The following is a 53,281-nucleotide window of genomic DNA, read 5'->3' as shown; positions in this document are numbered from 1 at the left end:
AAGCAACGATTCGCAATCACTTTCTGCGCTATTCCAGAGAGGTAAGAAGTCGCGTCAAGATCATTACAATGGACATGTTTAGCCCCTACTACGAAATCGCTAAGAAACTCTTTCCAAAGGCTAAAATTGTCCTCGATCGTTTTCACATTGTACAACATCTCAGCCGGGCTATGAGTCGTCTTCGCATCCAAATTATGAATCAGTTGGATCGAAAATCGTACGAATACAAAGCGCTGAAACGCTACTGGAAACTGATCCAACAAGATAGCCGGAAACTCAGCGATAAACGCTTTTATCGTCCGACTTTTCGCATGCACTTGACAAATCAAGAGATTCTTGAAAAGCTACTCTCTTACTCTCAAGAACTCAGAGAACACTATGAGCTTTACCAACTCTTGCTTTTTCATTTTCAAGAGAAACAAGCTGACCATTTCTTTGGACTCATTGAAGAAAGGATTGCTTGTATAAATCCTATCTTTCAGACTGTTTTTAAAACCTTTCTCAAGGACAAAGATAAAATTATCAACGCTCTTGAACTCCCTTACTCAAATGCAAAGCTAGAGGCTACAAACAACCTCATCAAGGTTATCAAGCGCAACGCTTTTGGCTTTCGGAACTTTGACAACTTTAGAACTAGAATTCTCATCACTTTGAATATCAAAAAGGAGAGAACCAATTCGGTCCTCTCCAGATGTTAGCTGACATCAACCCACTACAGTTGACAAAGAGCCTTTTTTTGTAGCAAAGGGACTATTGTCCCAGACTCTCAACTGTTATTATTTCTCTAAGTTCCAGATTTCCTTGGCATATTGCTCAATGGTGTCGTCCGAAGTGAACTTATCAGATGTAGCGATGTTAATCAGGCTCATGCGGGCCCATTTTTCTTTGTCACGATAGAGAGCATCAATCTTCTCTTGTGCTTCTACATAGGCATGGAAGTCTTCCAAGAGGAAGTATTCATCATTGTGGGTGATGAGGGCTTCGTAGATTTCAGATCCTTCTTCACGAACATTTGGAATGGTGCCATTGACAAAGGTATCGACCACCCGGCGAATGTCTGGATTACTCTCATAGACACCGCGTGAGTAGTAATCGTGGCGGGCATAGTGCTCGTAAACTTGGTCCTTGTCCATCCCGAAGATGACAATGTTGTCATCACCGACTTCATCCTTGATTTCGATATTGGCCCCGTCCAGTGTAGCCAGAGTAATAGCCCCCGTCATCATGAACTTCATGTTAGAAGTACCAGAAGCTTCCTTGGAAGCAAGTGAAATCTGCTCAGATACATCTGCTGCTGGAATGATGAGCTCAGCCAGGCTGACCCGGTAGTTTTCTAGAAAAACAACCTTGAGCTTGCCTTGTAGGCTTGCATCCTTGTTGACCAGATTGGCCACTTCATTGATCAGCTTGATAACCGACTTGGCAAAGTGGTAGCCCGGAGCAGCCTTGGCACCAAAGATAAAGACGCGCGGCACCATATCCTTGTCTGGATCGTCCTTGAGATCCCAATAGAGCTTGATGATATGAAGCAAGTTGAGCAGCTGACGCTTATAAGCATGGAGACGTTTAACCTGTACATCAAAGATAGCTTCTGTAGAGACTTCCACTCCTGTTGATTCCTCGATGAAGTCAGCCAAACGAGCCTTGGCTTCTTGCTTGACACGGTAGAAATCGTCTAGCACTTGTTTATCGTCCTTGAATTTCAAAAGCTTGCGCAGCTCGTGAATATCTCTTCTCCACTCCTTACCAATCAACTTATCAATCTCAGCTGACAGGGGCTCATCCGCAATCTGCAGCCAGCGGCGCTGAATAATCCCGTTGGTCTTGTTGTTGAACTTTTCTGGGTAAATGCTGTAGAAATCACGCAAAGTATCTTCTTTGAGCAATTCGGTATGGAGTTTGGCAACCCCATTAATTGAGTGTCCACCGATGATAGCCAAGTGGGCCATGTGGATTTGATTGTCTTTGACGATACGAGTATTTTCGATGACTTGCGGATCAAGTCCACGTCCAGCCATTTCAGCTACATAGCGGTTGTCGATTTCTAGGATAATCTGATAAACCCGTGGCAAGACATTCTTGAAGAGCTCTGCATCCCATTTTTCCAAGGCTTCAGACAGAATGGTATGGTTGGTGTAACTCATGGTCTTCACCGTAGCATTCCAAGCATCTGCCCACTCGAGACCATAGTCATCCAGCAAAAGACGCATAAACTCAGCCGGCGCGACTGCTGGGTGAGTATCGTTGATATGGACGGAAACCTTCTCATGAATATCCTTGAGCGGTCGACCTTGCTTGAGATAGGATTTGATAATGGTCTGCAGACCCGCACTGGTCATAAAGTATTCCTGAATCAGCCGCAGTTCTTTTCCTTTGTAACTAGAATCGTCTGGATAGAGAATGGCTGTAATATCCTGCACTTTGCGGCGGGCTTCAATAGTCCGATAATCCAATTCATATTCTTCCGGAATTTCGACATCCCAGAGACGGAGATTATTGACATTATCATTGCCAAAGCCAATCTGTGGCACATCATAAGGGACTGCACGCAGAGTTTGAGCATGTTCATAAACTGGCACAATTCGGCCTTCTTCATTAGCACGGAGGTAGACATTGCCAAAGATTTTAACATCAACAATACCGTGATCTTTACGTGTCTCCCAGACATTGCCCAGACTGCCAAACCAATCATCTGGAATCTCGACCTGATAGCCATCTACGATGCGTTGCTTAAAGAGTCCATAACGGTAGCGAATCCCATTTCCAAAACCTGGATAGCCGGTCGTCGCCAATGAGTCCATGAAGGCAGCGGCTAAGCGGCCCAAACCACCATTACCCAAAGCCATGTCATGCTCAGCATTCTTAACATCTTCAAATTCAACTCCAAGATCTGCAAAACCTTCCTTAACCGTATCAAGGATGCCTAGGTTGAGCAGGTTAGTTTCCAGCATACGACCTGGCAGAAACTCAATTGAAAAGTAATAAGCTGTTTTTTGCTGGTGTTCCACGAGTTTATTGCGACGTTCCAGCCAAAGTGGCGTAATGTATTTACGAATGGTACTAGCAAGGGCTTGAAAAAGCTCTGCTGGAGTAGCATCCGCTACTTTAATTAACTGCCTTTCATGGAGGGTATCCTTAAAGTTGCGGATAAACTGTTCTTTAGTAAGTTCCATTTTTGAGGGATATCTTCCTTTCTTTAACGAGGGAATCAGTTTTAAGAATCATCTCATATTCTATAATAACATACAAAAGGATGTCTTTACGGAAAACCTCCCTTATTACATCAATAAGAGAGGTTTTCCCTATTCTGATTCTAAAGTGAATGTTAGTAAAGTGATTGATACAAATCGCTATAGGCCTTACTTGCAGTGTCCCATGAGAAATCTCTTTCCATCGCCTGCATTTGAAGCGAATGCCATGTTTCTTTGTCATGGGCATATATATTCAAGGCTTCCTTGAAAGTCCATGTCAACCAATAGCCAGAAAAATTATTAAAGCTGAAACCTGTACCTTGTCCAGTATACACATTGTATGGCTCAACAGTGTCACGCAAACCTCCTACTTCATGCACAAGAGGGAGGGTTCCATAGCGCATAGCCATCATTTGGGACAAACCACACGGTTCAAAGCGGCTTGGCATCAGGAAAATATCGCTCGCTGCGTAAATTTCTTGAGCCAAAGTAACATCAAAAAGAATATTAGCAGATATCTTTTCAGGATAAGCGTGTCCAAACCAAGCAAAGGATTGTTCAAATGCAGGATCTCCTGTTCCAAGAAGGACAATTTGCACATCTTCCTGTAACAGATTGTGCAATTCTTCCACTACCAAATCAAAACCTTTTTGACGTGTCAAACGAGAGACTATTCCAACTAACGGAACGTCATCCCGAACTGGCAGCCCTACTCTTTCTTGAAGAGCCCGCTTATTCTCTAATTTTCCAGACAAATCATCTTTACTAAAATGATGAGCTAGTAATTTATCTGTTTCTGGATTGTAGATATCTGTATCAATTCCATTAACAATACCAACCAGCTTGCCAGATTCCATTCGAAGAACCTGATCTAAGCCGCAGCCAAACTCAGCCGTCCGAATTTCATTGGCATAGCTTGGCGAAACGGTTGTCACACGATCAGCATACAAAATACCCGCTTTCATCCAGTTAAGGCAATCATTCCAGCGAAGGGTTCCGTCTGCATAACGTTCATAACCGACACCAAAGAGTTCCCAAAGCATACCATCAGAAAACTGGCCTTGGAATTCTAAGTTGTGAATTGTTAAAACGGTCTTGATGTTATTATATGCCTGAATCCAACGGTATTTTTCTTTAACCAAGAAAGGAATCATAGCTGTATGGTAATCGTGAGCATGCAGGACATCTGGAATGAAATCAATTCTTTCCATCAGCTCCACTGCCGCCAATTGGAAATAGGCAAAGCGCTCACCATCATCAAAATCACCATAAACATGCCCACGGAAGAAATAATGCTGATTATCAATAAAGTAGAAATTTACATCGTTTAAAACGATGCGTTTCACTCCTACAAACTGACGACGCCAGCCAACACTTACTTCGAATGAGAATAGATCTTCTACCTGATCACGGAATTTCGCATCTGTCAAATCATAATAAGGCAAGATAACACTTACTTGATGACCATCTTTCACAAGTGATTTAGGGAGAGCGCCAATGACGTCTCCCAAACCACCTGTTTTAGAAAAAGGTGCACCTTCTGCTGCTACAAATAAAATTTTCATTGAATAATATCCTCTGTAACTTTTTGGCCCTTCTTAATCACAACTGGGTGTTCTGCTGTTCCGCGAACAACTACTCCCTCAGCAATGTCCACATTCTTGTCAACAACAGCGTATTCAACAACCGCATTTTTGCCAACTGTAACACGTGGGAAGAGAACGCTGCTTTTTACTCGGCTTCCTTCACTAATCTTTATATTACGTGAAATAACTGAATCGACCACTTCGCCCTCAATAATGCTACCTGATGCAAACTGTGAGCGAGAAACCTTGGAAGCTGGAGAATAGTATGTTGGCTCTTCATTCTTCACTTTGGTGTAAATCTTTTGATTTGGTGAGAAGAGTGAATAGAATTTTTGTGAGTCTAGCATGTCAATATTAGCCCTGTAGTAAGCTTCTACAGAGTGAATATTTATTAGATAGCCAGTATATTCATAGGCAAAGGCTCCTTCTTGCACTGCCAAGTCACGAAGAACATAACGTAATTTTTGAGGATATTCTTTCTTAGCTTCTTCTTCTAATTTTTCAATCAGCCATGGGGTGTCTGCTACAAAGATGTCTGTTGACATATTGAACATTTCACCCTCTGCTCGAGCATCAAATAACTGTTGACTTCTCACATGATCGGTGTCATCAATTTCAAACACTGAGTTTACCTCGGACACTTCTTCTTTTGGCAATTTTTTATAAACAACTGTAATTGGCTGGTCAGTTGTATTATGAAGATGGAACACTTGGTTTAAATCAATATTCGTCAAAACATCACAGTTGAGCGCTACAGTCTGATTAGAGCCTGAGCGTTTTAAGTAAGTCAATAATTGCTCATAATATTCTTTCCCAACTGTGCTACTTTCTACACGAGTATTGTAAATCCCAAGGTAGTAGTGACTCAAAAGAGTAGAAAGGCCCCACTCACGACCAGAACGAATGTGGTCAAAGACTGAACTGATGTTTTCTTGCTGGAAGATACCAAAAACACTGCGAATACCGGCATTTGCAAGACTTGACAACGGGAAGTCAATCAAACGATATTTTCCGCCGAATGGCAAAGTTGCAACTGGACGCTGTTCTGTCAAAGTTGACATATCATGGAAACCTACTGTATTTCCTAAAATCGCTGAATATTTATCAATCTTCATCTGTTGGTACCCCCACTTTTTCATTGTATCCGACAACTTGGACTTCATCCGTTCCATCAATTTCTACGCCATCAGAAATAACTGCTCCTTCACCAATGATAGCACGTTTAATCTTAGCACCTTGTCCAATGATTGCTCCACTCATGATAACGGAATCTTCAACTACGGCATCCTTACGAACTTGAGCTTCCGTAGAAAGGATTGAATGTTTCACTGTTCCATCAACAAGACATCCATCAACAACCAAGGAATCTTCAACATGAGCATTTTCTCCAAAGAAGTTTGGCGGTGAAATCAAGTTGCGTGAGTAAATTTTCCATTGACGATCACGGCTGTCTAAAGCATTGTGCGGATCAATGTATTCCATATTAGCTTCCCAAAGTGATTCAATCGTACCCACGTCTTTCCAGTAGCCTTTGAATTCATAAGCGTAGACGCTTTCGCCTGACTCAAGATAGTTAGGAATAACATTTTTACCAAAGTCAGACATATCCACATTGCTCTTTTCAGCAGCAACTAGCATATTGCGCAGACGTTTCCAATCGAAAATATAAATCCCCATAGAAGCTTTGGTAGACTTAGGTTCAGCCGGTTTTTCTTCAAATTCAACAATTCGATTATTAGCATCGGTATTCATGATACCAAAACGACTCGCTTCTTTGAGAGGAACATCCAAGACAGCAACCGTCAAGCTAGCACTGTTATCCTTGTGAGATTGAAGCATGTCATCATAGTCCATCTTGTAAATATGATCTCCAGAAAGGATTAATACATATTCTGGATTGATACTGTCGATATAGTCGATATTTTGGAAAATAGCGTGACTGGTACCTTCGAACCAACGATTTCCTTCACTTGCTGAATAAGGTTGAAGAATGGACACGCCTGTGTTGATACCATCAAGTCCCCAGCTTGAACCATTCCCAATATGACTGTTCAGGGCGAGTGGTTGGTACTGCGTAATCACGCCTACATTATGAATACCAGAGTTGGCACAGTTAGAGAGCGCGAAATCAATAATACGATAACGACCACCAAACTGTACTGCTGGTTTCGCAATACTTTGTGTGAGCTTTCCAAGACGAGTTCCTTGCCCACCGGCAAGAATCAAAGCTAGCATTTCATTCTTCATATCCTACTCCTTTGTGGAATCTTTTTTAGCATTTTTACGAACATTCACACGACGCTTGATTTTCCAAATACTTGCTCCCAAAGCTGGCAACGTAAAGGTCAAGGTCTGCGGATAATCTTTCCATAGTCCCTCTTGAGACTGAACTGTTTCGTTATGTTCTTTCCAAACACCTCCCCATTCTTCTAATTCGGTATTCCATACTTCTTCATAAATGGCTGCAACTGGAACACCAATCGTAAAGTCTTTTCGCTCTACAGGCGCCATATTGAATACACAGATTAACATTTCTCCTTTAGCCGTCTTACGGATAAAGGAAAGGACACTTTGATCAGTATTGTCCGCATCAATGATTTCGATACCATCGTAGCTTACATCATTTTCCCAAAGCGGACGATTTTCTTTATAGAACAGATTCAGTGCAGATGTGAAATCTTGCATTTGCTTATTGAGCCTATCATCAAGATTTGACCATTCTAGCTGTTCCTCTGATTTCCATTCTAGGAATTGACCAAATTCTCCACCCATAAAGAGCAGTTTCTTACCTGGGTGACAGATTTGATAAGTCAGCAGATTACGAAGTCCCGCAAATTGATTATAACGGTCACCCCACATCTTATGCATCAGACTCTTCTTACCATGCACCACTTCGTCATGGGAGAATGGCAGCAAGAAGTTTTCTGAGAAGACATACATAAAGCTGAAAGTGACTAAGTTAAAGTCGTATTTGCGATAAATTGGATCTTCTTCGTAGAAACGCAGGATGTCATTCATCCATCCCATATTCCACTTGTAGTCGAATCCTAGACCGCCTAACTCACGCATCCCAGTAATCTTGGTATTGCTGGAGCTTTCCTCTGCGATCATCATAACATCCGGATGGGCCAACTTGATGACGGTATTGAGCCGCTGCAAGAAATAGTAGCCTTCATAATTGCGGTTGCCGCCGTCCTTATTTGGCTGCCATGGACCGCTATCGTAGTCAAGGTAAAGCATATTACTTACCGCATCAACTCGAACCCCATCTAAGTGGTAGAAGTCAATCCAGAACTTGATACTTGAAATCAGGAAGGACTGTACTTGATTCTTACCCAAGTCAAAATTCAGTGCTCCCCAACCATAGTTATGCGCTCTATCATGATCCTGATACTCAAATGTCGGAGTCCCATCATAGTAGGCCAAGGCATCATCGTTGATGGTAAAGTGACCAGGAACCCAGTCTACAATAACCCCAATATTATTGATGTGGCACTCTTCAACAAAGTCTTGGAATTCCTCTGGTGTCCCATAGGTATGCTCAAAAGCAAAGTAGCCCATCAGCTGATAACCCCAACTGAGACCGAGCGGGTGAGCCATTAGTGGCATGAACTCCACATGCGTATAGTTCATCATAACAAGGTAAGGAATGAGTTCTTCTTTTAGTTGAGTAAAACTATATGGTTTTCCATCATCATTTCTCTTCCAAGAACCTGCATGAACTTCATAAATATTGACTGGACGCGAGAAGAATCCCCAACGTTTTCTTCTGGCTAGCCACAAGCCATCTTTCCAGTTCTTTTCAGGAATCGTATGAATAACTGCCCCTGTACCAGGACGCTCTTCAAAATAAATCGCCAGTGGATCCACTTTTAAAATCTCTTGTCCACTGCTGCGCTTGACATTATACTTGTAAATATCTCCTTCTTTAGGCAATTCAGTGAAGACTTCCCAAACCCCTGCTTCATTGCGAATCATTGGAATCTGGCCTTCATACCAATTGGTGAAATCACCTATCAAATGAACACTCTGAGCATTTGGTGCCCAAACACGAAAAGTATATCCCAGCTTTCCATCAATTTCTTCCTGATGAACCCCTAAATAATGCTGTAGATGAAAGTTTTCACCTGTCGTAAAGGTTCTCAAAGCTTCGTTTTTATCCATGTAATCACCTTCCTATTTGTAAGCGTTTTCTACACTACCATTCTACCTTATTTCTACTTCTTTTTCAAGTAAATTTCAAAAATCATTACGGAAAATTACAAAAATCGAACATTAAGGAAAAATAGGGGGAAAGTGCAAGGAAATTGCCTCCCTTTCGACACAAAATCACCTTCTCATTCTTTTTCCGCTAAAAATATGTTCTACAAATTGTTGAAAACTTTCATAATGATATAGACCAATATGTAAATTTACATATTTCTTTCGAAACCATTTTTGTTAAACATTAGCTTTCACATACATAAAAAGGCCGCACAAAGCCGCCTTTCTTCTTTATTTCACATCAAACACGATGGATTTCACTTGTGTCATTGCTTCGATACTGTATCGGATCCCTTGTACCCCCGCGCCAGAACCTTTCACACCAAGGAATGGGAAATTATCTGGACCCCGCTGAGTCTTATTATTAATGTGTACCGTACCCACTTCTAATTTTTCAGCAATTTCAAATGCTTTAGGGAAATCATTTGTAAACACTGAAGATTGAAGACCGAATTCAGACTGATTACAGATTTCGATAGCTTCTTCTACGGAAGCCACGCGAATAATCGGAAGAACTGGACCAAAAGGCTCTTCCCAAGCTAGTCTCATATCAATTGTAACGTTGTCAAACAAGACAGGCCAAATAAAATTTGCTTCACGTTTCATTTCAGTTAAAGGCAGAGCCCCTTTTTCTCGAGCATCTTCAATCAATCCCCAAATGAAATCTGCTGAGGCATTATCAATAACTGGAGTGATATCTGCATTATCAAAGGGATCACCAACCGTCAATTTCTCCACCTCTGCCTGAAGCAGCGCTGCCAATTTATCCGCTACGCTCTCCATGACAATGACACGTTTAATGGCTGTACAGCGTTGACCAGAGTAACTATAAGCTCCACCAACGATTTGTTTGGCTGCACGTTCAAGATCTGCATCTTCCAGAACTACCGCTGCATCCTTACCACCTAATTCTAGCATAACCGGCCGCATGCCCGCCAGTTGACCAATCCGTTCTCCAATAGGAGTTGACCCCGTAAAGTTGATATAGTTAACTTCTTTATGTTCAATAATGTAATCGCCGATTTCTGATCCACGCCCAGTGATGGTATTGAAAACACCAGCAGGAAGACCAGCTTCCGCAAAAGCTTGTGCTAAAAGAAGACCAGAAATTGAACCTTGTGTCGGTGGTTTAAACATGACAACATTTCCACCAATCAGAGCTGGAGCAATTTTTGAACCTGAAAGGTTAACCGGATAGTTAAAGGGCGCAATCGCTAAAACAACACCAACAGGTTCACGACGGACAACAGCTAGCTTCTTCTTACTGATTGCCTCAAAGCCACCACCTTCCAGCACCTGACCATGAACACGGATTCCTTCTTCCGCTGCATAGCGAATAAGATCCGCTGTACGAACTACCTCGCCAATAGCGGCCTTAATGCCCTTTGCAACTTCTTTTGCAAGAATTTCGCCAATTTTTTCTTGATCGCGCTCTAAAATATCGGCAACTTTATGCAAATATGCTGCACGTTCTACCGCTGAAAGAGCACGCCAAGCAGGAAGAGCAGCACGCGCTTGCGCCATAGCATAATCAACTTCTGCCTGAGTCATGGCAGGAATTGTTCCGAGGACTTCATTGTTGATTGGAGAACTAATAGTAATTTCCTTTTCGGAACTTTTCCATTCTCCATTAATATAATTTTTATATTGCATCAAAATTCCCCTCCATCAAAGTTATTGTTTTATATTTTAGCAAATTTTCAGAAAATTTCAAGCAAAAACTGTGAATTTATAGAAAATTTTTGCAATTTGAATCATTGCTCCTTGTTTATGCAACTTTAAAGAAAAAAGAGAGTGGGACAGAAATTGGTAATTCGTTAGAATTCGATTTCGTCGTCCCACCTCCGCACAGTTGAGTAGGGCTGTAAAAGCTGATGAAATCAGCGTAGTAGAGCCCACTCAACCACTGCGTCTTGCTCGACAATCCCAAAACAATTGAGAGGCTAGGACTTTTGTCCCAGCCTCTTTATTAATCAAAATCAAGATATTCTTTTTCAAGTTCAAGAACTTCTTCCATTGTTGCACACTCAGTCAAAGCGCGCTGTGCAAGTTCTTGCATCTTCACAGTATCCAATTTCTTCATAAGGCTACGTGTCCGAAGGACAGAAGTCGCACTCATAGAGAACTCATCCAAGCCCATGCCAACAAGAAGTGGCACAGCTGTTTGGTCGCCAGCCATTTCTCCACACATACCTGCCCACTTACCTTCAGCATGAGCAGCTTTGATAACGTTGTTAATCAAGCGAAGGATGGATGGGTTATATGGTTGATAGAGGTATGAAACTTGTTCGTTCATCCGGTCAGCTGCCATTGTGTATTGGATTAGGTCATTGGTACCGATAGAGAAGAAGTCTACTTCTTTAGCAAATTGATCAGCCAACATTGCTGCTGCTGGAATTTCAATCATGATACCCACTTGAATATTATCAGCTACAGCAATGCCTTCAGCAATCAATTTAGCTTTTTCTTCTTCATAAACTGCTTTAGCCTTGCGGAATTCTGTCAAGAGAGCAACCATCGGGAACATGATACGCAATTGTCCATGTACAGAAGCGCGCAAGAGGGCGCGGATTTGTGTACGGAACATAGCGTCACCAGTTTCAGAGATAGAGATACGCAAAGCACGGAAACCAAGGAATGGGTTCATTTCGTGTGGCATATCGAAGTAAGGAAGTTCCTTATCTCCACCGATGTCCATAGTACGGACAACAACTGGCTTTCCGTTCATGCCTTCCAATACAGCCTTATAAGCTTCGTATTGCTCGTCTTCTGTTGGGAAGTCTTGTGAATCCATATAAAGGAATTCTGTACGGTAAAGACCTACGGCTTCAGCGCCATTCGCATTGACACCTTCTACATCTTTCGGTGTACCGATGTTAGCTGCGAGTTCAAAGTGTTTGCCATCGGCAGTCACTGTTTTAGCATCTTTCAAGAGAGCCCATTCCGCTTTTTGTTTAGCATAAGCTTCACCAGCTGCATTGAATTCTGCTGCTTGCTCGTCAGTTGGGTTGATGATAACTTCACCGGTGATACCATTAGCTGCAATGATATCCCCATCTTTTACAAGTTCAGTAATATTATTGGTTCCCAATACTGCTGCGATTTCAAGCGTACGCGCCATAATAGCAGAGTGACTTGTCCGTCCGCCAATATTGGTTACAAAAGCTTTAACAAATTTCTTGTCCAATTGTGCTGTATCAGAAGGAGTCAGGTCATGAGCAATCACGACTGATTCTTCATTGATAGAAGCCGGATTTGGCAACTTCTTACCTAAAAGATTTGCCAGAACACGTTTGGTTACATCGCGGATATCCGCAGCACGCTCTTGCATGTATGGGTTATCTTCCATATTTTCAAAGAGAGTGATAAACATGTCTGTGACTTCTTTCAGACCAGCTTCTGCATTGGTCTTCTTAGCACGAATTGTCTCTTTGATTTGACCAACCATTTCAGGGTCAGAGAGTACCATTAAGTGAGCATCAAATACTTGAGCTGCTTCCTCACCAAGGCTATCTACTGCTTTCTCACGGATAACAGAAAGCTCGTTTTGAGACGCTTCTAAAGCTGCATCCAAACGAGCCTCTTCTGCATTCGTATCTTCGACTGAAACAGTCTCAAATGACAAATCCGGTTGAACTAATAGATATGCCTTAGCAACGGCAACACCGTCAGATGCTGCAATTCCTTTAAGCATTTCTGTCATATTAAGCCAATCCTTCTTTTTCCATTGTTTCTGTGATAGCTGCAATTGCATCATCTGCATCTGCACCTTCAGCTGAGATAACTACGTCTGCACCTTGACCAACACCAAGGCTCATAACACCCATAATTGATTTAAGGTTTACTGATTTGCCTTTGTATTCAAGCGTAATATCTGAAGCAAATTTGCTAGCAGTTTGCACCAACAAGGTTGCTGGACGTGCATGAATACCTGTTTCTGCCACAATGTGGAAATCTTTAGAAGCCATAGTTAGACTCTCCTTTAAATAATTCTTTTTGAGTTATTGTGATAACCCTTACAACTTGGTATTATAACATCTTTTGAAATCTTTTTCAAGAATTTTATGGCGCGCTTACAAATTATTTCTATTTTTTTGAAAACACCTCTTATTATATTGTTTCTTAGACTTATCTTCTCTGTATTTCTAGTCTGCCCGCTCTCTACAATATCTGTTTATCTCCTCTCCGAACAGCCTTTCTAAACACCGTTTTTGAAGAATAAGTTCAATCAGACGCTTTCTCTGTAGCTCTGCTTTTGCTTTCGAGACACACCTTTATCCTATTTTGCATAATTTCCAATCTAATTCCAAAAACACTATATCTTGTATTCGGATTTGATGAATAATAAAAGCATGCACAAGATTTAGTTCAAAACTGTTGACATCCCATTCGCTTTTAGATATACTAGGTTCAGATTTAAATTTAAGAAAATGAAAGCACAGAGGAATCATTATAATGGTGACTATTTACTCCAAAAACGATTGTGTCCAATGCAAGATGACCAAGCGTTTTCTTGATACCAACCATGTGGAATATCGCGAAATCAACCTTGATGAGCAACCAGAATACATCGACCATGTCAAAAGTCTTGGTTTCAATGCAGCGCCTGTTATCCAAACACCAACTGAAGCATTTTCTGGTTTCCAGCCTGGTAAATTAAAAAAATTATCATAATCTCATCAACACTTAGAGCTAGATTGCCGCTCCTATCATTCGTAGGAGCCCTTTATTTTGTAAAAGCAAAAACCATCTTAGAAAAAGGAAAATTATGGGACTCAAACACTTAGAAGATGTGACTTACTTCCGCCTAAATAATGAAATCAACCGTCCAGTCAATGGGCAAATCCTGCTTCACAAAGACAAAGAAGCCTTGGATGCCTTTTTTAAAGAAAATGTTGAACCAAACACGATGAAGTTTGCTTCTATTACTGAAAAAATTCAGTATTTAATTGAAGAAAACTACTTGGAAAAGGAATTCATCCAGCTATATTCTCCTGAATACATTGAGGAGCTGACTGCTTTTATCCATGCTCAAGATTTCAAATTTAAATCTTTCATGGCAGCCTATAAGTTCTACAACCAATATGCTCTGAAAACCAACGACGGTGAGTACTATCTAGAAAGTATGGAAGACCGCGTACTTTTCAACGCCCTCTACTTTGCCAACGGAGACGAGGCCATTGCCAAGGATATTGCCAATGAAATCATCCACCAACGCTATCAACCAGCGACACCAAGCTTCCTCAACGCAGGTCGGGCTCGTCGTGGTGAGTTGGTTTCCTGCTTCCTCATCCAAGCGACAGACGATATGAACTCTATCGGCCGCTCCATCAACTCTGCCCTGCAATTGTCTCGTATCGGAGGCGGGGTTGGTATTTCCCTCAGCAATCTGCGGGAAGCTGGCGCCCCTATCAAGGGCTATGAGGGAGCTGCGTCTGGCGTTGTGCCTGTTATGAAGCTCTTCGAAGACAGCTTCTCTTACTCAAACCAGCTTGGGCAACGTCAAGGAGCTGGGGTCGTCTACCTCAACGTCTTCCACCCAGATATCATCGCTTTCCTTTCTACTAAAAAAGAAAATGCCGACGAAAAAGTTCGGGTTAAAACCCTTTCGCTCGGAGTCGTGATTCCAGATAAATTCTACGAATTGGCGCGTAAGAATGAAGAAATGTACCTCTTCAGCCCATATTCTGTTGAACGCGAGTACGGAATGCCATTTGCCTATATCGACATCACAGAGAAATACGACGAATTGGTCGCTAATCCAAATATCACTAAGACCAAGATCAAGGCCCGTGATTTGGAAACAGAAATTTCTAAACTCCAGCAAGAGTCTGGCTATCCTTATGTCGTGAATATCGACACTGCCAACCGTTCAAATCCAATCGATGGCAAAATCATCATGAGTAACCTTTGCTCAGAAATCCTGCAAGTTCAAGAGCCTAGCCTCTTGAATGATGCGCAAGAGTACCTCCACTTGGGAACAGATGTATCATGTAACTTAGGTTCTACCAACGTTGTCAACATGATGACTTCGCCTGACTTTGGAAAATCCATCCGGACTATGACACGCGCCTTGACCTTTGTCACTGACAGCTCACACATTACAGCTGTTCCTTCGATTGACCACGGTAACAGTCTGGCGCATACCTTTGGACTGGGAGCTATGGGACTGCACAGCTACTTGGCGCAGCAGTTGATTGATTATGGTTCAGCGGAAGCTGTCGAGTTTACCAGCATCTACTTTATGCTCATGAACTACTGGACCTTGGTTGAGTCTAACAATATCGCTCGCGAGCGTGGCGTGACCTTCCATAACTTTGAAAAATCTGACTATGCCAATGGCACTTACTTTGACAAATACCTGACGGGTGAATTTGTACCTAAGTCTGACCGTGTGAAGGAACTTTTCAAAGATATCTTTATCCCAACCGCTGCTGACTGGGCAGAACTGCGTGACAAGGTCAAAGCGGACGGTCTCTACCACCAAAACCGCCTAGCTGTTGCACCAAATGGCTCTATCAGCTACATCAATGACGTTTCTGCCTCAATTCATCCCATTACCCAGCGGATCGAAGAACGTCAGGAAAAGAAAATCGGTAAGATTTACTATCCTGCTGCCGGTCTGTCAACTGAAACCATTCCTTACTATACTTCTGCCTATGACATGGATATGCGCAAGGTTATCGATGTCTACGCAGCTGCAACTGAGCACGTGGACCAAGGTCTCTCCCTGACTCTCTTCATGCGCAGCGATATTCCTAAAGGCCTCTACGAGTGGAAAAAAGAAAGCAAGCAAACAACCCGTGACCTTTCTATCCTGCGTAACTACGCCTTCAACAAGGGAATCAAGTCCATCTACTACGTCCGCACCTTTACTGATGATGGCGGCGAAGTAGGCGCTAACCAATGTGAAAGCTGTGTGATCTAGCAAGTACCGAATTGCCAAACTAGGTCACTTAGTTCAACCAAATAAGCAATTTTTGAAAACGCCTATCGCAATGTTACTGAAGGAAATCGTTTCCTTCAACGACATAAGCAAGTATTAAAAATTTAAAGCGAGATTATCATGGAAACTTACTATAAAGCTATAAACTGGAATGCCATCGAAGATGTCATCGACAAATCAACTTGGGAAAAGCTGACGGAGCAATTCTGGCTCGATACTCGTATCCCTCTGTCAAATGACCTAGACGACTGGAGAAAGCTTTCAAACAAAGAAAAAGACTTGGTAGGAAAAGTCTTTGGTGGGTTGACCCTTCTTGATACCATGCAATCTGAAACTGGTGTACAGGCTCTTCGCTCAGACATCCGTACACCACATGAGGAAGCTGTCTTCAACAACATCCAATTTATGGAGTCCGTTCACGCCAAGTCTTACTCTTCTATCTTTTCTACGCTTAACACCAAGTCAGAAATTGATGAAATCTTTGCTTGGACCAACACTAACCCCTACCTTCAAAAAAAAGCTGAAATTATCAATGAAATCTACCTCAATGGTAGCCCCCTTGAAAAGAAAGTAGCCAGCGTTTTCCTTGAAACCTTCCTCTTCTACTCTGGTTTCTTTACGCCACTCTACTATCTCGGTAACAACAAACTGGCTAACGTTGCGGAAATCATCAAACTGATCATCCGTGATGAATCTGTTCACGGAACTTATATTGGTTACAAATTCCAACTTGGTTTCAATGAGCTGCCTGAAGAAGAGCAAGAAAAACTCAAAGAATGGATGTACGACCTGCTCTACACCCTCTACGAGAACGAAGAAGGCTATACAGAAAGCCTCTATGACGGTGTTGGTTGGACCGAAGAGGTCAAGACCTTCCTGCGCTACAATGCCAATAAGGCTCTCATGAACCTAGGACAAGATCCACTCTTCCCAGATTCAGCGGACGATGTCAATCCTATCGTCATGAACGGAATCTCAACAGGAACATCTAACCACGACTTCTTCTCTCAAGTCGGAAATGGTTACCTTCTTGGTGAAGTTGAAGCCATGCAAGACGATGACTATAATTACGGTTTATAACATTTTCTAAATTAAAACTATTTAATCATAGAGAAAGCGAACAAGAAATAAATTTGTTCGCTTTTTTATTATGAGTATGCCAAAAATTTCCAAGAATAACAAAATATAGACCGTTTTAAATAAATAGATCTCGCTTGGTAAGACCTTATAGAGCCTATTTTCAGTATGATCAGTTCTAAATCAGGCCTTCCAAAAGCCCTTTCATGAAGTTCTCAGAATTAAACTCACCGATATCATCAATTTTTTCACCGAAACCAATCAACTTGACTGGGATATCCAATTCCTGGCGGATAGCCAAGACGACTCCACCACGGGCCGTTCCGTCTATCTTCGTCAAGACAATGCCGGTGACCGGAGTAATTTTTGAAAATTCCTTGGCCTGAACTAGCGCATTCTGACCAGTTGAAGCATCTAGCGCTAGGAAAGTTTCATGCGGAGCTGCTGGATCGACTCGTTTGATAATCCGACCGATTTTCTCCAGCTCTGCCATGAGATTATCTTTATTTTGCAGACGACCAGCCGTATCAATCATGAGCACATCAATATTTTCAGACTTAGCTCTTTCTAAACCATCAAAAACGACACTGGCAGGATCGCTCTTCTCTGGACCTGTTACAACAGGAACATCCACTCGACGACCCCATTCAGCCAGCTGAGCAACGGCTCCTGCCCGGAAGGTATCTGCTGCCACCAGCATCACTTTTTTACCTTCTTGCGTGTATTTATAGGCCAATTTACCGATTGAGGTCGTCTTCCCTACTCCATTTACACCGACGAAGAGCATGACTGTTAGACCATTTTGAAAATTGATTTTCTCATTGAAACGGCCATCTTTCTCATAAATATCGACCAGTTTTTCAATAATCACTCGACGAAGGGCTTCCGGTTTCTTAGCATTTTCCAGACGAGCTTCATAGCGCAGATCTTCAGTCAGATTGGAGGCAACCTGTACTCCAACATCACTGGTAATCAACAATTCTTCCAACTCTTCAAAGAATTCTTCGTCAACCGAGCGGAAATTTGCAAAAAAAGCATTAAGTCGTGCTCCAAAACCAGTCCGAGTTTTCTTGAGACTACGGTCGTATTTATCCTGGACACTTTCTTCTTGAACGGGGGCAGATGTTGCAGTTTCTGTTTTTTGCGGTTGTGAAGCTTCCTGAGTGACCGTTTCAGACTTTTCTTCAATTTCCTGATTATGAGCCGCTGCTTCGGCAATCCTTTGTTGCACTTCTGCATAGTAGCTTTCCATAACAGAAGGAGTAGGTTTAGGCTTTTCTTCAGTCTCTACTGGTTTTGTATACTCTGCGTCAGTTTGCTCTTGAAGCTGAGCTACACTTTCTTCAGGCTGAGGTGCTGCTTCAGTCAATTCTTTATCCTCTGTAACAGCTTCTGCCTCATCCGTTAGGACTTTAGCCTTGTCTGCAAGCACTTCATTGAGAACCCGATCTTCAGCCAAACGCTCTTCAAGCTCTGAATAAAATTCCTCAGATGACGGAACAGCTTCCTCAGAAAGACCTTCTGGATCTTCGGAAGTTTCCAAAATCGGAATTACTTTCTCTTTCTGAGAGTCAGCACTTTTCTCCTCTGCTTCTGCCAAACTCATAGCTGATGATTCACTCAAAAGGGGTTCTTCAGCGCTCGTTTTACTCTCTTCAAGACTTTCCAGAGCTTCTTTGACAATTTCTTCAATTGCCGGCTCTTCTTTTTTTCGACCAAAAAGGCGATCAAATAATCCCATTGATTAGTCCTCCTTTATTACATATGTTTCAATAGCCCAAGCAACTGCATCTTCATCATTGGTCACAGGAGTCACTACATTAGCCACTTCTTTGACAGTAGGAACTGCATTTTGCATCGCTACTCCCAAGCCAGCCCATTCAATCATAGAACGGTCATTTGCTTCGTCGCCGCAAGTCATGACTTGACTTCTATCAATCCCTAGATGGGCAATCAACTTCTCCAAACCAGTCGCCTTGTGCACATTTTTAGGTGACCATTCCAATAACATTTCCCGTGATTTGAAAATCTCATACTGGTCAAAAAGTTCTGGCGAAATATGAGGAATTGCTGCATCCAGCGGTTCCTGAGCAAAAGCTGTGACGCATTTATTGTAGGTAATCTGGCTAGAAAGGTCTTCAAAAGCAATCGATTCAAAATTCAGAGCTGGATTAAACTTCGCATAGAGCGATACTTGGTCTGATTGAATCTGATAAACCAAGCCACCATCGATCGCATCCAGAGGTAGACCTAATTTCTCAGTCTCTTCAAAAATCCTAGCTACATCATCGTAGGCAAAAACTGTTTTATCCAAAATTTCGCCAGTATTGCGCTGAACCAGACCTCCATTAAAGGTAATGGTGTATTCATCTGCCTGACCATCAGTGCCCAATTCATGCAGGAAAAATTCCATGGCTTTAAGCGGACGGCCTGTGGTCAACACAACTTTGACTCCCTGCTTCTGAGCTGCTTTGAGAGCTGCCAGATTCCCTTCAGAGATCTTTTTGTCAGAAGTCAGAAGAGTCCCGTCTAAGTCCAATGCAATCAATTTAATATCAGCCATTATAAGCCCTCCATGTAAGTCATAACAGATTGGGCCGCATGGTGGCCAATCACTTCCTTAGCGACTGCTAGAATTTCCGGCCGCGCATTTTCTGGTGCAATCGGGTGCCCTACCACCTGCATCATATGTAGGTCATTGAGATTATCACCAAAAGCCATGACCTGATCCATCTCTAGGCCTAGCTTCTTAGCCAACTCGACAAGAGCAACTCCCTTATCCACATAGTCCAGCACGATATCAATCGACTTATAGCCTGTTGTCATAGCCTTAACGCCAGCGACATTTTCATTGACCCAAGCTTCGCCATCGGCTACCGTTTCTTCACTGAAATTAGTCGTAAGTTTGAAAATCTCATCAGTAATCTCACTAAAATCCGCAACTTTTTGGATATTTTCATTGTAATGCATACTGAAAGACAGATAAGCCGGCTCCACTGTGTCTAAGACATAACAGCCCTTTTTCCCCGTCAGGAGCAACTCATTGATATTGACAAAAGGCGACTCCTTAAGCTTGTCAAATACCTTTAGATAAAATTCCCGTGGCATGGTTGCCTCGTATAGGTCTTCTCCCTGAAATTCTACCAGACTGCCATTTTCTGCGATAAAAATCATGTCACCTCGGACTTCATCAAAAAGCTTTTCAAGTGAGAGGAGGCCGCGACCACTGGCAACAGCAAAGTAAATATCCTTTTCTCTAAACCGGAGTAGCAAGTTCTTGAGCCGCTCCATGTCAAATTGGCCCTTGTCATCTAAAAAAGTCCCATCCATATCTGTTGCTACTAATTTTATGCTCATATTACAAACTTTCTAAATCTTTTAACTTGACCGATACAATCTTGGAAACTCCTGATTCCTGCATAGTCACTCCATAGATAGAGTCCGCTGCAGACATGGTTCCCTTGCGGTGGGTCACAACGATAAACTGGCTCTCTTTGTCAAAACGATTGAGATAATCTCCAAAACGCTTAACATTGGCCTCATCCAGAGCTGCCTCAACTTCATCCAAGATAACGAAAGGAATAGTCTTGACTCGGATGATGGAGAAAAGAAGGGCCAAGGCTGATAGGGCTTTTTCCCCACCACTCATGAGATTGAGAGATTGGATTTTCTTGCCTGGAGGCTGAACTGAAATCTCTACCCCAGCTGTCAGCAGGTCTCCTTCTGTCAAGATGAGGTCCGCTGAACCGCCGCCAAACATCTGGCTAAAGGTCAGCTTGAAGCTTTCACGAATGGCTTCAAAGGTTGTTTGGAAACGCTCCTTGACTTCGTCATTCATCTCTTCAATGGTTTCCAAGAGGAGATTTTTAGCCGAGAGGACATCGTCCCGCTGACTATTAAGGAAATTCAGTCGGTTGCTGACTTCTTCAAATTGTTCTACTGCTTCCAGATTGACCGGTCCCAAAGCACGAATAGCCTTTTCTAAGTCTTTGACTTGGGCTTCTGCAGCTGCAAGATTTTCCAAAGAGCGTGCTCTTTGATCAGCCTCTTCAAAGCTGATTTGGTAATTATCCGTCAGATTGGTCAGCAGACGACGCAAGGCATCTGAAAATTTCTCTTTTTCTGCCTCTGCCTTGGCCTGACGACGAATCAGACTTTCGTTTTGCTGACGGGCTTGGTCTAAATGTCCCAGAATATCCTCGGACTGGCCCTCTAAGTCGTCCAGCTCAAATTTGAGTCGGATGAGACTCTGATCCAAGTCTGTCTTTTTCTCTTGAGCAGTTTTGAGCTGTTCTTCCAAGACAGAAATATCCACCTTCTGGCTGACTGCTTCTTCCTTTTGCTCTATCAAAAGCTGCAAAGTAGCAACTTCCTTGTCCAAGGCAGCCTTCTCCTCTAGCAAACGTGACAAATCATTCTTCTCAAAGCGCTGGCTAGAAGTCTGCTCCGTGCTCTTCAATTTCAGTTCAGACAAGTTAGCCGATAGCTGATCGAAACGATCCTGAACAGCGTTTTTATTTGACTTGACTTGCTCGATTTCAGCAGTAATGGCTGTTTTTGCTGCCTCGATAGCCGACAGCCGCTCTTCCATTTTTTTCTTTTCAGCTAGGTCTGCTGCTTCAGTCTGGCTAGCCAAATCTTGTTCCTGCAGTTGCTCCAGCTGACTGAGTTCTGCAACCCGCTCTGCAATCTGTTCGTAGGCCAACTTGACCCTTTGCTCCGTCAAGCGAGCTTGCTCACCCTCAGACTTGATGGCTTCCAAGGCTTGCTTGGCCTCTGATAGCTGAGACTGCAAACTTTCGACTTGCTGCTCCTGAACTTTCAGCTTCTGGGACTGCTGCTCCATTTCTCCAAGCAGGCTGTCCAGTTCAGGCTTGATAAAGATTGTGTTATTATTGCGATTAGCTCCTCCAGCATAAGAACCGCCTGTGCGCAGTTCCGTACCGTCCAGCGTTACGATTCTTACTTGGTAACGTACCTGACGGGCAGCTGCACGCGCATGCTCAATTGTATCAAAGATTGCGGTTGTTCCCAGCAGATTTTGGAAAATATTGTCCAAACCTGGCTCATAGGTCACCAGCTCCGAAGCTATACCTAGGAAGCCCGGACTGGCCTCAATTCGAGATTGATTTTGTTCAGGGAGTTGACGAGTCTTGATGGTCGTTAGAGGTAGGAAGGTAGCCCGACCAGCTCGATTTTTCTTAAGAAAATCAATGGCTCTGGTCGCTGCTCCCTCGTCCTCAACGATGATATGCTGGCTGCTTGCCCCCAGCGCAATTTCCAAAGCGGTCTGGTAATGAGGATCGAAGCTCAATTTCTCGCTGACTGCCCCGACAATACCACCCAGACGATCAGCCTCCTGCAGAACGCTTTTTACACCTGCATAAAAATTACTATGATTTTTAAGGATAGCTTCTAAACTGGCTGTACGGGCTTTTTTATTTTTCAAATCATCCAGCAGGGCAAACATGCTGGTCTGCTCAGTTTGGTAAGCAATCGTCAAATTCTCAACCTGCCCCTGCTGCTCCTGATACTGATCTAGCAAGGCTCTGAGAGCAGCCTGTGCCTCTTCCAATTCCGCCTGTCGAGCCGCTTCTTCTTCCCTACCAGCTTTTAAATCAGCCTGTAGTTTGCTAAACTCAGCCTGTTTGCTGGCAGCTTGGCTACGCTCATTCTCCAAACGATTTTCTAGCGAGGTCAAGTCGTTGGACAAATCCGCTTCTTCTTGCATAAGCTTGACGTAACGATCCCGCAAATTTTCAATCAGCTGGTCTGGGTCATCTGAAAAGTCCGCTAATTCTGCTTCCAACTGGCTCATGGCCTCTTGATTTTCAGTCAACTGGACCGCTAAAGCAGCTAGATGAGCTTCCTTGGAAGAAATATCAGCTGTCAGCTGCTGGCTCTTTTCTCTCAACCCAGCCAAACGTTCTTCATTTTCCAAACGGCTGCTGGCTGCCTGACTAGACTCCAACTTAGCTAGGTCTATCTGGCGTTCCAAATCACTGATTAAACGAGTCAGCTCCAAAAGACTGGCCTGATCGTCAGACAGTTTTTGATTCACTTCCTGCCGTTTGACCTTAATCTCTTGGTTTTCACGCTCCAATTCATCCCGTTTCGTATAATAGGCTGCCAGCTCCTGCTTGATGCTCTCCAAATCAGCCTCTGCTGCCGTCAAATCAGCTTTATTAGACTTAATTTGAGCCACCAAGACATCCAGATAGAGCTCTTGACGCTCTTGATCCAGTTCTAAAAAGCGCTTGGCCGTCTCAGCCTGCTTTTCCAGTGGTTTGACTTGACTATCCAACTCGTAGATAATATCTTCCAAGCGATCTAGATTGTCTTGAGTCTGTGCTAGCTTGCTTTCTGTTTCCTTGCGACGGGTCTTATATTTGAGCACTCCAGCCGCTTCTTCAAAAATTGCCCGGCGTTCCTCCGGTTTGCTGTTAAAGATTTCCTCTACCTTCCCTTGGGAAATGATGGAGAAGGAATCTCGTCCTAACCCTGTATCCATGAAAAGGTCATGGACATCGCGCAGACGGACCTTTTTACCGTCAATCTTGTACTCGCTATCGCCACTGCGATAGATATGGCGCTCGACGCGGATTTCCTTGCCAGCCTGCTTGATAAACTGGTCCTGATTATCCAAAACCACAACGACCGAAGCATAGTTGAGGGGCTTGCGATTCTCCGTCCCTGCAAAGATGACATCGGGCATCTTACCGCCCCGCAGACTCTTGACGCTCGACTCACCCAGAGCCCAGCGCAGGCTCTCCGTAATGTTGGACTTGCCTGAGCCATTGGGACCAACAACTGCAGTCACCCCTTGGTCAAAAACCACCTTAGTCTTATCTGCAAATGACTTGAAGCCCTGAATTTCAATTTCCTTTAAAAACATTAGTGACTTTCCTTTTCAAATGCATCCTTGGCAGCTTCCTGCTCAGCCAGTTTCTTAGAACGGCCTTGTCCCTGACCTGCTTTCTGACCATTGATCAACACAGCCACAGCAAAGTTCTTAGCATGGGCTGGCCCTGTCTCATCTGTAACCTGATAGACAATCTCCACATCGCCATTAACCTGCAGGAGTTCCTGCAGCTTGGTCTTATAGTCTGTCACCTGCTCAAAGTCACCCGCTTCCACCTTGGGAATCATGACTTGATAAATAAAGTCCTTGACAGTCTCCACATCCTTATCCAAAAGGAGGGCACCCAAAAAGGCCTCAAATAAGTCACCCAGAATGGTATCCCGATTACGACCTCCTGACTTTTCTTCACCGCGACCCAGCTTGATGAAATGATCAAACTGACAGTCCCGTGCAAAGCCAGCCAAACTCTCCTCCCGAACAATCATGGAGCGTAGTTTTGACAAATCTCCTTCTGGTTTTTTGGGATATTTTTTATATAAATACTCAGAAATAATCAGCTGCAGAACAGCGTCTCCTAAAAATTCCAGGCGTTCATTGTGTGAAATTTTTAAGAGGCGGTGCTCATTGGCATAGCTGGTGTGAGTAAAAGCGGTCTCTAGCAGACTGCTGTCTTCAAACACCAGTCCAAACTGCTCCAGCAGTGCATCTTTTAAATGTTCCATAGTTTCTTTTTCATGCTAAGCCAAGGCAGAGCATGAGTCCAATCCGTCCTTTCTAAAATGATGTCCTTTGTGAACTATCTACCATTATACCAAAAAACAAGTGCCAACGCACTTGTTTACTTGTCTTCTTAGCGTAATTCCCAGCCTATTCCTTATCTGGGATGACCTTGAAAAGGTAATAAGTAATAAAGATTGTCAGGGCGAATAAGAAAATTTTTACCCAAATAATAGGCGCGAAAGTAATGGAAATTCCCATCAAGATATAGATGGACACGATAATCTTTTTCTTGCGCTCTTTGGCAATCGAACCCGTCTCCCGAAAATCTGCGACATAGATTTGATACATCTTGGTGTGATAAAGCCAATTTTCAATCCGCTTGGAGCTACGCGAAAAGCAAGCAATAGACAAAAGCAAAAATGGGGTCGTCGGTAGGACAGGCAAAAACATTCCCAAGACTCCTAAGGCCAAAGATAGACAGGCAATCACAAAATAAATCAGGCGCATTTGGTTTCCTCACATACATTTTCATAGTCGTTCTTCATTTCTATTCTTTAGCTTCCTTTCTAGGATAAAAAAACAGGCTAAAAAACATAGAACTAGTTTCCCATAAAAAGCAATCCTTGTCAATCCTAAAAAAGTTGGAACACACGGTTCCAACTTTCTGAGCGACTGATGATTAGATATTTACCAAAGGCGTTGCAGTATCAGGAGAAGTATCGAAGACCTGGAAATCATGACCTACTGGCAAATCAGCTTGAGCCAGTTGATTGACCATGGTCATATGAGCCAGCTCCTTAATATTATTTTCCTTACTCAAATGCCCCAGATAAATACGCTTGGTGCGATTACCAAGTGTACGAATCATGGTCTCTGCACCGTCTTCGTTGGATAAGTGCCCCAGATCAGACAGGATCCGCTGTTTCAGACTCCACGGATAAGCACCGCTTCGGAGAATCTCGATATCATGGTTGCTCTCAATCAAATAAGCATCCGCATTCTCAATCACTCCAGCCATGCGGTCGCTAACATAGCCTGTATCTGTCAGCATGACAAAGCTCTTGTCATCCTTCATAAAGCGGTAAAATTGCGGACAGGCCGCATCATGGCTGACTCCAAAGCTCTCCACATCCAAGTCGCCAAAAGTCTTGGTTTTACCTAGCTCAAAGATATGCTTTTGGCTAACATCCAGCTTGCCCAAATCCTTTTCCATAGCCTGCCAGGTTGCTTCGTTTGCATAGATATCCAAGTTATATTTACGCGCTAAAACTCCCACGCCATGGATGTGATCCTTATGCTCATGGGTGACTAAAATGGCATCTAAATCTTCCGGCTTGCGGTCAATTTCACTCAAAAGGCTCGTAATTTTTTTTCCTGATAAACCAGCATCAACAAGCAGGCGTTTTTGGTCTGTTTCCAGATAAAAGCAATTACCGCTTGAACCCGATGCCAGAATACTATATTGAAATCCCTTAGTCATGTTCACTTTCTACATTTTCTTCATTTTCCCAGTCATCCAAACGGACAGCATCATTATCATAAGGAAGGACGATGGTAAAGGTAGATCCCTTGCCGTACTCGCTCTTGGCCCAGATAAAGCCATGATGCTGCTTGATAATTTCTTTGGCAATGGACAAGCCTAAACCAGTCCCTCCCTGAGCTCGGCTGCGAGCCTTATCCACTCGATAGAAACGGTCAAAAATCTTCGGCAGATCCTGCTTGGGAATCCCCAGACCTTCATCTGAAATCGAGAGAATCAGCTGTACATCTGTTGTTTTCACAGATACGGTAATGGTGCCGCCATCAGGTGAGTATTTGATAGCATTGTTCATGATATTATCAATGACCTGAGTCATCTTGTCCGTATCAATCTCCACCCAAATTGGTGTAATCGGATAATCCCTGATAATCTCATATTTTTTGGTCTCGTCCTGATTTTTAATCTTATCAAATCGATTCAGGATAAAGGTGATAAAGGCTGTAAAATTGGTCAACTCCACTTCCAGATGACTGGTATCATTATCAATCCGCGACAGGCTGAGCAAATCCGTCACCATCCGCATCATCCGGTTAGTCTCAGTCAGTGAGACCTTGACAAAGTCCGGCGCAATTGGCTCTGACAGAGCCCCATCGTCCAAGGCTTCCAGATAAGATTTCACACTGGTCAAGGGCGTCCGCAACTCATGGCTAACATTGGAAACAAAAAGCCGGCGCTCCCGCTCTTCCTTATCCTGCTCGGTCGTATCATGCAGGACCGCCACCAAACCTGATATAAAGCCAGATTCCCGTCTAATCAAGGCAAAACGAACCCGTAGGCGCAAATATTCCCCATTCTCATCTTGAGAATCAATAATCAATTCAGGAACATTGGTAATCAAGTCCCGAAGACTATATTCATCTGAAATTGAAAGCAGATCCAAAATATTCATATTTTGGACTTCACTTCTTTTGACCCCCAACTGCTTAGTCGCCATATCATTAATGGTAATAATCTGCCCCCGGCGGTTGGTGGCAAGCACCCCGTCTGTCATGTAGGACAAAATACTAGACAGACGCTTGGTTTCCTGCTCAAGATTTTCATGTGTCAAGCGGATAACTTCTGACAAATCATTGATACTATTGGTCATATCTGTAATTTCCGGACTTCCTTGCATGTCTAGCACTTCTGAATAGTCACCAGAAATCAAATCTTTAATTTTCTGATTAAGCTGCAGAAGCTTTTGGTTGTCACGGCGATTTTCCAACAAAAGCAGGGCCACGACCACAATGAAGCCGATAATAATGATAGCAAAGACGAAATCCGCAGAGATTACAAATTGTTTAATTTCTTCAATCATTATTTCTCATATAGTAGCCAACACCGCGGCGAGTCAAGATATACTCAGGCCGGCTTGGCGTATCTTCAATCTTTTCACGCAGGCGACGAATGGTCACATCCACTGTACGGACATCACCAAAATAATCATAGCCCCAGACAGTTTCAAGTAAATGCTCACGCGTCATCACTTGACCAATATGCGTTGCTAAGTGATGCAGCAGTTCGAACTCCCGATGTGTCAGCTCCAGCTCTTTTCCATGCTTCTTAGCCACAAATGCATTAGGTAAAATTTGCAAGTCCCCAATATTTAATTCATTTGGTCCACTATCTTCTGCTTGACTCTCAATGATTAAATCTGCACGGCGAAGAAGGGCCTTAACCCGCGCCTGTAATTCACGATTTGAAAATGGCTTGGTTACATAATCATCTGCACCGATTTCAAGACCAATAACCTTGTCAAACTCACTGTCCTTGGCAGACAGCACAATAATCGGGACATTGCTAGTCTTACGAATGGTCCGAGCAACCTCAAGCCCATCAACTTCTGGCAACATCAGATCCAGAATCAAAATGTCTGGCTGCTCCGCTTCAAACATTTCTAACGCTTCCTTACCATCAAAAGCTGTCAGAACTTCATAACCTTCTTTGGTCATATTAAATTTTATAATATCTGAGATTGGCTTCTCATCATCAACAACTAATATTTTTTTCATTTATTCACCACAAAATTTTGAGAGGAAACGAGCCATCCTAACAAAAAACTAGAAGCTCATTTCATTAATTTATCTTCTATTGCAAATAGCATCCTATGGATCATTTTAATCGATTCGACATAAAATCACTACAATCATACCACATATTATACCAAACTTTCTTAAAAATGGCTAATTCAAGGGTCAAACCGTATGTGGTAGAATTTTTTAGAATAGGCAATTCTGTATGAAAAAGGAGAACTTGTCACCGAGTTGTAATCAAAAAGACTGAACAATTTCTTGCTCAGCCCTTGACATAGATACGTTTATCCTGTATCATAAATTAGAGACTGAGTAAGAAGTGCGAGTTCTTACTCGGTAAGGCGGAAGGTGTTAGCGCACCTTTCGTCTTTTTTTATTCGATTAAGTTAGTTAAATTATAACACACACCAACACACAACGCAAGTATTTTATATAAAAAACAGCACAAAAAGACCTTTATCACAAAGGTTATTGTTATATAACTTTATATCTATCTTTTTATCTATATATTACGATATTTGCCATATCTGAGGCGACCAACTGATTGAACATCATAGCTCTTATTATTCTTATTCTGTTCTTGTTTGATTTTTCCAGCACTAAAAGACTCTAGATCGATATACTGCTGATAATCCTCACGCCAGGAACCAAAAAAGAGTTCTCTTAACTCGCCTTCATAAGCCATGACAATCATTTGACTCATCGTCTCAGCCCCCTGTATCGTCCAATACATGCCTCGCTTCTTCATACGGTAAGTAATCTTACGATGCTGTGACTCCATCACACCAATCCCTGCATGACTGAATCCTCTCAATTCTGCTGGTTTAGTGTATTGAAAGTTGTTAAGCAGCTTTCTTTTGAAGCTTTCAAAGACTGCCAGTTCTTCTTCATTCAAAACCAATGCTTCTGTTGTATCTAAAACTATTCGTAGTTTTCCTTTATCGTGCTGCTTAATTGCTTGAAAAGCACTATCCAGGAGCTCCTCTGAGTAAAGTTTGAAAAAGGACTTTAGCTTCTGGTCAACATGATATTTATCCCAAAAGTGCTCATGTCGTTTCACTTTAAGAGCTTTCGCAATCTCTTTGAAAACATAAGGGGTGTAGCCATGGCCACCATCTGAATTGGTAATCAATAATGTATCTTCGTCTATTTCAAAATGATTATAAAGATAGTCCAATACTTTGTCACGAGTCAGACGATTGTCTAAGGAAATAAATTCTTTTTTGTCCTGTAACTCAAAACGATTACCCCCTACTTTTTGACTACCTGTATGTACCACAAAATGAGACAAATCAACGTTTCGATTATCTAATTCTTCTCCTCGAGCTTTGACCATCACTCCATCTCCTTCAATATAAATCACATTGACATGCTTTTTATCAACAGGAAACCCTTCCTCAAAAAAACGATAGGCTTCCCGCTCTTTGAGTAAATGATGACAAAGTTTAACCGCTTTAACAACGGTAGGCTTTGTAATCACAATGTGATAGACCATCTGAACAGCTTTAATGACCTTATCATAAGGCATCATCGTAGAAAGATAAGCAATTTGGTACATGAATTCCCAGGAGAACCGGACATTCTTTTTTAACCCTAGTTCCTCGTCTACGGGGACTACCCACTGATTTCCTTTTTTCCATCGACGACGGCGAAAAGTAAACTCTCCAAATGTAAAAGCTACCGTACGCTCCATAGAATGGATGCAGGTATAGCCTCTGGCCTTCATAATCGGAACCATCTGATCATCATACTTAGAGACAAACTCATAGAAATTTGTCGCATTTTGTGCAATTAGTTGTTCTTTTAACTCTCGTTCTTCAAAGATTGTCATTGCCTCTCTCCTCTAAATTAGAATAACGAGAACTATTTTAAAGATTCATTAATCGCTTTTCAAATTTCTTTTGATTTTGGCACCAAAAAAATGGCCAATAATCTCCTTAAATACAATAAGAGAACGGTTCAAAATTAAAAAGCTAGAGTTCCGCCATTGGGAATCTCTAGCTTTTTTGTGACTGAGAACTATTTTGTCTCAGGTTCTTTCATATTATTTATTTTCCTGCTTTTTTCGTTCAATGGAGGTACGGATACTCTCCGCAAAAGCAAAACAAATGGGCCATGAAACAAGTCCCCAAAAGCCCCAGACAATCAGGTCTGCGATAAAGGAAAAGCCACCTGAAAAATGAGCCCCTAGTGCAATGATTAAAATCGGTAATACTAAAACAGGAACAAATTTCAAAGCCAATAGTCCAATGACTAACAAGAAAAACATGCTTAGCCCAATAGATTGATAAAAAATATACAGCGCTATTGCCACAATCAACCACCAGAACGTCTGAACCAGTTTTTTAATGGAAACAAAAATAATCATAGCTTTACTCCTTGATATATGGAACCAATTTATCGGTTAAATAGATACGATTAGGCTGGTTATTACCTGATTTCACTTCTTCTATCAATCCATATTGAGCTAACTTTTTCTTCAGGGAAATAACGGTTGTCTTACCCTGGTTGAGCAGTTCACATAAGTCTTCAACCCTAAAGTGAACATAGGTAGCCCCATTGTCATCATAGCCTTTTTGAATAAAATCTAACGGTTCTCTTAAACGATCTAACAAAAAAGAATAGACCAAAATCTCTTTATAATTCAATCCCTTAAAGTCATCATGCTCAAATAGGACTTTAGGAATATAAATTTGTTCAGAATCTGCATCTATCAATGATGGGTCTAAATCGGATAACGTTGATAAATAAGCCATGGTCGCACTCCTTATTTTTCTTTACTCTTCAGTTTTCGCTGCATCTTTTCCCATTCCTGAAGGATCAATCTCTCCAAATAATCTGAGGCAGATTTAGCTCTATGATAAGCCACCAAATCTTCTAACTTATCATAACGGACATCATAATGCAGCGAGAAGGGGAAGCGACCCTTTTTATTGTAGCTATCAGGTGACTTTTGAGCTGCTTCTTTACGTCGTATTGGGGTTCGTCTTTTAGGCGACTCCTTGTCAAAGGTTTCTTTTAGTTGGGCAAAGCGATTCTCTGTCATTAGGCTGTCTCTCCTTCCAGTACTGTTAAGATATTTTGATAGACAGTTTCTATATTATCATAAAACTTCTGATGATTTTCCTTTTGTTTGGTTGTCATAGATTCACGTTGCTCAAAGACACTTTGGTTAATCACCAAACTCTTAGCCACCAGTTCTTTCTTCTGAATGGAACCTAGGTAGGCTTCATCTTCCTGAACAACATCCAAAAACTGCTTACAGGTTTCTGTCACGTTGTTACCGTAATACTCAATTTTATTGCCAATAAGATAAGCTTCAGCTTTCACATAGCTTTTCTTTGTGATAACCTCAACTGCTTCACTCTTAATATAGTCCACAAACTTTTTAAGAGCTAACCAGGCACGAAAACCATTTGTAGAAGCATCCGTTACACCCAGGACAATATCTGAAACGGCTATAAAGTTAGCTGTCACTAAACTTTCATCATTGTGCGTATCAATCAAGATAATGTCGAACTGTTCGGCTAATTCATCATAATGCTCACTGAACCACATAAAGAGCTGAAGATATTTATTATTTCGACTGTTGAGGTCTAATTCTTCATCAGTTAGCCGTTCGTCCCCACGAATTAAACTAAGATTATCGTTGATACGACAAATTTCATACTCACCTGTTGTAAAAATATCATAGATAGTTTTGTCACTCGTCACATCAAAGGAATGCGTTAAATTACATTCTCTAGCCCCATCAATTAACAAGACACGTTTCCCCATAACTCTAGACAGCCAATCTGCTTCATTATAGGTTTGGCTACTTTTTCCGCCACCACCCTTATCCAAGTTTGTTGTTTGAATCTTCATAAGGCTCCCTCAATCATTATTTATTAGATAAATAGTTATATAACTTTTTATATCTTTATTCTATCTCAAATAATGATATTTGTCAATAAAAAATACACAAATTGTTATATAACTTTTTGTGCATTTCTTCTTGTTAACTATCCAAAAGTGCCACCGATATTACCGCCAACATAATTTTTCAGCTGGATTTGATGGACTGTTGTATTGAAGTTTCCGACAAAATAACAATTATCCTCTCCGTCTTTCGTCAAGACAATCAAAAACTGAACAACGTCATCATTGTCTGATCTTGTCACCTCTAGTTTAGAAGATTGATAACTGTACTGATTCACTAGAATGGCCATCGCCAATGTTTGAATCATCCCGTCTTGACTCATGGATAAATGATTCTCGAACGTCCCTTTGACCTCTGTCAGATGGTTAGCTTGATGAATGGCTTTGATGGCCTCCTCAAATGCTTTTGCTACTTGTTGCTTCTGCTCCTCACTGCTTTCTGTATAGGGATGTTCTAACTTTAATTTAGCTGTTCGATAGTTCTTCTCGTCAGCCGTCTCTGGCTCAGCTACTGAAGAAGGTTTAGACTCTGAAGGTCTTGTGTGTTCCGTCTGAGAATTTTCAGGTTTGTTGCTGGTGAAATTTCTGTAAACAGCTATTCCTGAAAAAAGAAGTAATAAGCTAATCACCATTACAAAAATCATATTTTCTTTTATCCATTCTTTCATTGATCTATCCTTTTTATTTTCCGAGTTTAGGGGCTTTACCGTCTGGATAAGCAAAGGTCGTGATTTCTGCCCTTTGCTGTTCTGGGCTCCAGATACGATAGTTCCAGGTATATGGTTTTTTAAAGGAATCCCAGCCACTTAGGGGTGTGTTCTGCTCTACTATCAAAATTGAGCCATTTTCAAAGACATGACAGACAATCCCTGTATGGCCATAGCCACCGCCGCCATTCTGAGTCGAGAAGATAGCGCCTTTCTTAGGTGTCGTTTTAACGACATTTCCAAAGATATTAGCCCAAGCAGCTGCTTGATCTTTCCCGTTTCCACTAACGGATCCTGAATGCCCCCAGAGGTGATTTCCAAGACTAATGGTTAGGTTTACACATTGCCCATCAAGCCCTGGTCCATTACCTGTGACATACCAACCTGTAGAACCAGCATACTCCATACCAAGCGTTTTTGGATCGATAATATATTGCTTCAAGCTGTCTGGAAGATTATCAGGACTATAGCCCCATGCAGTCGCATCAGATGGAACTTGACCTGTTCCATCAGTAGCACCATTTGAAGATGAATTGCTACAATCCTTACTCTTACTACTGGTAAAAGTATCAGATGGACCACTATCTCCAGGTGAAGATGTGGCGCCCTGATAGGGCTTTTCTCCATGAGCACTAATAGCTTCTTTATCCAACCACTCATACTTTTTCCCAAGCGTATTGTACATATCAACCAACTTGGTTTTATAGCTGCTGTCAGTTGCCCAGCCACCGTCCGCAATGGCAGAAAGAGTTGCGATACCATCAGTGTTATTGATGGCTTTTGTATAGAGGGTTTGGTGAGCCATGAACTCAGCTTTCCCCACAATCCCTGCATCATAACTAGCAAACCAGGTATAAGCACCACCGGTCCCATCTCCGACATTAGCTCCTGGTTTGGTTCCAGATAAGTCGATACTATTTTCTCCATAGGTCGCAATTGTGACTGGAAAGTTACTCTTACTGGAGGTTTTAACGCCTCCCATGTTGTGTGCTTGCCAAAACGATGTGCCATTAGGATTGGAGAAGTTAAACCCATTTTCAATCATGGTCTGCGTGATGGACGCAGATGGCAAGAAGCCACCTGCTTTCCAGGAAAGAATATAGGCTTCTTTGTGTTCCTTTACAAAGGAATCAATAGAACCATCACCTGAAGAAATAGAGGAATTGGTAGAAGCTGAAGTTGAGATCTCTGTCGTACAATTTGTCTGTGTGCCACTAACGGCTCCTAAAATACCTGCTAGGATGGTAACTCCCACACTAATCAGAAAGACAACAGAGACTAGTGGAAGCAGTATTTTCAAGAAAACGACTTTTTTCACATCATCCCTCTTTCTACCATAAGCCTAAAATCGTCTTTATAATGGCATAGAAGATTAAGAAAACAATAAAGCCAATTCCTACCTTCTTCAGACTTTTTAGGAACTCTTGATCGCGTGCTTTTTGAGCAGCCAACCGTTTTGGATCCGATTCTCCTTCAGAAGCAAAATAATCCCGTTCTGCTTTCATTTTAGCCTTCGTAACCAACACATATTCATCAAACGCTTGTTTTTTCCGACCGAAATAGCCGAGTTGATTGTTCTTTTGCGACATAAAACTTTCCTTTCCTTCTACTGGATACCACCATAGCGTTGTACTTCTGGAGTTAATAATTGCTGGTTAAAGACTAAATTCCCAACTCCTGCAATATTCATAAATAACTGACCCTTAATTAAGCGTGGTAAGGTCTCAAGTTCAGATTGATTCATCGAACCTGCTAGGGCATTGGCAAGCAAAGGAATGCTTGTTTCGTCTGTCTGCGCAAACACACGGTATTGCATGAGTCCAAAGATACGCTGCACAGATGTGACGTAAGGGTCTTTATGATTTCCTGCGCCAGCTTCAAATAGGATTCCTCTAAGGGAGTTAACAGATAACACAACCCCTGCAAAATTTTCTCCCATGGAATCAATCATATCTGCTAGTAATTCCACACTGCTTTCATACTTGGGATTGATAAGAGTTTGCGCTTCACTAATGTTCACAATGTAATGTTCCATATCCATCTCTGTTAGATTGGGGGTTGATTTTAGTAGTTGTTTACAGCGTTTGCCGTTGTTTACAATATCAGCTGAGACCAAGGAGAGGACTGAAAAGATTTGAGCATTAAGCAAATGTGGTGTCCCTTTTAGACCTGAAAAGTCAAAGGTTACCACTTGTTCAGAAGAAATATCCTGGAACTCTGTAGTCCCTTCAAACATTTCTTCGTTTGTTGTTAACAGTTCATTGAATGTTTTGTAAATACGGTTAACGGATTTGATCTCAATCTCATCAGGATTACTTTGCATCATGAGACTACGTTTATAGTCATCCGCAAACAAAATAAAGTCTGATAAAATGGGATACTCTTCATTGACTAAATCAGTAGCTTTCAACTTCTCTGGATTGAGTTTAGGGTTGCGTGCCCATAAGCCTTCCTCAATGTAGAATTCATTTAGCATATCACCAAAGGTCGTTAAGTCATCGCCAGTCGCTTCACTATTCAGTAGTTTGAAGATACTCTTGAGTTTCTGAATATGCAGGTTGTAAGATTTTTTCTTATCTATAGCCGTTCCTTCTTCATTCGTTACAGTTGGAAAAACTTGAAACATATTAATGCGATTGGCTTCTCCCGATAAGTCTAAAATGAGACCGTGCTGTTGTCTGGTTTGATCAAGAAATGTCCCGTTAGCGTCGAAGTTACGAATGTAGTTCCCTTTTGCATAGAGTCCGTCTGTATGTTTTAAAAGAAAGGAGCGTTGACCCATTTTGGGATTGCCTGAGAGAATCATAAAGGAACGCGTCCTGCGTTCATCTCGTTCTAAGAAGTTGAAATTGACGGCCCCTTTCGTCGGGGTCCAGCCCAAATAGACTCCTCGCTGGTCTTCTAGCTTGGTATGATTAAAGAAATAGCCACCTGCTAGGTCATGCGCTCTAATGGGAATCCCACGTCTGTGATTAGGTAAATCAATTTGATATTGTGCTGGAATAAAGGGTGCATGATACTCAAAGTCCAATTCTCCTGAGAGAATGGTTGACTTGAAGTTTGACGTCTTATCTTTAATATCCTCCACCTTCTTGAAAAGCGCTTCTTTCGTTGAGGCTGAAGAATAGTTGCGCACATACATCCCCAACATGGCGATGTTCTTCTTTTTAATATCTCGATCTAACTGAGTAAGATCCTTGATTTCATCTAATTCTTGCTGATTATCAACGATTTTACTGTTACTTGTAATACGCGTCGATTTTTCTTCTATGGAATCCTTAATCTCTTGCTTCAGCTCTTTGTTGTTGGCTCGATAAAGCGATAAGAACGAACGAGTTCCAGGAATTAACATAAGATCTGATAGCCAAAAACGATCTAAATCTTCTGATGGATACTCGTAAAAATGAAGGGCAGTATGATATCCGTCTCCACTCATCCAAGAGCGGTCATCTTTCTTGAAATCAATATTCCCCTGTGGTTGAATCCGACTGAGAAAAGCGAGGTCATACCCTTGTGCTTTTAGCTGCCGCTGTCTGCGTTTTGATAATTCTGGCATACTCTTCTCCTTACACTTTTTCGTTCATATTGTTAAATTGCTTTATGATTTGTTCCTTCTTGATTCGGGTAATTTCTTGAGGAACAAAATCATTATTGCCATAAGACTTAGCTTTGCGAACCAAGTCATCTAACTCGCTCGTCGTTGGGGCAAAGAGCCACAGAATAAATTCTGTGTTATAGATTTCCTGTTGAATACTCTCTTCCACCTGAAGCTCATTTATGAGAATCATCTCACGATCATGCAACTGCAAGTAGCGACGTGAGTCAGGTAATAGCTTTGCCTTTTCTTGACGCACCAAACTCAAATGATGGCGGAGGTCCATCATTTGTGTATCTGTATTGGTTGGTAGGGTCGTTGTTTCAATCTGAATATCTGTATTGAAGTCCGTTAACCATTTTTCAAAATTATCAATAGTCCGTCTGATTTCATTGTAAGAGAGCGACCCTAAGTCCTTTCCTGGAATCTCCATCAGCTGAAGATAACCATAATCGACTAACTGGATGTATGCTTGACGATTATCAATAATGGATTTCACATCCAGCAATTCCACACAGGAATGGAGGTCAAAATATTCCTGGTTGCCTTTCTTATTCTCTTGTTTTCGACCTAATGGTCGCTTCGCATTAGGCCTCATTTGCGTTTGTTTAATAGCCATTAATGGTTCTCCTTTCTATGATAATTCAGGCTGACATAGCGCTTGCGGCGTCTTCTAAAAAAGAGGAACATACTATTCCAATTCTTCTTTCCACCATTTGTCGGTAAAACTAGATACAGACACATCAACGGTGTTAGAATCACAAAAGCAAGTAATTGCGGCCACTGGCTCGTTGGAAAAATCTTCGTTCCAATAGACACGGCTGCCACAGCTGATCCGCCTACAAAAACAATATCAGCCATCACTAACCCTATAATTTTGACTTTGGCATAAATGTCCCGTGGGACACCATATTTCTCATCCATCTAATCAACTCCTTTTCATTGATACTTCCATCATAAGAGATAATGAAATTCTTTGCATTAAGGGGACAAATCAATTCTAGCTAATGTTTAAGATGTTGATGTTACATAAGAAGTTATATATCTTTGTATATAAAAAAGAAGCCTCAAGATGAACTTGAAACTCCTTTTTGTTAACATGAAACATACAATGTTAATAGTTTGCCTTTTTTTGAAAAAAACGTAAACACCAATAACTACCTATCACACTTGAGATTTTTTACCATATTGAAAAATACATCTTCTGACAAAATAGTGATCTCTTGTCCTTCCGCTATTCGAGCGAGAACTGCCTCATACTTCTTAGAACGCTTATCCGGTTCAAAGAGATTTAACTGCTTATGACCTGCCAGTAGAATCTCCGTTTGACTAGAAACATAGCCTTGGACAACAGCTCCTTGATTTTCTAAAAAGACAGTCACTTCTTGTCGTGTCATCGGACGTAAACTTCCTGTAATCACAATGATCTTACCAGCAACATCAATCATGAGCCTTACTCATCACTTTCATCAATTTCAGCCCCTCTGATGTGTGATTGACCTTGCATGCGCTGAGCGGACTGCTGCATTTGTTGGTTCATATAGTTCATTTGGTGCATGGATTGTTGGAGGTTTCGTTTTGATGGAGAGTCTATTTTTGGTTTTTTAGGAATATCCTTAGTCGCATTTGGGATAGGAATTTCTTTAGCTGGTGCTGTCGGATCACTAATACCAGAAAATGCTTCACCTGAAGGCTCTGTAGAAGATACCGTAGGGTCTGTAATCCCTCCACCAGTTGGTCCAGCCTCATCTGAGATAGTTCCAAGACTATCAAATCCTGCCGAAGCATCTGGATCATATGGCGAAACAGGTTGAGGATAATCCTTAAAACTATGGTCTTTCAATCCACGATACACCGCATCATGGCCAGCTTGTTCTTTCTGATCAATATGATCAGCAATGCCTCCTGCAAAGTCTTTGACTTTCCCAATAGCCTCTTTCCCCATCAGGTCGGCAGCACTATACATATTACTCAAACCACCTTTGGCTGCTCCCGCCATTCCTTGGTCTTTCACTGCATTGAAGGCACCGCGAATGCCACCACCCGTTGTTGCAAGACTATTTCCGAGTACCTTACTACCTGATGCAACAGCTCCTGGAACTTTGCTTGCGACATTCATGCCAAAGCCACCAAGTCCCATAGCCGCATGACCAATAGCACCTGCTCCTGTAGCAAAGGCTTGACCAGCCATCATGGCTCCAATGAGTTGTTGGGCGGTATCACTGTGACCCGTTGACACACCAAGCCAGCGTTCAATCATAGAAACGCCTTGCATGGCCGCAAAGAAAAGTCCGATATAAACAAGGCAAGCTGCCAAACATTGTTCCCACATGCTAAGGCCATCGAAGAAACCACCTGAGAGCTTCGTTATTGCCGATACAGATAGAGTTGGTAGATCTCGACAAATCTCAAGAGTCACCCGCATAATTACCACTTCAAAGAAAATACCTGCTATAGCACCACCCATGGTTCGTAACAGCTCTTTATACTTCTTAGAGTTGGATAGTGAAGAATAGCCTTGGAGCGGGGAAATCATGGCTTGGATGATAATATCAAAGACGGATTTTACTAATTTGATTGACATAGCAATCAACAAGACAATCAGGATGATATACTGCATGAACATCCCGATCCAGTTAACTTTGTACCGCATATAAATAGATTCAAAAGCGTTTAATTGCCCCACAATCCTATGTTCAGTAATCGTTTCAACGCCTGTCTGATTAGAATTTAACTTATGAAGAAACAAACCTTTTATACCATTAACTCCAAATTTCTTTTTATACTTACCTTCCATATCATCTAATAAATCTGAGTTAGAAGCTCCATAGGTTGCCCCAAAATCGATCCGTGTCGCAAAATCGGACGTATCTCGTTTATCGGTGCTATCTGTAATGTTATTGACTGGAGTAGAACCTTCTTTCGGAGGTTTGATATAACCAAAGTTATCCAGTGGAAACAGTTCCGTTGAAAAATCGTTGTCAATCAAGACCTTTAGGTCCACCACATTGTTCTTCATCGGTTGGATGGCTAAAGATGAGTATTTCTTACTCCCTTCAGGTGCTTCGCTTGAGACTGTTTGAATGTTCATGGCATCTTGAGCAACAACAGAAGAAATGGTTGTTAGCGCCAATGGTAAGGCAGCTGTCACCATCGTGACCAAAAGGAAGTTGGTAATCACCCCTTTATATTTAACAGGTTTCGTGAAAACACCTGTAATAGCACTGACAACTAGAATCAAGGTAAATAAGGTTGTTCCAATTACCTGAAACCAGTAAAAGAACTGCCCAATAACAGTATTACTATCCCCTAAGTAGCCAAAAAGTCCAAAGAGTTTGAACATGTTATTAAAAACATGTTCCAGACTAACAGTAATCGAGTATAAAGCTTTAGCAATACCGCCTGGAATATAAGCTAGGAAGGAAAGAAAAGCTGGAGTCGAATCCAAATAGTTGCTCCAATATTTATAAAAGGAAGCCATCTTCTCCGCATTCTCTCCGGTGATGTTGCCGTTGGTCTTACCATTAATATCTAGAAAACCTTTTTCTAGGGCATTGACCAGATCTGAATAAGTGTCGTATGTCAACTGAAGGTACCCACTTTCTGTTTATGATACCTTCATCATAAGGGATAATGAGATTTCCTGCATTAAGCGGACAAGTCACAGGAAGAATGAAAAAAGCCTCAAATGAGACTTTTTCTTTTATTTAGCTTTACCTGAGAAATCATAATATCCATAATCACGTGGACTTCGACTAAGTTCAAAAATTCGGATAGTTTTTCCACTGTCTGATAACGCAACTTGATAGCCACCTTCAGAATCTTTAATTGTCGGATTCTTCTCACTGCTTGTTATAATTGTAAAATTATCTGTTCCTTTAAGTTGAGATTCAAGACTTGTTATGACTCCTTTAGTAGTAGATGGAATATCATCTTCAGGAATTACTGAGAAATAAATCTTTTCTCCATTAGAGTTTGTAATACTGTTTTCTTTTTTGTCGAAAGTGAGAGTGTCTCCTCCCTCAATAAACATTAATCCCTGATAACTTTTAGAATTTGAATACCCAGTATAACTATCTTTCAACTCTGTTTTAATAATATCTTCCGTTGATTTTTGACCACAAGCCACAAGCATAACAAGGGCCAGTCCGAGGGTCAGAAAACTAGACCACTTTTTCATGTTCATCATCCATTCTCCTTGATTTTCTTGACTTCATTATATCAGAAAACTGATTTTTAAGCAATCGTTTATACACTTTATTATATAACTTTTTGGTCATATCGTTAGATAACATCATCCACAAAGAAAAGATCGTCATCTTCTTCCTCATCAAAAACTTCTGCGATGACAGCTTGGGTTAGATCAGCTGAAGAAGTAAACTGAGATTGAGCGAGAGGCTTCGATTGTTGCTTTCTCGTTGCTAATTTAGGTGATTCTCCATTTGTTCTCATGCGGTCAGTTAAAGCTATCCGCCAGTCAATAATCTTTCCAAAGGTACTTTGTGCACCCACCGCTATATCCTGCAAATCAAGCTCCCTATGAGCACTCTCTACTGGTATATCCGCCAAAGTCATTGACTGATCAAACTCTTCCTGAAGGAACATGTATCGATAAGGAAGACTGGTTTTCTCATGTAAGAAAATTGGATCTGTCGTGATTTTGCGTCCCGCATTATCTCGACTTTTCACCCCACGCAGAAGAACCGCTTCTCCTTCTTGGAGTTTGGCTAACTGTGTCGGTGTCAATAGCTCCTGTTTAGGATTCTCAATAGACACATTAGGGTTAGCTTCGTCTAGGATATTGCTGGAGCGTCTACGACGTGTGATGGTACGAGTTCCTAATTCTTTACTGAAGTACTCATTTGTCTTCGGCTCAGTTGACTTAACATAAATTTTCAAAGAGCAATTTTCTTTAATCGTCTCAGCCGTATTCTCTCCATACTTATCTGTTAACTGCTCTAAATTTTGAATCCAGAGGTAATAGAGGATATTTTGACCAAGACCAATAGAAATCTTCGTATCCATGTGAGGAATAGCAGGAATATTGGTGAATTCATCAAGGATATGAAGAATCCGATTGACACACTTACGGCCATTTGAGAGTGCCAACTCATAATTGGCATTAAATAACTGGTCCAAAAATAGTGACACGATACTATTATATTCTGTTCGGTTTGGTGGTGTCACTAAGTAAATCACTTTAGGATTATCTGAATAAATCAAGTCAATATCTTCTTCCTGAAGAAAGACATCCTCTTGTTTATTCAGAACCGTGACCTTGATATGGTCCAGTACTGGTTTCTTCGTGTATTCATCCAAAGCAATAACCTTGCCACGTTTCTGATAAACTTTCTCAGCTGAGAATTGGAAGGTCTTATTACGAATACTTGAATCACCATTATTACCATGATTAAAGTCAATGGTTACCAAGAACTGATCAGGCAACTTGGGTTCAATGACATAGGTAAGATAGCCTTCCCCATCAATAAGAGCTGTTGCTTCTTTCACGTGAGTAATGTGTCTAGTTGTTTTACCCCAAGTTGACTGACTGGTAATCGTAACCTTAGCAGTCTTATGAGCGTACTCATTACGCATAGCAACGTTGGAACTGGAGCGGAACTTAACGGACAGACGACGTGGGAAACCAACTGACTCTAAGTCAATGGAATTTTTAGAGGTAAGCTTGGCAATATTATCTTGCAAGAAGAGGTTAATCCCAGACATCATGCTTGAGAAGACATTCCCTTTAGTTTCTTCAGAAGCAAAGTCAGATGATCTAAAGTTTAGATCGGCCATATCTCTAAATTTAGAAAATTGTTCCTGGTTAATCTTTCGAAGATTATCAAAGTAAACCGTAATTTTGGATTTCTTCTTCACTTGTTGATCACGATCTGGATTCTCAACGATTTCTCCAAAATCATTGACAAAGACTTCTTCAGAACCCAAGTCAGTTAAGAATTTAGCAATATTACGAACCGTTACCGTGTCCCAGGCATCTGTTTCACCATTCTTGAAGGTTTCATTAGCTCGGTCAATGAGAGCCATGGCAATCGCATTGAAGAGGGAAATAGAGGTATCTTCCCAATATTTAGCATTGCCATTGCCGCTACCAGGTTTCGTTTTCCGATAAATGGCTTCCGCAACCGCATTAACACGGGTTTGGGTCATTTCATAGTATCCTTTTTTCGCTACTGCTACCGCAAGAGCTAGAGGATTATTAGACATTGACCAGTCCATGTTTTGGAAAGATAGCACATTCACATCATAACCACGCTTTCGCATCGTTTTATAAGAGGATTGATAATGCTCCCCTTTAGGGTCCGCAATAACCATAGAAGGCTGAATAGCTGCACGGCTATTAATATCAATCGTTGTCGTGATATGCCCCTCACCTTTACCAGATCGAGTCATACCGACACCAAGCATATTCGTTGTACTGTCATCAATGTAATAGTCCCCTGAAGGCGTAGATAACAGTCCTAAAATCCTCTCCGCATTCGTCATATAACGGCTAAAGGTACGGTTTTGCCACAGCATCTGAGAGCCAAGCGTTAATCCTGTTAGATTCTTTCTCGTCTCATGAAGAACAGGAACGCCCCCTTCACCTGGATAAGTTTCTGTCTTATTTGGTACTTTCTTATACTGCTGGTGGATTTCCTTAACCGTCGCAAAACGGTCATCCCCCTCTTCATTGTGGTTATAATCACGGTATTGCTCAAAATTGACCCAAGCAGAGCGCCAGGCAACCACTAGTCCAATCAGAAAAATGGGGACTGCTAGAATGGGCGCTATTACAAACACTCTAACGTTAAATAGATTCTGAACTAACAAGCTATCCACGTTAAAAGTAATAGTTTGACTATTATCTCTCAAAGTCATAATTGAGAAATAAAGGAATCGAATAGCTGCCCTCAAAACAGTCACCAGATAGTTTGTGAGAATAAACGCTATCAAACTGAATCCCATTCCCATAAACACAAAGCTACGATAATTTTTGAAGTAGAGCAAGGGTTTCATTTCCTTGTCAAAACGTTTTCTATCTTGTTTTACAAAAGGAATTTTATAAATGAGACGAAAGAGAATATTTCCTAATAGCAGAAACAGAAATGAAGGAATAATCGTTGCAAGTCGTTTAATAAGATACCACGACTGCTTACCTTTGTCTTTCCCAGTTGACTTCCAGTCAATCTTATGTCTATTTTCCCATAAACGAGCCAGCTCTTTCCTCTTGTTTCTAAGATGGCTCTTAATCATATCCCGATCATTTATAACTCCTTTTATCAGCTGAAAAACGTTCAGTAGAGGTTTTCTGATGATCTTGATCCCCTGGTAACAAAGATACCCCACAAAACTAAGCAACAAAAAAGCATTGAAACGATTCACTTTAGCTAATTGGATCAGCGTATAATACAGAGCTTCTAGCCAACTAAACATATTGTTCACCTCGAATATCTTCTAAAAAGTGGTCGATCTTCGCTCCGTAGAAACTGGAAAAAAGAAAGATCTTGAACTGTAGTTGAGGTGAAGCTAGTTGATAGCGCTCCAAATAAGAGTAAACTCCCTGCTCTATTCCCAGGTGAACCGTCCATCGATGACAGCTTCTACCTTGTTTCAAATAATTTTCAACCTGAAGTGAGTCAGCCATCAAATCATCAGACTGATCATCTATTTGTTTTCTTGTCATAAATAATGTCCTTTCCAATTTTGTTATAATACATTACTAGTGTAAGAGATAATGGAAATCTCTGCATTAAGGGGACAAGTTATGTCAAGTATCCAAAAAGTTATATAACTTTTTATCTCTTATTCAAGATAATTTCATGCATAAGAGATTATAAAATTAGCTGAAAACGTCTCAGAATCGTCTTCTCAGCACCTGTTTCTGGCATACTGTAGATAAATTATTCACTCACACAAAAATAGCACGTGATATAAACATCATGTGCTATTTTTTAGTTAGAATGGCTCATCTGCATCTACTGGTTCTGGATAAGATGAAATTTGAGAAGTTGCAGGCTGAGACGGATTCCAGTTCCCTTGTTTTCGTCTCGTTGCTGCCTCTTTACTTTCTAAAAAAGTAATGCCATCATGTTGACTTGGAGCAATATATTGATAACTCCGACGTTGTCCCTGACTGTTTGTATAAGTCCGCTGAATAATTTCTCCTTTTACCAGGATAGGAGAGCCTTTTGATAGGCTTTGTGCCATAATTTCAGCTTGTTTGCCATACACTTGTACATGAAAGAAGCTAGTTAATGGTTTTCCATCATTCCCCTGTAAACTGGAATCACAGGCGAAATCAAACTTAAAACTAATGTTTCCATTAGCAGTTCTTCCAACTGCATCTTCTGGAATATCTGAAACACGTCCGTTCGCTATAAATTGTTGCATATTTTTTCCTCCTAGTTTTCTTCTTTCTTTTTGAAACCAAGAATGGTCGCAATCATTCTTCCTTACGTTTACGAAGTCCTACAAGACCAAGTCCTGAAAGGACAAAACCGCCCATAATTCCTAAGAGACTTCCTGCCTCTCCCGTTTGTGGCAAACGTTTAACTTGTACAGGCTGATGATTGGTTTTTCCATAAGCTAATGGCTCTTGTGATGAAGCTTTAGCTTCTGTATAGCCTACGATTTGCCCGCTTGCATCAAAAACTGGAAGAGCTGTTTTTCCTGCCTTCTCAATAGCTGCTTTTTCAGCCGCAATCTTAGCTTGACGCTGCGCTTCTAGATAATCTTGATAGGCTTTCATCACTTGAGCATGTTGATCAGCAGCTTCTTTTTCTTCTGCCTTCAACATCTCTAGTTTCTTCATCTCCACCTCAAGAATCGCTTTCTTCTCTTTCAGCGTTTCTTGGGCTACTGCTAAAGCCTTTTGAGCCGCTTTCAAGTTAGCTGGAGCATTTTTCAGAACCTCTACGCGTTCTTTAGCTTGAGTTAAAGCTTGTTTTGCAGTGCTTAGCTCTTGTACTTGACTAGCAACCTTATTTTTAGCTGCTGTAGCTTGAGTTTGCTTTTTAGCCAAGGTTGTTTGCTCGACTTTTAAGGCTGTTTGAGCAGTAGATAAAGCGGCTTGCTTATTTCCAAGAGTTGCCTTAGCAGCTGCCAAAGCGGTTTTCTTAGCAGTCACATCTGCATTTAAAGCTGCAAGGTTGGCTTGCGCTTTCTCATTTGTATCTTGGGCTGCCTTCAACTCTTCTTGTGCTTTTGCTTGTGCTTGTTGAGCGGCTGGAGTTTGTACTGCCACTGCTTCAGCCTGTGCAAGTGCTTCAGTAGCTTGGGTTAAATCAGCCTGTGCTTGATTGTAAAGCTCCTGGGCTGTCGATTGAGCCCCTTGAGCAACACTATTAGCTTGTTTGGCAACATTGGTTGCCATTTGAGCTTGGTTCAAATTGTCAATTATTTTTTTACTATCATAGGGATTTGCCAGAACCGTTTTATCAAACTTAGGATTTGCTTGTAAAGCAGCATCCTCTTTCACATACAAGAAATTGGTAATGCCCCAAAGATCATCTTTGTAAGACGTAGAAACGCCCAAATACTGTACTTTTGGTTCTCGACCTTCAAAGATATTCAAACCTGCAATACTTCCTGCATGTCCCCATTCCAAATTCTCTCCGTAGAAAGTCCCATCTACTGTGCTAAACAAGAAATTTGTCAAGGCATTGTAGACTAAGTGTTTCAATTCAGCCAAGGTTGCCTTTTCTGGAAAACGACTTTGTAAAGCAATATTTTCTTCTTCATTGTCTCCCAAGCCATATTTGGCAATCACTCGCTTCAAGTTCTCTGTATCATGACCTTTGACACCATTCTTAGCAGAAGTGGACGTGTGTTCATTGATGATCTTCACAACATCTTTAGAAACAACTACCTTAGATGTGCCAAAGCGTTCATGAAGCTGATTAAGCAAGTCTGCCGCAAAGAGAGATAAATTTTCTCGGATTTCTTCTGGAAGATGATTCGTCTCATACTTCTCAGAAGCCTTATCTGCTGGAAGAGCAATATATCTGTTCTTTTGCCCCAACTCTTTACTTAACCGTGCCAAATTTTCTGTCTTGGCTGCTAGGGTTTCTTTTGACCAGGTACCATAATTCCGATAGTATTCTTTCAAAGCTGCCACATATTCATCACTAACGGTTAGTTGATTCATGTATTGAACCGCTTCTTTCGCCTTCGTAAGAGCCTCTTCTTTTTGAGCTAAGTCCTTAGCAGTCTCTGTTGCTACAGCGGTTTTTTCTTTCAAATCTTTATCGGCTGCCTTAAAGGCTGCTTCCTTAGTAACCTTATCAGTACGAGCTTGATTCACCTTGGCTTGACGGCTTGCATCTGCTTGTTTAGCAGAAGCAAGGTTTTGATCAGCTGTTTGCTTAGCGGTTTCTTTTTGTGCTAAATTTGCCTTAGCTTCATCAGCCGCTTGAATCACTTTCGCAGCTCCTGTTCCATCGAGAAGCGCTTGCTTTTCTGCGACATCTTTTTCAGCCTTAGTCACATCTGCTTGTTTGGCTTCTACAGTCTTTTGGGCTTGTGTAACCACAGCCTTTTGTGCTTCAACAGCTTGGTCTACTTTGGCTTGTTCTTCCTGAGCAGCTGATAAGGACTGTTCTGCATCTTTTTCTGCAGCAGATTTTGCGGTCACCTCTTTTTCAGCCTTGGAAATAGTTTCAGGTGTTGCCTCTTTCGCAATTTCAGCGGCTTTGGTTTCCCGTGCAGCGGCTGTTTCTTTCGCAGCTTCTGCTTGTTGGGCAGCTGTTTGAGCTGCATTAGTAACTTGTTCCTGAGCTTTAACCTGACCCTTAGCAGCTTCTAGCTTTGCTTGAGCGGCATCTACATCTGCTTGAGTTGGAACAGTTTGTTTAACCTGTTCTGTGGTAGACGCTTTAGAAGAATCAACCATCTCCTTGACTTCATCCGCCTTTACATCCACTGCACCAAGTACAGTTACACCAACAACTCCAGCAGCAATTACACTTGTTAATTTTTTCATTATAAACTCCTATTTATTTTATCAGTTATATAACTTTAAAAATTGCAAAAGAGGAAGACTAGCAGTTCCCCTGCATTTCAGTCTTCCATTGTTTGCTTTATTTAACTTCTTCTTTGCGTTTGAACTTGCCTAATCCGAGCATGCTAAGAATTGCAACTCCTGCCACCAATAGACCAGCACTTGCTTTTTCACCAGTCTGTGGTAACTTCCGCACTGGTTCGTGTGGTTTTTCTGGTGTTTTTGGTTTCTCTGGCTCTGGAGTTGTAGTCTTAACTGTATTGGATACAACTTCCACACCATTGATATATTGCTTTTGAGTATTCTCAAAGGTTCCTGATGCAATCCGCTTCATTTCCAAATAAGCATCTGCATCAAATTCTGATTTGTTTGAAACCGTAGCTAAGAAATCAGCTTTGAAATCAATCGTCACAATACCATTCTTCTTATCATGAGTAAGAGTAGTATATTGAGTCAGATTTGTGCCTTTCTTAATAATCGTTCCATCTTTCAAGACAATATCAGTTGCCGCTAACACTTGAACATTGCCAGTAAATTCATCTCCACGTTGATCGTAATCATCTACTGTCTTGTATTCAAAGAGTGCTTCTCCTCGATTAGCTGAAACTTTAGCTCCATCTAACAGATACCAGAACGTTTGACCAAGCTTAATTTCTTTCCCGTTCAGACTTTCAGTATCTCCAACAGCTTTCACCACATCTTTCTTGTTTTCCAACTTAGGAATATGGTTGACTACAACATTAGACCAATAGCCATTATTATAATCAATTTGAGCGACTTGGTTCTTATATTCACCAACAAACGTTTTGTTCTTCATTGGTGTATGGAAGTAAATATCTTTACCTGCTTGGTTGTAAGCTGCCGCATGAGCTACTGCATCTTCTGCCACCCACATGATATAAGAACCTTTTGGTTTGATACCAGAAGCTTCAACAGCTTTTTGAAGTTCCTCACTCAATTTAGTTCCTGACAAGACATGGTACATCTTCAAGCCAGATACTTTCTTACCTTCCGCATCTGTAACAGTGAAGTCCTTAAAGATTGGCTCTACTTTGTCTTCATCATAATCTTCAATAAAGGCATGGAGTTTCTTCACAGTTTCACCAGCGACATTTACTCCTTTATATGGCGCCTTGTGCCATTTAGAAGTGTAGTAGTTAATAGAACCCGGAAGCATCCTTGCTCCGTCAATCACATTCCCCTCTTTGTCATGATTATGTTTTTCAGGAGTAACTGTCGGTTTTACCTTCAACTTGTAGTCATTGTAATGAACTGTTGGAGTTTTAGGATCCTTCAAATGTGGTTCAAATGTTGGGTCAGTTGGTGGTGTGACTTTCAACAAGTTCAACTCTGCTTTTGGAGTTGGAACAGCTTTTTCCTTTTCAGGCGTAAACGTTTTGAGTGGGGCTGGTTCTTTGTATTTTTGTGAAGTAACTGTATAAGCCTTTACTTTTGAATTAAACGCAAACCATATATAGCCTCGATTTTCTGAGCCAAAATCAAAATTAATATGCCCCTTCGCTTGACCTGCAACAGCACCATAGTATTCCAAAGGACTACCATCTACATCCCAGTCACTCGCTTCATATTTGGACTCATCCCATTTGTAATTATTTCCATTCGTTGAAGACCAAGTCCCATCTGCCTGTTTAGAAATAGAACTTCCTACAATGGGAATCATTTCACCATTAAAACTACCAACAAATTCACGATCTTTTGGAATATTCAATCCAGTTGACGGATCTTTACTACCGTTACTTCTATTAAGGGAAGCAAATGAAACTAAACCATTTGGATTGACTTCATTTCCTTTTTCATCATAATAAGTAACATCTAGATTGAATGTTGCAGAACCCCAATTATCCCAATAATGAGCTGTTACAGTTGGATCTTTAGCTGGAACAAGCATTGCTTTTCCGGTTGAAGAATGTTTCAAAGTAAACACATATTTAACCTTGTGAATCTTGACCCCATTACTATAGGAATTTGTTAAGTTTTCATAAGTAACTTCAACTTTATCCCCCTCAGAAAGCATTGCTCCATAGCCATTAGAACTTAATAAACTTGCAAAACTATCTGGAAGATTTGCAGGTTGGTGACCATTCTGAACGAGCCAATTTTTATAAGTATTCCAAGCTGCATCTTTCTCAGCCTTCGTCCAAGATTGAGAAGAAGTCGTTTTGAAAGATGTAATTTTTGCATTAGGTTCACTAGAAAAAGACAATGTTTGTAATGCCGTTTTACTCAAATAACCATCTTTCGTTTTATTTTGCTCTGCTTGTGCTTTTTCCTTCGCAACCCGCTCATCTTCTTTTTTGTTCCAAAGAGCAGCTTCCTCATTTGCTTTCTTAATCTTCTCGTTTTCAGCATCCACCGCTGCTTGACCGTCTTTATTTCGCTTACGGACAGCCTCATTGTAGGCTTTGGCATCTGCGATTGCCTTATCTTCCTTACGTTTTTCTTCAACGTAAGTATCTACAGCTTTTTTATTTTCAGTTTGAGCAGCTTCTACTTGCTTTTGGTAATCCTTATAAGCTTGAACAGATGTCTTATCTGACACCTTTGTCTCAACTGTAGACTCTTTGATTTTGGCATCTGGAAACTCTGACTTCACCTTATCTTGAGCAGATTTAGCATCTTTATTGGCTTTTTCTGCAGCAATCTTAGCTTCATCTGCCGCCTTTTTAAGTTCTTCATTGCGAATGTCCCGAGCTGCATTTTCAGTCTTGACAGCTTCTTTTTCCTTGACAAATTGGTCTTTTGTTTCAGAAATCGTTTTGGCTTGTTCTGCCTGTTCCTGTTGAGCTTGTGCTTGCTTTTGAGCCACTTCTTCCGCAGATGTCGCTGTACCCAAATCTTTAGCTGGGTCTTTGACCACATTCACACCAGCAGATTTTGCGTCTTGGGCTGCTTGTTCGGCTTTAGAGTTATCCACTGTTACATCCAGTGGTTGTTCGGTCGCAACTGTCTTTGGTTCAGTAGCTGCACTGGTTTCATCTGCGCTAACCACACCAGCAGCACCTAATACCGCAGTTGCAGCTAAAGCAATTCCTAGCTTAGCAATGCGAGCCGAGTGAGTACCTGTTTTAAATTTACGAATTGAAAAAATTTCTTTTGTTTGCATTATTATTTTTCTCCTTTTTTATAAAATAAATGTACTAAAGCAGTTCTAAAAATCTGCTTCTTATCTGAAAGAATTAAACTACTTGTAAGTTATTAGTTAGTTTGTTTCTTTTTCCAAAAGGCGAGACTCGCCAATAGTCCAATACCGAGAATGGACATGAAGATACTTGCCTTTTCACCTGTTGAGGGAAGTGTCTCCATTTTACCTTCCTTGGTTTTGACGGTAACAGTACCATCACTGTTTTTCTTAGCCCCAATAGCTTCTGGAGCAACGTATTGGGTTGTTCCGTCAGATGTACGGACGATAACTTGACTGTCCTGAGTTCCAACAATTTCTTGTCCTTGTTCTGTTACAATCGGTTTCTCAGGTGAAACATCTGGCACAGTAATTGCAGGTGGAGTCGTTGGTTCCGTATGTTCATCTTTTTTCTCAGCTGATGGGGCTGTCGGTTGTTCAGGAGTTTTCGGTTCTTCCTTTGGCTGTTCCGGTGTACTTGGTTTAGACGGCTCCTCAGCTGGTTTGCTTGGTTCTGTTGGATTAGACGGTTGACTCGGATCTGTAGGAACTACTGGATCCGTTGGTTGAGAAGGCTCTGTTGGCTTCTCAGGTTCAACTGGTTTAGAGGGTTCTGTCGGTGTGCTTGGTGTGGATGGATCTACTGGAACTGTTGGTTTCGTTGTCCCAGTATCAGAAGAACCAGTATCTGTGGCTGGAGGGGTACTATCCGTTGGCGGTACTACCACTTCTGTAGATGGTGCGCTTGGATCAACAGGTGCCACTTCATCAGCGGAGATAAACCCAGCTTTAGATAGCGCAAGAGCGGACACCGTTAATAGTGCGAGTAATTGTTTTTTAGTCATGATACGTTTCCTTTTCTACTTTTTAATTTTGATGTATTCAGATGCTTTGGGTTCTGTCGTGATGACATAGCCATATTTAGAAGACTTAGAAGTCTCAACTGAAAAACTCAATCGAATACTGGAAGCCTTCTCTCCTTCTTTTACAGATAGGACATAGGTCACCGTATATTCTTTTGTTTTTGAATCATAGGTTAGTTTCTCAAGAATCACTGACTGCAAGGTTCCTTCTTTTGGAACGGTATATTTGGCATCTCCATCTGAAAGGAAGTCTGTTAAGTTTTCCTTTTTACCAGAATAATAATTAGGTAAGAAATGACGACTGAAGACATCTATTTGATGTTCCTTATCTGCTAAGTTCTGGGTATTTTTCAGTTCTTGATAGAGATAGATTACTTGTTCCTTCTGTTTGGACAGTTGCGCATGCGAAATAACAGATAAAATCATCCCCCCGACAGCTAATGTTACAAGAAATCCCATGAGTATATAGACCTTTTTTAGGGAGGGTTCTTTTGGAAATTTGTGTTCTACAGGTGATGGTATAGATACAGAATTGCTTGAAACCAGCTTCTGTTGTGGCAAGACATTTGAGACTTGCTCTCCTTCTTCTGGGAAAAGCGGTAGTGCCGATTCTTGAATTCCCAAACTCTTTTTGTAAGCGGGATAAATTTGATTCACAAAATACTCTCGTTTTTCGTGATAGGTATAGGATTGAAAATCTGTCCCTGTCATGATGGCTTGAATTAATGGTAACAGTAAATTCTGATACCTTTGATCAATGATGAATGGACTGGCAAAAACTTCTCCTTCTGACACCGCTTCTTTTCCTTCCAGGTGACAAATCGCAACTCTTTTCAGCTGCATTTGACCATAAGCCTCTTGTAAAACTTGGAAGAGCAGTTCTGCTTGAAGAAAGGTCATATAAGGAAGCGACTCTTCAATTGACTGCTCAAAAATATCAAAATACTGTTGGTCTAGCCCTTCAATAATACCAAGAAGCTCACTATCATCATCTGGAGATTTTCCTTCTTCCCAAGTTATCTCTAAAAAAAGATCATCAGTCACCAAACATTTATTACTTTTTTTAAAAGGGATAAATGCCATATTAACCACCTTATCCTTTTACAAAGCTATAGAACCATTCAACGATACTTGGACCAGCAGAAACCGCAATAATGGATACCGCAATAGCTACCCAGTGTTTTTTAATCGCAGCTTTTACTTCACGACCACCAAAACCATAGATGAGACCTGTAATAACAACGGCGGCTCCTAAGGTAACAATCCCAATTCCTTGAACTTTGGTAATTCCTTGTTGAGCCAAATTTTGTGTCTTGGCAAAGGGATCATCCGCATAGACAGTGTTCGTCAGAAGTCCTGACAGAAAGAGTGAGAGACTAAGCAAATAGCACTTGCCTTTAGATCTCACTTCATTTAACGTTTTTGTCAATTTGTTTTTCATAGAAATCCTCCTCATATTTTATTGACATTATTAGTGTAAGGGATAATCAAATTCTCTGCATTAAGCGGACAAGTCATAGGAAAAATTTTTTCAGCTGAATAATGTATCTTTTTCTCCCTCAATATCCAGCTGAATTTGTCTCAAATCTTTTCGATGTTGACTATCTGGTGCCTCTCCCTCAACCCATAAATGAACGTTATAAGTTTGCTTGCTTTTATCTAACGTCAAGCTTCTAGCTGAGATAGGCGCTAATACTTTTCGCTTCATCAAACGTTCTAAAGGACGTGCACCATTCTTAACGTCAGTACCAACATCAGACAGATACTGGATCAAACTAGGCTCGTATGAAAGTGTTAAATTTTGTCGATTCATTCTATCTGCAATCTCAGACAGATTTTTTTCTGCGATTTCTTCAATCACAT

At 41.3% G+C, this 53,281-nt stretch carries 43 protein-coding genes and 1 pseudogene (1 of these 44 cut by a window edge); 4 read left to right on the top strand and 40 right to left on the bottom strand.

Features of this window, described 5'->3' with window-relative positions:
• On the top strand, positions 1-698 hold a 698-nt coding region (locus tag FZ952_RS04095), incomplete at its 5' end, for an ISL3 family transposase (protein ID WP_148880702.1).
• Positions 699-776: 78 nt separating this feature from the next.
• On the opposite strand, the gene FZ952_RS04090 is transcribed toward FZ952_RS04095, so the two are convergent.
• The 8 genes from FZ952_RS04090 to FZ952_RS04050 form a co-directional block, all read right to left on the bottom strand.
• The gene (locus tag FZ952_RS04090; protein WP_148880701.1) at positions 777-3,173 is read right to left on the bottom strand and encodes a glycogen/starch/alpha-glucan phosphorylase; all 2,397 of its coding nucleotides are present in this window, start codon (positions 3,171-3,173) and stop codon (positions 777-779) included.
• 152 nt (positions 3,174-3,325) lie between these two features.
• Positions 3,326-4,756, bottom strand: a complete 1,431-nt coding sequence (gene glgA / locus FZ952_RS04085) for a glycogen synthase GlgA (RefSeq protein WP_062199788.1) — start codon at positions 4,754-4,756, stop codon at positions 3,326-3,328.
• Positions 4,753-5,892, bottom strand: a complete 1,140-nt coding sequence (gene glgD, locus FZ952_RS04080) for a glucose-1-phosphate adenylyltransferase subunit GlgD (RefSeq protein ID WP_148880700.1) — start codon at positions 5,890-5,892, stop codon at positions 4,753-4,755. Before glgD ends, glgA begins: the two co-directional genes overlap by 4 nt.
• Positions 5,882-7,024, bottom strand: a complete 1,143-nt coding sequence (locus FZ952_RS04075; RefSeq protein ID WP_062199793.1) for a glucose-1-phosphate adenylyltransferase — start codon at positions 7,022-7,024, stop codon at positions 5,882-5,884. Before FZ952_RS04075 ends, glgD begins: the two co-directional genes overlap by 11 nt.
• 3 nt (positions 7,025-7,027) lie before the next feature.
• A complete protein-coding gene (glgB, locus tag FZ952_RS04070; protein WP_148880699.1) occupies positions 7,028-8,941 on the bottom strand; it encodes a 1,4-alpha-glucan branching protein GlgB in 1,914 nt (637 codons plus the stop codon).
• 330 nt (positions 8,942-9,271) lie between these two features.
• On the bottom strand, positions 9,272-10,693 hold the full coding sequence (locus tag FZ952_RS04065) for an NADP-dependent glyceraldehyde-3-phosphate dehydrogenase (RefSeq protein WP_410468285.1): 1,422 nt from the start codon (positions 10,691-10,693) through the stop codon (positions 9,272-9,274).
• A 316-nt stretch (positions 10,694-11,009) separates the two neighbouring features.
• A complete protein-coding gene (gene ptsP / locus FZ952_RS04055; protein WP_062199846.1) occupies positions 11,010-12,743 on the bottom strand; it encodes a phosphoenolpyruvate--protein phosphotransferase in 1,734 nt (577 codons plus the stop codon).
• 1 nt (position 12,744) lies between these two features.
• Positions 12,745-13,008: a phosphocarrier protein HPr gene (locus FZ952_RS04050; protein ID WP_037614534.1), complete on the bottom strand. Its 264-nt coding sequence runs from the start codon at positions 13,006-13,008 to the stop codon at positions 12,745-12,747.
• Positions 13,009-13,495: 487 nt separating this feature from the next.
• Between FZ952_RS04050 and nrdH the strand changes: the two genes are divergently transcribed.
• The 3 genes from nrdH (at position 13,496) to nrdF (ending at position 17,066) form a co-directional block, all read left to right on the top strand.
• Positions 13,496-13,714, top strand: coding sequence for a glutaredoxin-like protein NrdH (nrdH, locus tag FZ952_RS04045; RefSeq protein ID WP_015604561.1), 219 nt, complete (start codon positions 13,496-13,498; stop codon positions 13,712-13,714).
• A 94-nt stretch (positions 13,715-13,808) separates the two neighbouring features.
• Complete coding sequence (gene nrdE, locus FZ952_RS04040; protein ID WP_148880697.1) at positions 13,809-15,968, top strand: class 1b ribonucleoside-diphosphate reductase subunit alpha; 2,160 nt, start codon at positions 13,809-13,811, stop codon at positions 15,966-15,968.
• A 138-nt stretch (positions 15,969-16,106) separates the two neighbouring features.
• A complete protein-coding gene (nrdF, locus tag FZ952_RS04035) occupies positions 16,107-17,066 on the top strand; it encodes a class 1b ribonucleoside-diphosphate reductase subunit beta (protein ID WP_148880696.1) in 960 nt (319 codons plus the stop codon).
• 175 nt (positions 17,067-17,241) lie between these two features.
• Here nrdF and ftsY read toward each other — a convergent pair.
• From ftsY to FZ952_RS03875, 32 genes and pseudogenes are all read right to left on the bottom strand, one after another.
• Positions 17,242-18,174, bottom strand: a pseudogene (gene ftsY / locus FZ952_RS11930) (signal recognition particle-docking protein FtsY); the annotation flags it as partial.
• Positions 18,175-18,807: 633 nt separating this feature from the next.
• Complete coding sequence (locus FZ952_RS04025) at positions 18,808-19,626, bottom strand: Cof-type HAD-IIB family hydrolase (RefSeq protein WP_148880694.1); 819 nt, start codon at positions 19,624-19,626, stop codon at positions 18,808-18,810.
• Positions 19,626-20,420: a Cof-type HAD-IIB family hydrolase gene (locus FZ952_RS04020; RefSeq protein WP_148880693.1), complete on the bottom strand. Its 795-nt coding sequence runs from the start codon at positions 20,418-20,420 to the stop codon at positions 19,626-19,628. Before FZ952_RS04020 ends, FZ952_RS04025 begins: the two co-directional genes overlap by 1 nt.
• A 1-nt stretch (position 20,421) precedes the next feature.
• Positions 20,422-23,958 (bottom strand): chromosome segregation protein SMC, encoded by a 3,537-nt coding sequence (smc, locus tag FZ952_RS04015; protein ID WP_148880692.1) that lies wholly within the window; start codon positions 23,956-23,958, stop codon positions 20,422-20,424.
• A complete protein-coding gene (gene rnc, locus FZ952_RS04010) occupies positions 23,958-24,647 on the bottom strand; it encodes a ribonuclease III (protein ID WP_062199859.1) in 690 nt (229 codons plus the stop codon). The genes smc and rnc overlap by 1 nt, the downstream gene beginning before the upstream one ends.
• 145 nt (positions 24,648-24,792) lie before the next feature.
• Entirely contained in the window at positions 24,793-25,152 is a 360-nt protein-coding gene (locus FZ952_RS04005) for a YbaN family protein (protein ID WP_062199861.1), read from the bottom strand.
• A 172-nt stretch (positions 25,153-25,324) separates the two neighbouring features.
• Complete coding sequence (locus tag FZ952_RS04000) at positions 25,325-26,125, bottom strand: MBL fold metallo-hydrolase (protein WP_062199863.1); 801 nt, start codon at positions 26,123-26,125, stop codon at positions 25,325-25,327.
• A complete protein-coding gene (gene vicK / locus FZ952_RS03995; RefSeq protein WP_062199865.1) occupies positions 26,118-27,482 on the bottom strand; it encodes a cell wall metabolism sensor histidine kinase VicK in 1,365 nt (454 codons plus the stop codon). Before vicK ends, FZ952_RS04000 begins: the two co-directional genes overlap by 8 nt.
• On the bottom strand, positions 27,475-28,176 hold the full coding sequence (gene yycF / locus FZ952_RS03990; protein WP_037614514.1) for a response regulator YycF: 702 nt from the start codon (positions 28,174-28,176) through the stop codon (positions 27,475-27,477). Before yycF ends, vicK begins: the two co-directional genes overlap by 8 nt.
• 523 nt (positions 28,177-28,699) lie before the next feature.
• Positions 28,700-30,028: an ISLre2 family transposase gene (locus FZ952_RS03985; protein ID WP_148880691.1), complete on the bottom strand. Its 1,329-nt coding sequence runs from the start codon at positions 30,026-30,028 to the stop codon at positions 28,700-28,702.
• A gap of 213 nt (positions 30,029-30,241) precedes the next feature.
• Positions 30,242-30,565: a hypothetical protein gene (locus tag FZ952_RS03980; protein WP_037616710.1), complete on the bottom strand. Its 324-nt coding sequence runs from the start codon at positions 30,563-30,565 to the stop codon at positions 30,242-30,244.
• Between the two features lie 4 nt (positions 30,566-30,569).
• Positions 30,570-30,953 carry a replication initiator protein A gene (locus FZ952_RS03975; RefSeq protein ID WP_148880690.1) on the bottom strand — a complete coding sequence of 128 codons (384 nt, stop codon included), beginning with the start codon at positions 30,951-30,953 and terminating at the stop codon, positions 30,570-30,572.
• 11 nt (positions 30,954-30,964) lie between these two features.
• The gene (locus tag FZ952_RS03970) at positions 30,965-31,243 is read right to left on the bottom strand and encodes a hypothetical protein (protein WP_037616715.1); all 279 of its coding nucleotides are present in this window, start codon (positions 31,241-31,243) and stop codon (positions 30,965-30,967) included.
• Positions 31,243-32,061, bottom strand: coding sequence for a ParA family protein (locus FZ952_RS03965; protein WP_037616717.1), 819 nt, complete (start codon positions 32,059-32,061; stop codon positions 31,243-31,245). Before FZ952_RS03965 ends, FZ952_RS03970 begins: the two co-directional genes overlap by 1 nt.
• Before the next feature lie 137 nt (positions 32,062-32,198).
• Positions 32,199-32,783: a hypothetical protein gene (locus FZ952_RS03960; protein ID WP_037616719.1), complete on the bottom strand. Its 585-nt coding sequence runs from the start codon at positions 32,781-32,783 to the stop codon at positions 32,199-32,201.
• Positions 32,784-32,796: 13 nt separating this feature from the next.
• Positions 32,797-34,140 carry a CHAP domain-containing protein gene (locus FZ952_RS03955; RefSeq protein ID WP_148880689.1) on the bottom strand — a complete coding sequence of 448 codons (1,344 nt, stop codon included), beginning with the start codon at positions 34,138-34,140 and terminating at the stop codon, positions 32,797-32,799.
• 13 nt (positions 34,141-34,153) lie between these two features.
• A complete protein-coding gene (locus FZ952_RS03950) occupies positions 34,154-34,411 on the bottom strand; it encodes a hypothetical protein (RefSeq protein WP_148880688.1) in 258 nt (85 codons plus the stop codon).
• Positions 34,412-34,428: 17 nt separating this feature from the next.
• Complete coding sequence (locus FZ952_RS03945; protein ID WP_148880687.1) at positions 34,429-36,378, bottom strand: virulence factor; 1,950 nt, start codon at positions 36,376-36,378, stop codon at positions 34,429-34,431.
• Positions 36,379-36,388: 10 nt separating this feature from the next.
• A complete protein-coding gene (locus FZ952_RS03940) occupies positions 36,389-37,036 on the bottom strand; it encodes a hypothetical protein (protein WP_037616727.1) in 648 nt (215 codons plus the stop codon).
• A complete protein-coding gene (locus FZ952_RS03935) occupies positions 37,036-37,341 on the bottom strand; it encodes a DUF5592 family protein (RefSeq protein WP_037616729.1) in 306 nt (101 codons plus the stop codon). Before FZ952_RS03935 ends, FZ952_RS03940 begins: the two co-directional genes overlap by 1 nt.
• A gap of 233 nt (positions 37,342-37,574) precedes the next feature.
• Positions 37,575-37,865 carry a BRCT domain-containing protein gene (locus FZ952_RS03930; protein ID WP_037616731.1) on the bottom strand — a complete coding sequence of 97 codons (291 nt, stop codon included), beginning with the start codon at positions 37,863-37,865 and terminating at the stop codon, positions 37,575-37,577.
• Positions 37,866-37,870: 5 nt separating this feature from the next.
• Complete coding sequence (locus FZ952_RS03925; RefSeq protein WP_148880686.1) at positions 37,871-40,003, bottom strand: pLS20_p028 family conjugation system transmembrane protein; 2,133 nt, start codon at positions 40,001-40,003, stop codon at positions 37,871-37,873.
• Between the two features lie 117 nt (positions 40,004-40,120).
• Positions 40,121-40,603, bottom strand: coding sequence for a lipoprotein (locus FZ952_RS03920; RefSeq protein WP_148880707.1), 483 nt, complete (start codon positions 40,601-40,603; stop codon positions 40,121-40,123).
• 98 nt (positions 40,604-40,701) lie between these two features.
• Positions 40,702-43,851, bottom strand: coding sequence for a VirD4-like conjugal transfer protein, CD1115 family (locus tag FZ952_RS03915; protein ID WP_148880685.1), 3,150 nt, complete (start codon positions 43,849-43,851; stop codon positions 40,702-40,704).
• On the bottom strand, positions 43,844-44,101 hold the full coding sequence (locus FZ952_RS03910; RefSeq protein ID WP_148880684.1) for a hypothetical protein: 258 nt from the start codon (positions 44,099-44,101) through the stop codon (positions 43,844-43,846). Before FZ952_RS03910 ends, FZ952_RS03915 begins: the two co-directional genes overlap by 8 nt.
• A gap of 272 nt (positions 44,102-44,373) precedes the next feature.
• Complete coding sequence (locus FZ952_RS03905) at positions 44,374-44,808, bottom strand: single-stranded DNA-binding protein (RefSeq protein WP_148880683.1); 435 nt, start codon at positions 44,806-44,808, stop codon at positions 44,374-44,376.
• 52 nt (positions 44,809-44,860) lie between these two features.
• Entirely contained in the window at positions 44,861-47,398 is a 2,538-nt protein-coding gene (locus FZ952_RS03900; protein WP_148880682.1) for an SEC10/PgrA surface exclusion domain-containing protein, read from the bottom strand.
• A gap of 97 nt (positions 47,399-47,495) precedes the next feature.
• Positions 47,496-50,540: an SspB-related isopeptide-forming adhesin gene (locus tag FZ952_RS03895; protein ID WP_148880681.1), complete on the bottom strand. Its 3,045-nt coding sequence runs from the start codon at positions 50,538-50,540 to the stop codon at positions 47,496-47,498.
• Between the two features lie 92 nt (positions 50,541-50,632).
• The gene (locus FZ952_RS03890) at positions 50,633-51,400 is read right to left on the bottom strand and encodes an LPXTG cell wall anchor domain-containing protein (RefSeq protein WP_148880680.1); all 768 of its coding nucleotides are present in this window, start codon (positions 51,398-51,400) and stop codon (positions 50,633-50,635) included.
• Between the two features lie 15 nt (positions 51,401-51,415).
• A complete protein-coding gene (locus FZ952_RS03885) occupies positions 51,416-52,501 on the bottom strand; it encodes a hypothetical protein (protein ID WP_148880679.1) in 1,086 nt (361 codons plus the stop codon).
• 10 nt (positions 52,502-52,511) lie between these two features.
• Positions 52,512-52,859 carry a TrbC/VirB2 family protein gene (locus FZ952_RS03880; RefSeq protein ID WP_148880678.1) on the bottom strand — a complete coding sequence of 116 codons (348 nt, stop codon included), beginning with the start codon at positions 52,857-52,859 and terminating at the stop codon, positions 52,512-52,514.
• A gap of 90 nt (positions 52,860-52,949) precedes the next feature.
• Positions 52,950-53,281 carry the 3' portion of an AAA family ATPase gene (locus tag FZ952_RS03875; protein ID WP_148880706.1) on the bottom strand. Its footprint extends 1,501 nt past the window's final position, so 332 of the gene's 1,833 nt are visible here — the last part of the coding sequence; its start codon lies beyond the right edge, outside the window — the gene reads right to left on this strand; the stop codon is at positions 52,950-52,952.

Origin of the sequence: Streptococcus sp. Marseille-P7376 (genome assembly GCF_902460385.1) — a bacterium.
Classification (GTDB): domain Bacteria; phylum Bacillota; class Bacilli; order Lactobacillales; family Streptococcaceae; genus Streptococcus; species Streptococcus sinensis.
Note: the sequence above shows the minus strand (reverse complement) of the source record. Positions and strands in the feature narration are given on the sequence as shown.

What these genes read in the sequence shown, in the direction of transcription:
- vicK (WP_062199865.1), bottom strand. Translation starts at nt 27,482, where the DNA reads ATGATTGAAGAAATTAAACAATTTGTAATCTCTGCGGATTTCGTCTTT.
- yycF (WP_037614514.1), bottom strand. Translation starts at nt 28,176, where the DNA reads ATGAAAAAAATATTAGTTGTTGATGATGAGAAGCCAATCTCAGATATT.
- FZ952_RS03885 (WP_148880679.1), bottom strand. Translation starts at nt 52,501, where the DNA reads ATGGCATTTATCCCTTTTAAAAAAAGTAATAAATGTTTGGTGACTGAT.
- ptsP (WP_062199846.1), bottom strand. Translation starts at nt 12,743, where the DNA reads ATGACAGAAATGCTTAAAGGAATTGCAGCATCTGACGGTGTTGCCGTT.
- FZ952_RS03935 (WP_037616729.1), bottom strand. Translation starts at nt 37,341, where the DNA reads ATGGATGAGAAATATGGTGTCCCACGGGACATTTATGCCAAAGTCAAA.
- glgD (WP_148880700.1), bottom strand. Translation starts at nt 5,892, where the DNA reads ATGAAGATTGATAAATATTCAGCGATTTTAGGAAATACAGTAGGTTTC.
- FZ952_RS04020 (WP_148880693.1), bottom strand. Translation starts at nt 20,420, where the DNA reads ATGAGCATAAAATTAGTAGCAACAGATATGGATGGGACTTTTTTAGAT.
- nrdE (WP_148880697.1), top strand. Translation starts at nt 13,809, where the DNA reads ATGGGACTCAAACACTTAGAAGATGTGACTTACTTCCGCCTAAATAAT.
- FZ952_RS04090 (WP_148880701.1), bottom strand. Translation starts at nt 3,173, where the DNA reads ATGGAACTTACTAAAGAACAGTTTATCCGCAACTTTAAGGATACCCTC.
- FZ952_RS04050 (WP_037614534.1), bottom strand. Translation starts at nt 13,008, where the DNA reads ATGGCTTCTAAAGATTTCCACATTGTGGCAGAAACAGGTATTCATGCA.
- FZ952_RS04065 (WP_410468285.1), bottom strand. Translation starts at nt 10,693, where the DNA reads ATGCAATATAAAAATTATATTAATGGAGAATGGAAAAGTTCCGAAAAG.
- nrdF (WP_148880696.1), top strand. Translation starts at nt 16,107, where the DNA reads ATGGAAACTTACTATAAAGCTATAAACTGGAATGCCATCGAAGATGTC.
- FZ952_RS03900 (WP_148880682.1), bottom strand. Translation starts at nt 47,398, where the DNA reads ATGAAAAAATTAACAAGTGTAATTGCTGCTGGAGTTGTTGGTGTAACT.
- FZ952_RS04005 (WP_062199861.1), bottom strand. Translation starts at nt 25,152, where the DNA reads ATGCGCCTGATTTATTTTGTGATTGCCTGTCTATCTTTGGCCTTAGGA.
- FZ952_RS03910 (WP_148880684.1), bottom strand. Translation starts at nt 44,101, where the DNA reads ATGACAAGAAAACAAATAGATGATCAGTCTGATGATTTGATGGCTGAC.
- FZ952_RS03950 (WP_148880688.1), bottom strand. Translation starts at nt 34,411, where the DNA reads ATGTCGCAAAAGAACAATCAACTCGGCTATTTCGGTCGGAAAAAACAA.
- FZ952_RS03920 (WP_148880707.1), bottom strand. Translation starts at nt 40,603, where the DNA reads ATGAACATGAAAAAGTGGTCTAGTTTTCTGACCCTCGGACTGGCCCTT.
- FZ952_RS03985 (WP_148880691.1), bottom strand. Translation starts at nt 30,028, where the DNA reads ATGACAATCTTTGAAGAACGAGAGTTAAAAGAACAACTAATTGCACAA.
- FZ952_RS03930 (WP_037616731.1), bottom strand. Translation starts at nt 37,865, where the DNA reads ATGATTGATGTTGCTGGTAAGATCATTGTGATTACAGGAAGTTTACGT.
- glgB (WP_148880699.1), bottom strand. Translation starts at nt 8,941, where the DNA reads ATGGATAAAAACGAAGCTTTGAGAACCTTTACGACAGGTGAAAACTTT.
- FZ952_RS03895 (WP_148880681.1), bottom strand. Translation starts at nt 50,540, where the DNA reads ATGCAAACAAAAGAAATTTTTTCAATTCGTAAATTTAAAACAGGTACT.
- FZ952_RS03915 (WP_148880685.1), bottom strand. Translation starts at nt 43,851, where the DNA reads ATGTTTAGTTGGCTAGAAGCTCTGTATTATACGCTGATCCAATTAGCT.
- FZ952_RS03970 (WP_037616715.1), bottom strand. Translation starts at nt 31,243, where the DNA reads ATGACAGAGAATCGCTTTGCCCAACTAAAAGAAACCTTTGACAAGGAG.
- rnc (WP_062199859.1), bottom strand. Translation starts at nt 24,647, where the DNA reads ATGGAACATTTAAAAGATGCACTGCTGGAGCAGTTTGGACTGGTGTTT.
- FZ952_RS04025 (WP_148880694.1), bottom strand. Translation starts at nt 19,626, where the DNA reads ATGGCTGATATTAAATTGATTGCATTGGACTTAGACGGGACTCTTCTG.
- FZ952_RS04000 (WP_062199863.1), bottom strand. Translation starts at nt 26,125, where the DNA reads ATGACTAAGGGATTTCAATATAGTATTCTGGCATCGGGTTCAAGCGGT.
- nrdH (WP_015604561.1), top strand. Translation starts at nt 13,496, where the DNA reads ATGGTGACTATTTACTCCAAAAACGATTGTGTCCAATGCAAGATGACC.
- FZ952_RS03890 (WP_148880680.1), bottom strand. Translation starts at nt 51,400, where the DNA reads ATGACTAAAAAACAATTACTCGCACTATTAACGGTGTCCGCTCTTGCG.
- FZ952_RS03975 (WP_148880690.1), bottom strand. Translation starts at nt 30,953, where the DNA reads ATGGCTTATTTATCAACGTTATCCGATTTAGACCCATCATTGATAGAT.
- FZ952_RS03965 (WP_037616717.1), bottom strand. Translation starts at nt 32,061, where the DNA reads ATGAAGATTCAAACAACAAACTTGGATAAGGGTGGTGGCGGAAAAAGT.
- FZ952_RS03960 (WP_037616719.1), bottom strand. Translation starts at nt 32,783, where the DNA reads ATGAAAGAATGGATAAAAGAAAATATGATTTTTGTAATGGTGATTAGC.
- smc (WP_148880692.1), bottom strand. Translation starts at nt 23,958, where the DNA reads ATGTTTTTAAAGGAAATTGAAATTCAGGGCTTCAAGTCATTTGCAGAT.
- FZ952_RS03905 (WP_148880683.1), bottom strand. Translation starts at nt 44,808, where the DNA reads ATGCAACAATTTATAGCGAACGGACGTGTTTCAGATATTCCAGAAGAT.
- FZ952_RS03880 (WP_148880678.1), bottom strand. Translation starts at nt 52,859, where the DNA reads ATGAAAAACAAATTGACAAAAACGTTAAATGAAGTGAGATCTAAAGGC.
- FZ952_RS03945 (WP_148880687.1), bottom strand. Translation starts at nt 36,378, where the DNA reads ATGCCAGAATTATCAAAACGCAGACAGCGGCAGCTAAAAGCACAAGGG.
- FZ952_RS03980 (WP_037616710.1), bottom strand. Translation starts at nt 30,565, where the DNA reads ATGATTATTTTTGTTTCCATTAAAAAACTGGTTCAGACGTTCTGGTGG.
- FZ952_RS04075 (WP_062199793.1), bottom strand. Translation starts at nt 7,024, where the DNA reads ATGAAGAATGAAATGCTAGCTTTGATTCTTGCCGGTGGGCAAGGAACT.
- FZ952_RS03940 (WP_037616727.1), bottom strand. Translation starts at nt 37,036, where the DNA reads ATGGCTATTAAACAAACGCAAATGAGGCCTAATGCGAAGCGACCATTA.
- glgA (WP_062199788.1), bottom strand. Translation starts at nt 4,756, where the DNA reads ATGAAAATTTTATTTGTAGCAGCAGAAGGTGCACCTTTTTCTAAAACA.